This window comes from Vibrio jasicida 090810c (assembly GCF_002887615.1).
Lineage (GTDB): Bacteria > Pseudomonadota > Gammaproteobacteria > Enterobacterales > Vibrionaceae > Vibrio > Vibrio jasicida.
This window is the reverse complement of the sequence record NZ_CP025792.1, coordinates 228,310-285,980: the sequence shown is the minus strand read 5'-3', so window position 1 is coordinate 285,980 and position 57,671 is coordinate 228,310. Positions and strand designations below refer to the sequence as shown.

Sequence of the window (57,671 nt, the reverse complement as noted above, 5' to 3'; positions counted from 1 at the left end):
CTCTCAAACTACCACGTCACTGTGACGACGCTCCTACGTTAACACTGAGTTAACAAAGGCGTACCCTCTAAATGACAAATATGTGAACGAGGGAAATAATCTCGCTGGCTGGTGCTCAGTTTTTAGGCGCTAGGGAAGAGAAAATGATCGTCCACTCTCCTACTTAAGTTACTTTCTGGCTGACAAAGTTAGGGTCTGTTGACCTTTTGAGCTGATTTTTGCAGCGAATTGTTGGGTATTTATACAAGGCAGAGACTTTGCTGTGTAGCTTGCCTCCATGAGAAGTCGATAACGTAGTAGAAATGACCAACAAATGCTGCCCAAAGGGTTCAGCTAGGCGCCCCCAGCTAAAAAATAAAGGTCATTTGAACTAGTATTTACGGTATCATGCACAATTGATCTAGTTGTAGCTATCCATGAACATACCCACTAAAAACCCGTTATCCTCCAATGTTTCTTGCTCAAACTGCCAGGCATGCTGCTGTCGTCTTGAAGTTATGATTATCTCAGATACTGGCGTTCCAGAAGAATTTATCGAACGTGATCAATATGGCGGTGAGACAATGATGCGACTGGATGATGGTTGGTGCGCAGCGTTAGATAGAGACAGTTTAATGTGCACTATTTATGAAAATCGGCCTTGGATATGTCGCGAGTTCGAAATGGGATCGGATGAATGCCTTGATGAACGAGTTAAGTTCTTATAAAGCAGAATCAGCGGCTTTATTTTGCGTTTGCTCCCCTTAACTAGCGGCATGTTAAAGTACACGGTTCGCTCTAAAATGAAAAAATAACATGAGAAAATATTACATTGTTGAAGGCGACACGAGCGCCAAAAAGCAAAAACTGGCTTACCCAAAACTCGCGCTGTGTGACAAGTGTGTCAGTGGCTATGTGGTGATCAGTGAAGAAGAACGCACTTATGAAGAATGCGTGAAGTGTGGAGCCGATGACTAATCACCTGACTTCAATAAAATCATGAGATAACAAGGGGGAGAATGTATACTTTCTGCCTCTGTTTCCTGTCTCGCTTCGATAAACCTCAGCGTAGGTAAATCCCGCCATTTCGATCGATTAGTCCCTCGGTAACAACAACCTCACCCAACTTTGAAACCGCCACTGCTTCAATGCCAGCTTGCTGATTCAAATAAGACATAGACTCTTGTATTGATGGTAAAAAACCTGCTGTGCTCCATATTTCACCATCGACCGAATGCTCCGATAGAATCGTAAGCCCAGCGATATCAGTCTCAATCGGCATTCCCGTTTTTGCGTCCAACAAATGATGGTAACGTTGCCCATTGCTCTGAAAAAAGCGCTCATTGATCCCAGAAGTGACCATCGACATCCCTTTAAGTGGAACAACGCGAATCACATCACCACGTTCTCCTAACGGATTTTGAATGCCCACATTCCATGCTTGATTCGTATTAGTTGGCGATTGACCAATCGTTAATACGTTCCCCCCCAAACTAATAAAACCATTTTCTACGCCAGCAGAGACTAACTCTCGTTTAACCTGATCGGCGAAATATCCTTTAGCAATGGCACCCAAATCTATCTCCATACCGACGTGGTTTAAATAAACAGAGCATTGGTGCTCATCAAGGATGACTTGGCTAGGGTCAACCAATTTGAGCTTTGTTTCAATCTCTTCACGGCTCGGAACCTTGGCATCTTTAAATCCAATTCGCCACGCTTTCACAAGAGGACCAATCGCAATATTGAAAGGATGACTTCGGTCTTCACTGACCATTTTTGCCAGTTTAATTAGGGCAAAAAGGTCCGGTTGAACACAAACGGGAGCAATACCTGCGTTTTGATTAACGCGCATCAGTTCCGAATCTGGTTGATTCACCGTAAAACGTTGAGCGAATTGCTCTAGCTGAAAATAAGCTTCTTTTATTAGGTGTTCACCATTGGCGTGGTAAACGACAAGATCGATGAATGTGCCCATCATCGGAAATCGTGCGCTGTATTTCTTTATGCTCATCTGAAGATCCTGAATGTCCAATGTGAAAAAGAGGGAAGCATCGCTCCCCTCTTAACTGGTACTTCTTAACTTAATGACGATTAAACAAGGTCAGATGCACTTTCACCTGCGATTCGGCCGTAGGTGAAGATGTCAATCAAGGCATTCCCGCCCAGACGGTTACCCGCATGGATGCCACCCGTTACTTCTCCCGCAGCGTACAAGCCTTCGATGATGTTGCCATCTTTACCGATAACGCGCGCTTTAGTATCGATTTTCAAGCCGCCCATCGTATGGTGAACCGATGGTTGGCGAGGTGTGGCATAAAACGGGGCTTGCGCCACTTTCAAACCAAACGCACTCTTATGAAACTCAGGATCCTGCCCCTGCTCTACACAGGCATTGTACTGTGCAATCGTATTGGTCAATTCAGCAACTGGCACATTAATCTTCTCAGCCAGCTCTTCTAGCGTATCGGCTTGAACAATAATGCCTTCTTTAATTTCTCGCTCAATGGTTTCATCCGATGTGTTCGCCGCGGTTTGACGAATATTTTCGTCGGCAATCATGTAGATAAGGCCACCATTGTCGAAAAAGGCATCCGAGAGCACGTCGCGACTTCCGCACTCATCAACAAAGCGCTTACCTTGTTGGTTAACAAACACAAAGTTCTCTGGCGGAACAATCAGCCCCGTAAGCAAAGCACCCGACTTAGGGTCACCGATCGGCATTAACTGCACAAATCCCATGCCTACAAGTTCTGCACCGGCCTTTTCACCGATTTCAATACCATCACCGACAAGCGCTGGTGAGTTGGTGGTTTTGATATCGTCCGCGATTTCTTTCCAGTATGAGTTGTACTTTTTGATCATTTGAGTGTTTGCACCAAAACCACCTGAGGCCAGAACAACACCATGATTTACGCGCAGTACAAGCTTAGTGCCGTTCGCTTGAACCGCTTTGATACCAACGACTTTGCCATCTTCTACAATCAGATCGGTAGCTCGCGTATCAGTAATAATGCGCCCGTTTTGGTCTTGAATACGTTTTGACAGTTTATCGACAAACTCAACGCCCTTTGGACGTTTTGGTTTGTGTGCTCGACGCCACAACGCCCCAACTGGAATTTCCACGACACTGCGGTCAAAGTCGATGCCCTTTTCACTCAACCAATCGATGGATTCCATAGAACGAGAAGTCAGCGTTTCAACCAAGTCATACTGACCATAGATAGACTCACCATTTAAATCAGTGCGTTTACCACCAAGGTAAGTTTGGATGCGATGTAACTCTACCGAATCAAACAAGTACTGTTTGCCACTTTCTAGGTCAGTGAAGTAGTTATCGAGTTGTGATTTCAGCACTTTGAAATCAGCAAGGTACTCATCCACAAATTCTGACTCTGGCGTTTTCGCCAGCAACATTAGCGTCTCTTTCTCACCCGGAAGCGCAGCAAAGTCATTTTGCCATTCAGGTTCTGCAGCATTAACCCAACCACCCGTTCGAACAGTGTTACCACCAATCGCAGGGAACTTCTCAAGCAAAATAACTGACTTGCCCTTATCAAGCGCTGTCAGCGTTGCACTCAAACCAGCACCACCGCCGCCAACAACCACAATATCAACGGTTTCTTCGATGGTTTTTGATGACCATTCAACCGCTTCCTTCGCTTTACAACGCAATGCTTCTGAGTTGCCACCAGCCAAATCAACCGCATTTGACACGCCATCAAGAACCGCTTGGCTGCTGACTGTCGCACCTGAAATAACATCGATATTCAGTGTTTGTCCGTCAAGGATCTGCTGCGGAATACGCTCAAAAGCAGGGTTTGCAATACCATCAGACTCTTTAGATGAATCGACAAAAATCTCTAATATTTTATCCTCAGAGAAGGTAACCGTTACTGGTAAGTCACCATTGTGACCGCGCCCATATGCCGTGTACTCGCCCGAATTGAATTTAATCGGAATGTTTTGGAGCTCTTTAATACGTTGGTGTTTTAGCGCTTCGGCTGCACTATCAACAATCATGTAATCCATGATTTCCCAAAGCGGTGTTGGGATCTGCAATGCTTCTTGCTGAGCAATATCAGCAAACTCAGCGCAAGTTTCGTTATCCAGCACCTTACCTGCCCATGTTGGTTCGACCAAATAGCCTTTACCAACACTGACCATGTCATAACCTTGTGCCAATGCACTGTCCGCATCTGCACGTTGAGCGATACCACCAACACCAATGACAGGCACTTTTGCTACGGCATCAGATTGAAGTTGACGATACTTGTCGATAAGTAACTCTTGATCTTCTGGAGTAACAATTGAGTTACGTGCCCAACTGCCCATCGAGAAATGGAAGTAATCTAAGCCTGAACTCGCCAACTTATCCAATAGGAACATTGTGTCTTCAAAGCGAATGCCCGGTTGCTCGATCTCTTCTGGCGAGAATCGGTAACCGATAATAAAATCCGACTTATCATGAGATGACGCGACTTGTTTCGTTTTATCTAAAATCGCAAGAGGGAATCTGGTGCGCTTCTCAATGTTACCACCCCATTTGTCGCGTCGACGATTTGAATGTGGTGAGAAGAATTGTTGGATCAGGTAAGTATTTGCGCCGTGAATTTCAACACCGTCAAAACCAGCGAGGATGGCACGATTGACTGCATTACCGAAGCTTTCAATCATGGCTTCGACTTGCTCTTTTGTCATTTCTAAAGGTGTTTCCGCATTATCACGAAGTGCAGCGACAGGACTTGCCGAAATAGGATGATGACCACCGTTGTATTCAGGGTTAGCCATACGACCGGCATGGTAGATTTGAAGAATGGCTTTGGAACCTTTCGCTTTAATCGCGGTGGCGAGCTTTTTCAAACCTGCTATTTTGCTATCAGTATCAATCCCCAGAGCACCAGGGAAAGCACGACCGTAATTCTCAACGAAAGCACTTTCAACAATAATTGCGCCAGCATCACCTGAGCGAGCGGCGTAGTAATTGATCATCTCTTGAGTCACCCCGCCATCAAAAAAAGCGGACTGAATCGTCATCGGTGCCATCACGATGCGATTGCTGAGTTTGACCCCTGACTGAAATACGATTTCATCGACTAACTGAGCCATAAATAGTTTCCTTTAACAGATTAATTCTCATATGAAACGCACCTGCAAAAAGGATTTACTCATCACAAGCATTTTTGATATGAGAACCAGTCAGATCCTCTAATAACCTCAAAAATATTATTGATTTATGCGCATGAGTAAAATGAATCGTTTGCATTTTTAACATGATTTTATTGCATTAATAAAAATCAGAATGCCTTTCTCGCAAAGAGTTAAGTCGAAATAAGTAGAGATAAAGGCAAAAGGGAGTACGAGTTAACAACGCTGCAACAGTGACAACATTTGACGCTTTAAAATCATCAGGTTCATGCTTATGTCACGTACGCGATCCATCACTGATAAGCGAAACGAAATATAAAAAAGCAATCAAATCGCCAGCCAAATAATGTTGTTATTTATTCAACACCATACATAAATTGCCATCTAAATCTTGAACACGATCACATCAAATTTATCGGTTTTTGAGGCGTTTTGAGACTTTCCATCGTATAATTTTTAGTCAAGAAGCCAGAGAGAGCTTCGGCAAAAGAAAGCAGCCAACTGGAAGTCTATTTAACGCTCAACACTTGCGTCAGAAAATTTGAAGACACATTAATAAAAATACAAATACTGACGTTAAGACAATCACTTAGACACCATCTGCCACTGCAATAACTATAAACAGAGGCGCTTTTATAGTTAGAAGGAACACCTAAACATGGAACGCGATACATTTGGAATTTGCCTGAATAAGGCTATGCTGTCAGAGAATATGTATTCAACGTTTACTCACGTCAGAGCTTACGAAAAGAGTGATGCCAGCTCCCCAGATCTTAAGGTGCTGCTATCGTTCCCACAGATGAGTGGTAAAGACCTGCTGAATACAATGCGAGGTTCTCGCCAACTTGAGTGGAGAGCAGAGTTTCACTGCCCTTCCATGAAGTAAAAAACAACACAGCTGCGCTCAAGTGGTCTACACTCAATTGAGCGCAACATTTCTCCAACAATTCTTTTCGCCAATCACTTAACACTTTCGAATGAATACTTTATATTAGAGCTAATACTCTAAAGCAAAGCAGCCACTATGAAACAAACCGGAAAGTTCTGGATCTTGGGCCTTCTCAGCAGCTCAATTTCTCTTGCCTGTCAATCGGCTCCCATCACATTTGATGACGCATGGAAATTGTTGTTAGAAAACAACTATTCACTAAAAGCGCAGCGTGCGAACGTTGAAAGTTACGAATACCAACAAAGTGCGACAGACAACCTTAATCTTCCACAAGTCAGCATCGGAGCGAATTACACGCGCTTAGACACTGACGTAACGGTCTCGGGTCAGCAGTTATTCGACAGTACTGGACAACAAATCAGTGTGCCACCAGTCTTTCAACCTATCTTTAGTGCACTTGCGAATACTACTTCAACGATCACTGAGCGTGACATCTTCTCCTCTTCTATTCGTGCTATCTGGCCAATCTTTACCGGTGGTCGCATTAATGCTGCTCAATCAGCAGCAGAAGGCAAAACAGACGAAGCAAAAAGCCAGCTCGCGATGGAGCAACAGGCGCGTTTTGAAGATCTCTCTAAATACTACTTCTCGGTTGTATTAGCGAAAGAAGTGCTGGCGACTCGCCAAGCCGTCGAAAAAGGCTTAACCAAACACCGTGATTTTGCAATTAAGATGGAAGAGCAAGGCCAGATTGCAAGAGTTGAACGCCTTCAAGCAGAAGCATCACTAGACAAAGCGAAAGTAGAAACTCGTAAAGCGGCCAGCGATTTAAGTATTGCCCAAGCTGCTCTTGGCAAAATCTTGGCGCAGAATGATTCGGTAGAGCCATCAGAATCCCTCTTCATCAATGACAACCTTCCTCCATTGAATGCTTTTGTCGATCAAACTCTATTGACCTACCCTGGCTTGGATTTATTAAATGCAAAACACAAACAAGCATCGAGCCTGATAAAAGCCGAGAAAGGCAAATACTATCCAGAAGTCTATTTGTACGGTGATTACAACCTGTATGAAGACGACTCACTTGCCAGCCAAATTAAGCCCGATTGGTTAGTTGGTGTCGGAGTGAATATTCCGCTGATTGAATCCACCGGTCGCAGTGAAAAAGTAAAAGCAGCGCAAAGTATGGTCACGCAAGTGGATGCACTAAAGTCACAAGCCAAGCAAGATTTGTCGCTTCTGGTACAGAAAACCTATCTAGAGGCGCAGCAAGCCATTGATGAGGTCCAAGGTTTAGAATCCAGTATCGCCCTTGCAGACGAGAACCTACGCTTACGCGAAAAAGCCTTCACTCAGGGCTTATCGTCATCTTTGGATGTGGTCGACGCGCAACTGTATGTCGCCAGCGTAGAAACACAGCAATCTGCGGCGCGTTTCCGCTATCTAATTTCTTTGACCAAACTATTAGCACTAAGTAGCGAAATGAACAGCTTCGCTCAATACCAACATACTGCTTACGTTCCAGCATCAACATCCAAAGAGGCAAAATAAGTCATGGCAGCAAAATCTCTAAAACCCGCTCTACTATCAATTTGCGCTTTGGGTGTCGCTTCTTGGGTTGGTTACCAGTTCTACCAAGCGTATCAACCGGAACCAGCTCGTTTACAAGGATTGATTGAAGCGCAGCAATACAGCATCTCTTCTAAAGTGCCAGGACGTATTGATGAAGTCATGGTGCGCAAAGGCGATGATGTCGAAAAAGGTCAGTTGATCTTTACCCTTCACAGCCCAGAAATCGAAGCAAAGCTAGAACAAGCAAAAGCGGGTGAAAAAGCCGCTGGCGCGTTGGCGTTAGAAGCAGAAAAAGGCGCGCGTGAGCAACAAATTCAAGCAGCAAAAGACCAGTGGTTGAAAGCACAAGCGGCTGCTAATTTGATGGAAAAAACTTACCAGCGCGTAAATAACCTCTACAAAGATGGCGTTGTCGCAGAACAAAAACGCGATGAGGCGCTGACTCAGTGGCAAGCTTCTAAGTACACCGAGAGCGCAGCGTTCCAAATGTACAACATGGCAAAAGAAGGTGCGCGTAGCGAAACCAAAGTCGCCGCAGCAGAGAAAGCGCGTATGGCGGCTGGCGCTGTAGCGGAAGTAGAAGCGTATGCAAAAGACACGCAAATCTTTAGTTGGTTTGATGGTGAAGTCTCTCAAGTACTACTGCAAAGTGGTGAGCTGTCTCCTCAAGGCTTCCCGGTTGTGACGGTTATCGATACGCAAGACTCATGGGCAACCCTTAACGTACGTGAAGATTTGCTCAAACACTTTACCAAAGGTACTACGTTCGAAGCTTATCTGCCTGCCCTTGATAAAGACGTTGAGTTTAAAGTAACGCACGTTGCCGTTATGGGTGATTTCGCGACATGGCGCGCCACAGATGCATCAAAAGGTTTTGATCTTCGTACATTTGAAGTCGAAGCTCGCCCTACCCAGCCAGAGCCTGAGCTTCGAATGGGCATGAGCGTCGTGGTTGACCTGTAATCGCGTTGGTTTAGTACTATGACGATTCAAATCTCACAACGACAGGTCCTAAGGCGCGATAAGTGGTTGCTGTCTTGCCTTACTTGGGTGCCGATCTTATTGGCAATCAGTATTTGGGGGGTATTCTCTGCAGGCATTGCCAGAGATCTTCCTATTGGCGTGGTCGATTTACAGCACTCACAGTTGTCACGCAAGATGATTCAATCTCTTGACGCCTCATCCACCCTTTCTGTTGATTACCACTACGTCAGTTCAACAGAAGCGAAGAACGCAATGATCGAGGGTGATATCTACGCTTATGCTGTGATTCCCCCTCAATTTGACCAAGACATTCTTTTGCATCGCCAACCGCAGCTATCGGTCTTCTTCAATAGCCAATACATTTTGGTTGCGAAGTTGATTAACTCCGCGGTCGCGCAATCTCAAGGGTATTTTGATGCTCAGCTTGAAGCCATGGGTAATCTAGCGAAAGGCAATACCACAACGTTAGCCGCCATTGGGCAAGCCGTGCCGATTTCCACCCAGATTACTGCTCTGTTTAACCGTAACACTAACTACGCTCAGTTCTTGGTAACCGCGATTGTGCCTGCTATCTGGCAAATCTGTGTCGTGGTCAGCACCATTTTGATCCTCGCGGCGCATTTCCGTTTATATGGTAATGGCCATAACAGCTTCGCGTTCTTAGGCGAACGTCCTTTCACTCGACTAAGCAAAATTCTGAGCCAGTACATTCCTGTATTTATGGCACAAGGCGCGCTGTTCTTAGTTTGGTTTTATGTAGTGCTTGATTGGCCGATGGAAGGGAGTTATCTGGCAATGTTATTCGCGCAATTCGTAACGACCATTGCATGCATCATCATGGGGGCATTGTTCTTCTTCCTATCCATGGACCCAGCACGCGCGATGAGCTTTGCTGGCGCATTTACCGCACCGAGCTTTGCATTCATGGGCATCACCTTCCCAGTTTCAGACATGAACACATTGGCGCAAGCATGGCGAAGTCTACTACCGATCACTCATTACATTGAAGTACAAGTGGATCAAGCAAATTACGGCGCTAGTGTAGCGCAATCTATCGGCTCCCTATGGCCGATGGCTGGGTACGTTATTCCGTTATTGATGACGGCAGCTTTGATGGCAAAACATCGTAATACCGCCTTACTCAATAGCGCAACTGGTGCTGATGGTAAGCAGGGGGCAATATGAACTTATGGCAATTGATTAAAACCGAGTTACGCTCAGTGATGACCAATCCTGTCGTGGTACTTACTGTCTTTGGTGGCGTAGTGTTTTACTCGTTCTTATACCCACTTCCGTACGCGCAACAAACGCCAAGAGAACAGCCGATAGCGATCGTGAATCTCGATGGAAGCCAAACCAGCTTGAAGCTTGAGCGTATGGTCGATGCGACGCCACAAGTTAAAGTTGTGACACGCCTACACACCATTGCTGACGCGAAACAAGCGTTCTTAGACCGAGAGATCACGGGTTTCTTGGTGATTCCAGAACACTTCTATAAAGACTTGATGCTTGGCAGCAGTCCTACTCTGGCTTATGCGGCTGATGCTTCCTACTTCTTGGTCTACGGCACCGTGGTAGAAGGCCTGGCAACAGCAGGCGGTACGCTTGGTGCTCAAGTTAAAGTCAGTAAGATGGTGATTGATGGCGTGCCACTGAGTATGGCGAGCCATGATTACTCTGCCATTAAGCTGAACATGAAGCCAACCTTTAACCCGACTATGGGCTACATTGAGTACGTTGTGCCAGCGGTGTTTGTGTTGATCCTTCAGCAAACATTGTTGATGGCGGTCGGTTTACAAACGGGTACGCAACGCCATGGTCGCGGTTATTGGTCGCAAGTTTCAACCGGTGCATTGTTATTAGCAAGAACCGTAGTTTTTGTCGCGATTTACTACCTACTGAGCGCATATTACTTTGGCTATAGCTTCGAACGTTTGAACGTTAACCATGTTGCCAATGCAGGTGAGCTACTCACCTTGCTCCTGCCTTTCTTACTTAGCTGCTGTGGCTTAGGCTTATGGCTAGGCTATTTATTGCCAAGACGCGAGCTCGTGACATTCGTCGTATTAGTGAGCTCAATGCCGTTGATCTTTCTAGCTGGGTTTATTTGGCCGGTTGAATCAATTCCTACCCCGCTGCTTTGGTTTGCAGACTTGAGCCCGAGCACTTGGGCAATCAAAGGCTTTTTAGCTCTCAACCAAATGGGCGCAACGTGGCAACAAGTAGCTAAACACTGGACTGCTCTATGGGTACTGACGGTTCTTTGGGGCGGCGTTGCTTACTGGATTGCCAAACGCAATACCAAACCAGTAGTAACAGAAAGCTTAGGTTAACGGCTTTACATCCAATTAAGAAAGGGGCTCACGTAGCCCCTTTTTCTATTGGTGTCGATGTTCTAGTGACTGAGTTGAGCTGAAGAGTCGTTGGCTCGTTTATGGACATAAATACGTTAGAACTTTACCCAAACTCACTAACTAAAGATTAAAAATATATCTTTTTCGAATACTTAGTGGTTTGTAGCTGAAAACTTACATTTATTTATCAATAGATTAATAACAGGTCTGACAGACCGATATGTCGAAGCTCGATTATCATGTCCCCAATTTAGTCTATGCGCTCTATGCTTACTTGTAGTTACACATATACAGTTCTTGGCTCGTGACAAGGCTACGTATATTGAGCAGTTATCCTCAAATATCTGATTCGTATAGTTCCAAAACTCCTGATCTTCTAAGCCTAGAAAGTATATAGTGTGGTACTCGAGACCTTTACACTTGTGGATGTTCATTAGGTGTACAGCATTCTCAGCACTAAATAGCCTCACCACATCTACTAATGAGCTGGTTTGATTACACATGTTTCTCAAATGGATCTCGAGTGCATGCCATACATGATTAAAATATTCTGGGGATTTGTACTGTTTCCACCGTCCTTTTATTTTATTTATGCCAAGTTCATGAATGAAGCCAAGTACAAGAGATAACAAATCATCAGCAGTTGTTGAAGCTGAAATTTGTTGTTGTTTTAAATGGATGAATTTTATTAGAGAAGTAGTAAGTGCCTCTTCTTTTTCATCACCCGGTTCGACTTTGTTTAATGACAAATTAACTTTAAACAACTCCGTCATGACTTGAGGATTTGGATGCACTATCGCTTTCAAAAAAAATGAAAACAATTGCCCAAGAGGCTCTTTTAATGCATCTTGCAAGTCTGTCATATCAAGATTGTTTATGCCAATTCTTGTCAACTCAGTCCTTAATACTTCGGTGTTTTTTGATGCCTGTTGCTTGGTCAAAATAGAGATATCACTTGCTCTAACACCACTATCTAGAGCTTCTTTAATATCACTAGCAATAAAGCTTGCTTCTTGATATTCGTCATTAAAAGAATGTAGAGAGCAATTACTTGGAGCCTGAGCTATTTGTTGAATTGTGGAGTCTGGGTTTTGTACAAATTGCAAAACGACAGCTAATACATCTTGAATTTCGCTGGATGCTCGATAGTTTTTTACGAGAAATTTTCTCTCCGCAGAAAAATCGTTCAAAAAATCAGTAAATACTGTCTGACGTGCTCCAGCCCACAACATTATGCTCTGATTTATATCTCCGACAGTTAAAACTTTAGTCTCCGAATCCTGAAACAACAGCCGCAACAGTTCATATTGTTCATCAGTGGTATCTTGAAACTCGTCTACAAAAACATACGCATAAGAACAAGAGAACATAGTTCTAATATCTTCCCTTTGGCGCAAGATACGTATTGCAAGAACTAGCAAATCACTCATCAGTATTTTTGTACTACCGTCTGAATCTCGACGATGAAAGACGATATCGTAATTGTTTACTGGACGTTCACTTTCTGGAAGAACATTTTTAAACCTATCTACAATACTCTTACTGAATGCATGGAATGTAAAAGAATCGAATCGACTAGCCTTATCGCCACAACGCTTGTTGATTCTTTCTTTTATATTTATCTGAGCTTCAGTTTTAAATGTTAGAGACAATATTCTTTTTGGCCATGCACAATTGTTCGTATAAAACAAATAGCTTGCCTTTTGAGCAAGTAACTCAGTTTTACCTGCGCCAGCACTCGCTAAAACTGCAACTGATGTGTCATGAGTAATAATATCAATCAATTCATCTGTAGCTTCTATACCATCAGAAAGTTGCCACTCTGTCATTACTCAACTACCTGTTCAGATAACTCTAGAATACGTTCCATTAGCCGTGTGAGTTCTGATGGTAACTTTTCCAATATTTCTTCAGAGTCATATTGTTCTTCAAGCTTTGCAAACATTCGCACGTGAGATGCAGGCTTACTCTTGTTTGATAAAAATCGATAGCGATACCACAAGAAGTTTCTTTCCCAATTGTCTCCAAAGTTAAATCGTCTACCTGCATTCCCTTTTTTAAGCACAGCTTTAACTAATGCAGCTTCTCTTTTTATAGTGTCCTCGTCTTCTTCATCTTCTTTTCCATCGGATGGTCCTCTTTCGCCGTAAACTTCATCTTTTATGCAAAAAACCTCAGGAAAAGATTGAATCATCGAGTAATCAATGTCTAAAGGACTTGAGAAGAATACATTGTACTTTTCGAGTTCATCGACGAGGATTTTTAACTCTTCTTCTGAATAGCGCAAAAAGAATGTGGTTGGATTTTGAGGGGAGTTCCAAGCAGGAATGCGCTCGATAGTATCTTCACAAATAAATTCATTTCTCGTGGTATCGATCAATAGAAGTTGCTCAATGACATACTTCATGCGACCAAAGCCACCTCCATTGCGATCAATATCAAAATCGAGCAAGGTAACAAAAGGTATTTTAAGCGAGTTTAGTAGCCGCCAGAAGTGATTGACGTGCCTGCCTCCTAATGGGACGACAGAGATTGATTGACCGTCAATGTCTTGCCCTAGGTGTTCTAATAACTTTGGTAAAACAACTTGCTCGCTGTCTCCTTCACCAAGTATCACGAGTTTTGCAAAATAAATTTCGGGGTAAGCTCTAATAGCTTCGCTAATATACTTAGCCTGTTCATCACTATCATCTGGTAATAACAATGATTGTACCTTGGTACATACGTTTTCATTGTCTAATCTGAAATGACGAATCTGCTCAGGCTTTATGCGACCGACCAATGAGGAGGAATGTGTCGAAACTACAGATTGACAGAATTCAGTTGATGCGTAACCCTTAACTAGCTTTAAAATTCTGCCTAAATAATGTGGAGATAAGTGATTTTCAGGTTCCTCGAGTACGATCAAACTGAAAATAGGAAGCTTCATTTTATCAACATCAAAATTGGATGATTGACTATCAACGACAGCTTGACGAGTCGCTTTATCTATATCGAATAGTGCTTTGGTTAAAGCAAAGTAAACTAGAGATTTTTGTCCGTCACTCAGTCGACTGGTATCCACCTTATTACCAGTAGCATCTGGCATAAATTGAAGCTGTATAAGTCTCAATATTTCATCAACATCACCTACAGGGAAGTTAAGTTTGGCTTGATTAAGATGACGCCCTTTATATATATCTCGCCAATTGTGATTAATGGCCTGTGTAATCTGCTCTAGAGCCGGATTGTCAGACGCTAGTCGATTAAGCTGTTGAGCTTGCGCTTCGAATGATTCTTGTTCGCCGTCCGACCATTTTATAGCTTTTAGTAATCTACCCAATATAGCTTTAGATGAATATTTTAACTGGACTAAAGGATCTCTATTAGCTGGAACATAATTGACTTGAATTGCGTTTCTTTGCGTCGCTGAGAGACGATGCTTATTATCCTCTTCTGGCACATCCATATCACCATCAATCACCCACAAACTCTCATCAACATCACCTAGAGGGTTAAAATCGAAGTTTAAGCTCGCTTCTAATCGAACTCGGAAGATAATTTCACCAGTTGAACTTGATGCCGTAAGTCCGTTGATTAAGGATGGAATAGATGGATTACCTTCAGCATTGGTAAGAGTAAACCATGCTTCTATCGTTAAGCTTCTTGGTGTTGCAGCATCCACATTGTCAGGTAAGTGAAAGTCGGAAGGTAAAATTCCACGTAAAGAATGGTCGATTGAGAATAGTTTATTTAAGGCTTCCAATGCGGCACTTTTACCTGTGCCATTATGTCCAATGAAAACGGTCAATTCAGGATCAAACTCAATTGTTTGAGGATAACTCGTAGATACACTTTTATAACCTGAAACTATCAACTTCTTTAACAACATACTAATGACTTCTTAGACTATTCTGTGTAGGTCATTCGAATTAATGAAGGTGAACAACCTATAAGCTATCAATTTGATAGCAGATATTATCATATTCGTCCGTACGCTTTTCTTATAGAAGTCTCTTTTTGATTAGATTTTTCAATTATCACAGTTAACACATAAAAGGACCAAAAAACGGTTTAGATCAACAGAACTAAACCGTTTCTATCACGTTAGAAAAAGGTTCTTCAAACCATAAATCGTACTACGAACCTATCTAACGGAAACTTGGGATAATCGCTGGAATTCCCGGTAGTAGACCAACCAGCGCCATTACGCTTGTTAGCACAACAAACATAATGCCAGGTAACACCCAACGGCTCATTTTACTGAGTTCCCCACTACGTTCTTTACAGCCGACTAAGCCTAAGTTATCTAGCAACATGGTGAGAGACCAGCCAAATGCAGGGTTAACGAGCGCTGAAGAAAATACAACAATCGCCGCTGATTGCGTGGTTTTCCCCTCACGCGTCATTTCCATTCCTGCTTCTAGCAATGGAACAAATACCCCAACAATAAGCGCAACACAAAGTACAGGTTGCCAAATCGCTAAGTCCATTGGGTAGCCCCAAACAGCAGCGATGATACAAAACAGTGCCGTTAGCAAAGCGCCGGCTGGAATTGGGCGTTTAGCGATAGCCGCCGGAACAATGTAAGTTCCCCACGAAGACGTAAAGTTGGTACCACCAAGCAGAGAGCCGAACGTCTGACGAATTGACGCTGTGGTCATCGTATCGTCGATATTCATATGTACTTTTTCTGTACGCTCTGGATAGCTGATTTTTTGAAACACTTGGTGCCCTAAGAAATCTGGCGACCACATGGCTACGGCCAAAATAGCAAAAGGCAGTACCACCATGAAGTGTTCAATCGTCGGTAAACCTAGCATCCAGCCTGTATCTTCCCCCCACCAATACATAGGGTTCATGTTGGGTAAGCCGGGCTCGGTTTGAAAAGAAAACGGCGCGCCCATGGCAAAAGCTAACGTACCGCCTAGCAAGCAACTAAGAGGGACTGCTAGCCAACGCTTGCGAAAATGTTCCAGTAGTGCATATAAAATAATGGTACAAAAGATCACGACGAAAGCGATGTGGCTCATCCCTATTCCCTCTGCCCAAGCGAACAGCTTTTTCACTTGAGAGACGGTTCCAACAAAGCCAAGGTAGAGTAACAATCCGCCACACACGCCTTTACTGGTGAGGTTTGCCAGCATACTGCCACCTTTACTGATGGCTAACAGTATGCCAAAAGCACCAATCAGCAGACCAAAAGCCATTGGGTGCCCGCCTGCTGCAACGACGATAGGAATTAATGGAATGAGTGGGCCGTGTGTACCCGCGAGGTTTGCGGTCGGCAGTAGAAAGCCTGAAAAAAGAATTATGAAAACAGAGGCGATAAGTAGTTCATAGCGAACATTTTCTAAAATAAAGCCTTCGTTCAACCCTAGCGCTCCGGCAAAGGTTGCTGCGATGGCTCCCACCATAACGACTTTACCAATGGTCGCGGCCATCGCTGGAATGGTGTCTTCTACCTCGAATCGATAGTCTTTAAACGGCAAATTGGGACGCCAACGTTTAGGCGCCATGATTTGCAACTCGTGCTCTAAATATTGTTCTCGGGACTCAAACTCCGAGCTAGGTTTATGTTGTTGTTCATAAGTGAGTTCATCCTCACTGGCTTTAGGCTTATCTGTTCCAATATGTACGGACTCTAAAGTGCTGCTCATTGTGATTCCTTTCGTTCACACTCTAAGGTGTGTTTTTCCAACCAACGTTGTTGACTCACTAAACGAAGATTAAGCGAGTCGTTGTCTATAGATTCTCTGTTATACCAATCGTAGTAAATAACTGGTCATTCTAGCTTGTTAAAATACTCGATAACTGCGTTGCAATTTTTGATTGTAGAATAACTACTTATCGAAAAATTACGCCTTGTTCTCAAGCATTTTCCCTACGCTATTTCTGATCACTTATTTACTGTGATTGGTATTACAAGAACTCGATGACTGATCTTTATGAACTCTGAAAATTCAGCTGCTAGTACCTTATACCAAACGAAAAAATACAAATAGTCTCAGGTAGTTAGACATTAGTCGTAGGGTTCGGGCTAACGGTATGAGCGTTGTGGTGGGATTTGATAGACTTAGCCCAAGGTCCTTGGCGAGAGCGAACGAAAGGTGTGGAGCGTGGTGAGCCAACAGCAACAGAAATCCTGGGTTAGCGGCTTTTTATCCAATAAAGAAAAGGGCTCACGTAGCCCCTTTTAGTCTGTTGATTCATGTATCGCAATTAGTCTAACAGCGCATCAACTGGATAACATTTTTCGAAACACTCGCTGCTTCAATGTCTTCCAACGCACCAGCAACAAACCAATGGCGATTAGGATATAGATGGTTGGCTCTGCCACCTCTGACTTCACCGACCAATAGAAATGAATCGGCGCCAGTATCGCGGCCAAGTAAACCCAGTTATGCAGCTTTTGCCATTTAGGCCCCATCTTGCGTTGAATGGATTGAGTCGAAGTCACCGCCAGAAGTAACAAGATCACCCACACTGCTGCACCAACGGTCAAGTAAGGGCGTTTGACGATTTCAGAAGCAAGTAAACTCCAATCTAACCCTAAATCGAGCACAGCAAACGCAACCAAATGAAGCACTGCCCAGAAAAAGCTGTAGAGCCCAAGTAGTCTCCTAACTCGAACTAACAAACCCTGCTTGGTCCAACGCGCAAGCGGAGAAACCAACAAGGTAATAAACAGCGTATTCAACGCGCTAATACCCGTGTAATGAATGATGCCTTGAACAGGATCTCCACCTAAGTTGTCGGTATTAATCGCAATAACCAGCAGACCTAAGAAGCCTAAAGAGACAAGGTGGATGAGGACCTTAAGCGCAATGATGTGTTTTGGAGTCAGCTTTCTCAATAGAACTTCCTCAGATCCATATTCTTATAGAGATGCGCCACCTCTTCCTCGTAGCCGTTGAACATCAATGTTGGCTGTCTGCGAGTGCTGAGTACACTGCCCTCTCCGATGAAACGCTCGCTTGCTTGGCTCCAACGTGGGTGATCAACATTTGGGTTCACATTAGCGTAAAAACCGTATTCATTCGGTGCTAAACGATTCCACGTTGTTGGCGGCTCTCGGTCGGTTAGACGAATTCGAACAATAGACTTGATGCTTTTGAAACCGTATTTCCAAGGCACAACTAAGCGAAGCGGCGCACCGTTTTGTGGCGCAAGCGTCTTACCGTATAAACCCACAGAAATCAGCGCGAGCGGGTTCATTGCTTCATCAAGACGAAGCCCCTCGACGTAAGGATATTCAATACTGCTAAACGAGCCTTGGGCTGGAAATTGTTTTGGATCGTAGAGAGTTTCAAAAGCAACGTATTTCGCGCTACTTCTTGGGTCCGCCATTTTGATGATGTCCGCTAGAGGAAAGCCAATCCAAGGAATGTTCATTGACCACGCTTCCACACAACGCAAACGATAGATTCGCTCTTCTAGTGTGAACTTGTTAAAGATGTCATCGTAGTCGAGCTTAATTGGGTTATTTACCAAGCCGTCGATCTCAACCGTCCATGGGTCAGACACAAACTCAGAAGAGTTTCTCGCGGGATCAGACTTATCGGTACCAAACTCATAGAAGTTATTGTATTTCAGAATCTTACTTTCAGGAGTAAGAGAAAGATCCGCTTGGTACTGTTGTGGCTTCGCCGCGCTAAGGTCAATTCGATTGTCTGAGACTGGCTTTTCCTTTGACGAGAAGATGTCCAAAATACCCGCTTGTGCATTCGCTGCGAGCGGCATACCGACAACCGCAATGCCAAGCTTTTTCAATATCTCTCGACGCTCTTTATAGACGGACTCTGGCGTCGCTTCGTTTTCAGATAAAGCCCAGCGATGATTCTTCTTAATCCACATAATCTTCCCCGAATGTGTTCATACTTTAGTAAATAGCGAACTGGTAATACGTTGATTAAGACAGACCGTAACAATAGCAGTTCTATTTCATAGAAAACGAAAAACCGATATGCATGCGAGTTAACGCTTTTCATCGATGTCCGTTAGGAGTCTAGGTTCGTTGGGAAGCTATTTCCATTCGTGAGGGAGCCTTATTCGCGAGGAAATCATACCACCTGTTTTGGTTTGTTCGCCTCTTGATCTAAGGTTTGAAGAATCAGACATACGCCAATTAATCCAACGCCAACCCAACCAGAGATAGCAATCTTCTCCCCAACAATCCAAACCGCCAGCACCGCCGCAACAACAGGTTCAAACAACGTAAGAAGGTTTGCACTGCTAACATCAACGTGCCTTAATCCATAACCATACGCGAGATAACCCAAACACATTGGAACGATCGCCATATAGACTGAAACAAAAGCGTTCGTGATACCGGTGAATAGGTTCTCTCCGGTAAACGCTAAGCTAGGCAATAACAACAGAGCACCACCAGCAAAGATACTACCTAACGCCGCTTGCGATTTGATTCCGCCATCAATCATTCGCTTAGCAACCCACGAATAAATGGCGTAACTTAACCCTGCTATTAGTCCCAAAAAGATGCCAAATAGATAAGAGGTTTGGTCTGATTCAACCGCCCCACCCGATTTCGCCATGACTAACATCATGATGCCCACCACACCAAATGCGAAGCTCACCCACCATTGAGCAGAAACGCGCTTACCTTTGCCAAAAAGACACTCTATTAAAACGGTAAAGAAAGGCGCACTGGAAATTGAGATAACGGTACCAACGGCAACGCCAGAAAGCTTCATCGACGAGTAAAACGCTAAAGGATATACAGCCAATGCAACGCTACTTATTGCTAACGCCAACTTAAACAGCAAAATCTGATGGAGTTGATGACGGATGCTACGCCAAGATAACACTGCTTGAATAACACCACCAACGCCCATAGCAAAAGCGCCAATGGCTAACGGACTGACTTGATGAGCAAAACTCGCGGCTGTGCCTGTCGTTCCCCACAACAAAGAAGCGAACAAGATCGCCAGTGCGCCCGCTTGATATTGGCTTGTCGATTGAATCGCAACAGATGACATGCTTTATTTCTCTATACTGATTTTCAATAGAGAGAAGGATACGTTAATTAAGAAGGCATGACTTTGCAGAAAGGACGCAAAAATCGTTTAATGAGACGTTATTGACGGGCTAACTCGCGTGGCGACAAACCAAAGTGGATTGAAAAGCGGCGACTGAACGCAGATAAATCGGAGTACCCTACTCGCTCGGCAATCAGTTGGACTGGTAAGTCGGTATGCGTGAGCAAAGCTTTGGCTTTTTCCATTCGCAACTCGGTGATGTACTGCAATGTGCTGACGCCAAGACTTTCTTTAAATCGCTTTTTAAATTGAGTCGGGCTCAAACAAGCGATCTTAGCCAACTCATCGATAGACAAAGATGTATCCATGTTTTCAGCAATATGGCTTTGTACTGCTCGAATCCTAGGATCAACAGGCTTTGCGTGGGTCTGCTGCTCTAAAAGCATCGAGAACACATTCAAAATCGAGCCCTCTAACCCACTATCAACTCGGTGCTGCAACTGTTTTTCTACAAAATGAAGATAGCTTAACAGTGGCGGAGTAACAGAAAACACAGCCAATTGTTCCGTAAGAAAGTGCTCTGGCAAAACGTCCAAGTCCGCGACAATAAAACGCGCCATTTCATCAGCTTTGAACCCATGCTCAGTGCCAGCAGGAATCACGACACACTCACCAACGGTGACTTTTCCGATAAAGTTTGTCATCTCAATCGCAATATTGCCGTGAATAGGCAGCACCAATTGATGATAATCCCCGTGTGAATGGCTCTGTAATTGCTTGGTATAAGCTCGAATACTGAGGCTATTTTTCATATCAGATTAGCTAACGAATACGCTTATTTTCAGAAAGATACGTTGAGTATAACCAGCCGAACACACAACACAAACACACCGACTGATTTGGATTATTAACCAAATCTAAAAACTGATTTAGGGATTAGCCCTCTTATCATTAACAATCGCAACTCTATACTGGCACTGTTCCCGAACTTTCGAATCAAGAGCCTTGTGATGATAGCGATTTCCTCGACCTTAAAATCCGTTCTCGAAAAAACACTGCCGCTGACTGTCGGCCTTTTTGCGATCATGTCAGTACAACTTATCGACGCGGTGTTTATCGGCATGCTTGGCGTGAACGAGCTGACTGTGCAAGGTATCACGATGCCGTTTCAGGCTGGCTTTATTGGCATTCAAGTTGGCATTGGTGTCGCGGCAACGTCGATCATCTCACATGCTTTTGGCGCAAATAATACGCAACGCGCGACAAATACCGCTTCACTTGCGTTATTGGTCGGCAGCGCTTTTATCGCTCTCATTGGAATCGCGTTGTGGTTGATGGAGCAAAGTGTGTTTTCTGCGTTCGTCTCTGTGAAAGACAGCGGTGCACAATATCAACAGCTCGAAACGTTGTTTGGTCAGTTCTGGGGCTTATGGTTGTTAAGCGCACTATCAAGTGCCGTACTGTATTTAATGACCTGTGTTTATCGTGCGAATGGCGATACTAAAGTCACGGGCTCCGTCTTTGTTATCGCAAGCCTTATCAACCTCGTGCTTGATCCGATCTTTATGTTTGTTCTAAACATGGGAATTGCGGGTGCTGCATTAGCATCGATGCTTGGCTTTGCCATCAGCGCGGGTTACATGATGAAGAAAGCCAAAGGCCGACAATGGTTCGCTCCTTTTTCTTCGGCTCTAGCTAGCAAAGACGATGTCGCGCTACTGATCAAAACCACGATTCCAACCATGATGAATCAGATTTTACCATCCGTTAGTGCTTTCGTGACGGTTATGTTCATCGCTCATCTTGGTACTAACGAAATCGCATTTTGGAGCTTATTAAACCGAGTGGAAAGCTTCTTGCTGATCTTCACGCTGGCACTCACCATGTCATTGCCACCGATGATTGGCCGTGAACTCGGTGCCGAACGTTTTGATTCAATCCAAGCGCTCGTTCAATCGGCTTCTCGCTTTGTTATTTTGTTCCACTTGGCCATCGCAACTTTGTTGGTGATGAGTTTACCAATTGTTGTTCCTCTACTATCGGCGGACAACACAATGCAAGACTGGCTAAAGCTAGCGCTTTGGGTGATTCCGTTTAGCTACGGCCCTTTAGGTTTGTGTATGGTTGTGACTTCCATCTTCAACGCATTAGGTAAACCAAAAACTGCCCTATTCGTTTGCTTTGTAAGATTGGTGGTTCTGTACATCCCAGCGATTGCCATCGGCTCGTTACAGGGTGACATTTTTACAATCGTCATCGCGGCTACAATTGCTAACGTTCTCGCAGGTTTGTTTGCATGGTTACAACTTACTAGCTATGTAAAACAAAACTTGCCCGTCACTCAAGCGTCGATGTTGGAAGTGGAAGCAGTGAAGTAGCAGCGGGTTTTGGATTGAAAAGATAAACGCCCACTCTGCTGAATAAGTGTGGGCGTTTTTGTTTGTAGAACTGAGAAAGCGGAAGGTTTAGTTGCTCTTCGTTCTGGCATGTTTTTGGGCAAAGCGATTTAGAAAACTAGTTCAATTTGTATCCCTCTAGATGAGGCTTTGTATTGAAAACGTCTTTGCAAGTGGTCACCTTCGCTTCACCACTGAAATACACCGATAATCAACAATACCTAGGATATTTCTAGTGATTAAATATGTTAGTCTTGGTGAAATAAAGCAAATATGGAACCTATTTTTATGTTGGGTAAATTCACTAAGGTGATTGACTATTTCTCTGATATGGGGGTTCCACCTCAAACGGTTGAACCCCTGTCAACTCAGTTTAAATTGCTCTCACTAAACCCATCAGATATCTTGCTCGCACAGGGCTCCCAGCAGGACTATGGCTTTTTTATCATGTCCGGAATACTTAGAGCTTGCCATTACGGTGAGAACGGTCTTGAGCGATGCAAAGAGTTTTATTTTCAAGATGAGCTATGCTTCCTCTATTCAAGTTGGTTGCAGGGAATGCCTGCCCAATATCAAATTGAAGCTATTACAGCCGTAGAAGTAATAAGGGTCCCCCTGAATTTACTGGCATTGCCTTCGTTCTCACAAGCCAAAGTCACACTGTTACAACAACAGTTAATTTTTAAGGAGCAGAAAGAAGCCCTGCTGTTACTCCACACGCCTGAGCAAAGGTATCAGCACTTACTGCAGTATTGGCCACATTGGTTAGCCAAACTTAATAACATTCAGATAGCCAGCTATATCGGTATTAGCCCTGTCAGCCTATCGAGATTGAAAGCCAGAATAAAAAGCTAAATATAAAAGGTAGAAATTAACTTTAGTTAATTTCTACTTCGGAACATCTACGCATAATCCCACCTCCATATTTATTCTAAATTTTGTAGGAGGGAAGCATGTCGGCATTTCTTTGGTCCCAAGTGTTGATAGCAATCGCCATCGTATTCGATCTGATATCATTTCAATTTAAAAAAAGACAAAAAATTGTTTGTTGCTTATGTGCATCCGGCATCTTGATTAGCACCCACTTTGTTCTACTAGAGCAATGGACCGCCGCAAGCCTAATGTTACTTGCGAGCATCCGCTACTTCACTAGTATCTTTACTACATCGAAAAGGTGGATGTTTCTTTATTTAAGCTCTGCCTTAATGATCACTGTGGTGACCTTTGTTGACCTAATCAATTTGCTTAGTTTTGGCGGAACGCTGTTTCAGACCACAGCTGCATTTTGCAAAAGTGATCAACGCTTACGTCAATTAATGATTGTAGGAACTTTGCTCTGGCTAATACACAACTACCTCGCAGGTTCTCCTACTGCTGTACTGATGGAGTTGTTGTTTATTGGCAGCAATATTATCGGCTATTGTCGTTATTATGGGATACATTTGAGTCTGTTGACTCAAAAAAAGTCCACATAAATAGATGCCAATACTTACGTGACAAACACTATAAAAACGGTAGTTTTGGCAAAAAAAAGAGCGAGCTTATAGCCCGCTCAATATTCTTTAGATTGTTAGATTACTTTTTAGACCAAGCAAACTTTTCAAATACTTTGTCTACTGGCGTGTGAGCTACGTGGTTTACGTAGTTACTGATCACTTTTTGCGATAGACCAAGGATCACTTCTAGAACCTGTTGCTGACCGTAACCTGCCTCGAAGAATGCCGCTAGGTCTGCTTCTGATACATTGCCACGCTCACGAACCACAGCAAGAGTGAAGTCTTTTAGTGCTTGAAGCTTTTCCGTTGGCATTGCTTCATCGTTACGCAGTGCTTCAGTCAATGCAGGATCAACCTTCATTGAGTGCGCGATCCCAGTGTGTGCCGGGACGCAGTAGTGACACTCGTGTTCAACATTGATGGTTTGCCACACAACTGTTAGCTCTTCAGCGTCGAATGATGTGTTCGTGAATTGCTGATGCAGTTGCGTGTACGCTGTAAGGATTTGAGGAGACTCAGCCATTACTGCGTAAAGACCAGGAATGATCCCCATCTGCTTTTGTGCACCTTCAAGGATTGCTTTGCTTTTTTCTGGTGCTGACTCAACAGTGTGTAATTTAAATTCGCTCATTTTTCTCTTTCCTATTCTCTATTACTGACTTATAGCCTAAATAATTGGAGTTGCAGCGCGGCAACAAGCTAGTTCATCCCTATGAGCATAATGTTCTATGTGATTAGGGTGAGCTTGTGCAGTTAACAAAGCTGCAGCTTCAAGTATGACGGGTATAATTATTTTACTTCTGGCTCTAGTAGAACTTTGGTTACGAACAGACGAACCGCCGATGCTACAAGGGCTAAAATTAACAGTGCAGATGGCACCATTTGTGAAACCGCATTTAACCATGCATCAAAGAATACGCCGTTCTCTGGCAGTGTTTTAGCGACCATGATAGCTGGCATGCTAAGAAGCATAGTAGGTAAAACCATAGAAACCATTAATGGGTATTGGAACTTACGTGAAAACTTTTTCATGATTGACTCTCTTATGCCTGACTTCGATTGGCTAACTGATGGGGTTATATTAGCCCTGCCCATTACAATCAAAAATAGACAACATTGAACTTGAATCTTTCATATTTGAATGATTAACTCAGAGTGCAATCCTCAAGAACGATCAATTATGAAAGCAAAAGACATCTCCAATCTCTATCTGTTTTGCCAATCTGTCGAGTGTGGTGGCTTTGCAGCAGCGAGCCTTAAAACACACGTTTCAGCTCCAACGTTATCAAGGGCGGTGGCAAGTCTTGAGGATAAACTGGGAGAAAAACTGGTACACCGGAATGCAAAACAGTTCCAGCTCACGACAGCTGGCGACGAATATTACCAGCGCTTCGCTGCCCTCTTTATGCAGCTGAATGATGAATGGACACAGCTCTCGAATAGTCAGCCAGTATTAACGGGTGAAATCCGAGTCTCTTGCCCTGAGCCATTTGCTGATAATTTCCTGCAAAAGATGGCGATTGAGTTTATGCAGCTTCACCCAGAGGTCTCCGTCACCATTCAATTTAGCGCAGGCACAGAGCGTTTCTTTGATGAGCAGATTGACCTTGCGATTGCGACGACCCCACCTCACGCCAATCATTTAATACAGCGTCAGTTGTTTGAATCACCATTAATGCTAGCGGCATCACCTAGCTATATTGACAAACATGGTCTACCAGAACGAGCAGAAGAGTTGATGAACCATCAGCTACTCTCAGGTAATAACTTGCCATATTGGGAGCTAAAAGAAGATGGCAAGGCGATCCGCATTCCCTATCAGCCTCGTTACTCAATCAGCAGTCTGCGTTTAAATATTGATGCGACAATAGAAGGAGCTGGGATCTGTATGATGCCTAGAGCAGCCTTTGAAAAGCATGCAGTAAGAAAAGAGTTAGTAGAGATATTGCCAGACGTTGAATACCCAACGGGTAAAGCATTCTTGGTGTGGGCAGACAGAAAGCTGATAGCGACCAGAGTGGTTGCCTTTAGAGATATGATTTTTGAGCGGTTTGGGCAATCGGCGGAGTTTCTGGCTTCGATTCACTCAGAGCGAAATTCGTAGTTATTGTATTTATGAAATGCCTATTTATAAATGAAATGCGCCAGACTAGACGAACTAATCTGGCGTTTATTATGTGACTTTAACGATTACTTTTTACGAAAATATAGGAATGCATTTAACCAAGCCAACCCAAGAATAATCAGTGTCATTACCGGTGGTTTAGACTGAAGCGGTAGCACTTCTGCCGGCACACTTGGCAATAGGTGAACATACACCGCGACAATCATAATTGCGGTCGTTAATAGCGTTGATAATTGCATCGCTTTATCTTTAATCGGTGCTGCGAGCGCCTTATTACCAATCATCACCATCAGTAGCAGTAAACCTGCAAAAATCTCACCTAATTGACCCGCCCAACGAGACAAAGTTGGGAAAGGCAGTTCACTCAGTGCGATTTGTTTTGCGAACATAGTCGTAAACGGGTCAAAGAATTTGACTGTTCCCGCCATCACCATAAAGGCACCAAGAAGACCCGTTAGGATCTTTTGAACTTTTGTCCCTACGCTATCGGTTTTGTCATAGCTACGAACCAAAAAAACACCCGTAACGAGTAGCATTGTGCCGATAAGAGATAACTCAAGAATTAATTGTGATGTGCTCATAGCAAACCTTCATTATGTGTTAACAAGTTGATGGCGCTATTTTATGAAACACAATAGAGTTCAAAAATAGACAGGTTTGATTCTTATTCATTCAAAAATGAATGATTGAATTACGTATCAGTTTGCCTCCTAGACAACTTTGCAGCCTCGAAGCAGAAGTTCATTTACCGAGAATTGCACATTGTTTACGTTGTTTTACATTACACAGACTATTATGCACTCCAACTATCTAACCTTTTCAAAACATTGATCTAGGTAGATTAATTCCTACACTTAAACTTCACACCTACGACTGGATTTTGTTGATGATGACTACAAACAATCAAGTATTCGCTCTTTCGTTTATCACCCTGTTGTTGGCTGGTTGTTCTCCATCTTCAGACGTAAAAGCTAATAAAAGCCTCGATGATTACAAAGGTTCAGCTAGCATTACCCAAGGTCTTGCAACTACAGTAAAAACAAATCTTTTTGAATGTGAGAACGGGAGAAGCCGAGTTGCAGGTATCGGTGAAATTGCTGATGCTGACGGCAAGGTGTGGACCGTCCCGGCACAAAACCATTTCACAACTGCGCCAAAAGCAGCCGACCTTTATGAGGAATGCGCCAACATCACTCCTAATAGCATTGCCGATGTTGATGAAGACTCTGTACCTGTGGCTGTTATTGATTCAGACGGTGAAGAGATCACCGGTTATATCTTTGCTGACAACTACTTCGAGTTATATATTAATGGCCAGCTTATTGCAGTAGACACTGTACCTTTCACACCGTTTAACTCTAGTATCGTCAAGTTCAAAGTAAGTAAACCATACACTATTGCTGTAAAAGTAATTGATTGGGAAGAAAACTTAGGTTTAGGTACAGAAGATAACCGCGGTAAGGCATTCCACCCAGGAGATGGTGGCTTTATCGCAAGCTTTAGTGACGGTACTGTGACAGGTTCCGACTGGCAAGCACAGACATTCTATACTGCGCCAATCTATGATCTTAGCTGCCTAAGTGAAGTTGATGGCGATAACCTTGAAAAACTGCGCTTATCGGAGAACTGTACAACAGAAGGCACGGATAACGGTGAAAATGCTTATGCCGCTCACTGGGAAACCCCAAACAACTGGATGGCAAAAGACTTTGACGCAACTTCATGGCCTCAAGCGACTGAATATTCAGAAGATGATATTGGTGTGAACAACAAAAAATCTTATATGAACTTCATCGAGAAATTCAGTGGGGCTGGAGCAAGTTTCATTTGGTCAACAAACGTTGTATTGGACAATGAAGTTCTACTGAGATACGAAGTAAAATAGCTTTAACCTCTAACCTAAAGCCCGCAATCTAATTTCAATATAAAGGGACTCAAATGAGTCCCTTTTGTGTTTTTGAGCTGCTCACCTTATAAAGCCGGCACGTGATGCGCTTCCACTTTAGTTTTGTGAATATGGCTCATCTTATGGGTATTAACGAAATCTGTTCCGCTCCTAAAGCCCGTTTTCACTTTAGTCGTGAGCACGGCAATGTTGTTACCAAAGACGACGTCCGTGTAACGGGCATATTCACACATCGTAGTCTTAACACCACGCTCAGCGAATCCCTTCTCCATCCTACGAGAGTAAGTAACGAAGTCTGCAGGTGTGATTTTTTCGTTTAGTTTCGAGTTGCTTGTCACTTCACTTATCACATCTGCTGGCTTCAACGATTTATCGAGGTTTTCTAATACCTCCACTGCTTTTTTAGGATGCACCGTTGGTGGTCTTTCACAGGTATACATTTCGTAGAGGTACTCAACAACTGTCTCAATATCTTCTTTATCGTGTCCCCCCATCAAATAACTCCCGTTACCTACTGCACCGCCGAAAAATTTGCTCTCGCCATTAAGATGCTTAACTAAATTCCCGTCTGGCTTGATGCTGACACCAATATCGAAGAAGTAATCTCCAGCATTTAGGGCAAGTAAAGAGACCATATTCTTCGCAAAAGCTGGGCTGCCATGGTTGATACTTGCCTCATACAATTCAGTCACCTTCTTGGCAATGACTGGCGTCGCGATGTTTTTCTTGCTCAGCAATTCATCAACTGAAACAAACTTAACATTATCAGGAAGCTCAACGCGTGAGTCATAACAGGTTCGCCCCTTAGTGCGTCTATCAACATATATAATGTGCTTTACCTTCGGGGTGATTTTTGCATTACTAATGACGTTCAATAGACCATGCTCCTTTTCAACGCTTGGAATAATATTGTCTTCACCACTTTCCGCTTTTGTATTAATCCAACAATAAGCAACGGTCTTGGTTGGGAGCTTAGAAAAACTCGGTTTCGCGCACAACAAAGAACTAAGCCCACCCTTTTTCTTATTTTCTTTTAATTGAGTTAAGGTGACTTCAGTATTTTCACTGTTGCGTTCAGCCATGACTCTTTCTCGATTTGCAGCCCAACGCTTATTATCTTCTTGTGTCACTTTAAGCTCTTCTTTTCGAGCCAGACGTTGTTGTTCAGCGCGTTCTTGAGTTGACTGTTGTAGTTGTTCTGTATGGTTACTTGGTGAAGATTGATACCGCATTAAACTGCCCCTAAATACCAAATGTAAGAATTTGTTACAATATGATAGTTCTAACAATTAGATAAATAGTGGTGGCAAATTAACCATTAAAATAGATATTTTTACTACTCAAAAGCTCATCATGAAATCTCAAAGGGCTATTATTCCCTTTCTTTTAAGATAACTGTTAGTTTGATTAATTCACAGAAAGAATGAATTTGAGCGCTATTTATTCACGAGATTTAAACAACGGAAAAATAAAAAGGGACTCATATCAGCCCTCTCCTATTTCGAGTTATTTTAGCTATTCGCTAAATTTCCCCCCCTGCTTTGGTGAATACAACGGCAGACGTTTACATCTCTATCCATAATTCAAATTCAATATTATTTATAGTGACAGCTACTCCCATCTAGTTACCCCTTTAGAACGACAAACAAATGTATTTGAATAGGCTCAAACATAGAGCTTTCAAAAACTAAGCCCACCGTAAAGTGGGCTTGGTGTTGTAAGTTAGTAGTTCGCCTGAATGGTCATACCGCTGTAGCTAGAATATGCGTAAATCATGATGTGGTACCGACCGCTCTGCGGTGCGGTCACTGTGCATGTCTCGTTGTTACCGTATTTGTATGGTCTGCAATCCCAATTATTGCGTGTTGGTTTCGAGCCAAAGCGTACGTAGAGGTCAGCATCCCCACTTCCACCAATGGTTTGAACAGTTAGACGTTGGCCTGCCTCTAGGTCAGCATAGAAATAGTCCATCGCACCTGTTGCGCCGCTCAAGCCATTCACTGGTAAACCAGAGGTTAGCTTGCCCTCAGGATCCGGTGTTGGATTTGGACCACCACAATCTTGACCACAGTCAGAATCTGACAAGCTATAGAGCAGCTTGTTTACGCTTCCGCGGGTGTCTGAGACTTTTCCATTGGATGCTCGTTCAGCAATCAGAGCCTCTAGCTGGCTTGGTGATAATACACTGTTTTCTTGAAGATATAGCGCTGCAACACCGGCTACATGTGGCGTTGCCATTGAGGTGCCACTGATGGTTTTGTAGCCACCATCATACCAAGCAGATTTGATTTGCGAGCCTGGTGCAAATACATCGACACAGCTACCCCAGTTTGAAAAGCTCGAGCGTGAATCTGAGCTCGTTGTGGAGCCAACGGTCACACCAGAAGCAACACGAGCAGGTGAATAGTTACAAGCATCCGCATTAGAATTGCCAGCAGCCAGCATAAAGCTCACGCCAGACTGAACTGCACTTTGCACCGCGCTATCGAGAGCGACAGATTGGCCGCCTCCCAAACTCATGTTGGCAACAGAAGGCCCTGAAGCGTTAGCCGCCACCCAGTCCACCCCGGCAATGACACCGGATGTCGAACCTGAGCCAGAACAGCTAAGCACTCTTACACCAACAATATTCACGTTCTTTGCCACACCGTACTGGCTGCCGCCAATGGTGCCCGCAACGTGTGTGCCGTGTCCATTACAGTCACTTGCATCTGCATCGTTGTCGACAAAGTCATACCCTGAAACCGAGCGACCACCAAACTCGACGTGTGAATTGTTCACACCTGTATCGATGACATAAGCCGTTACCCCAGAGCCATCAAAGTTGGCGTTGTAATTGCTATCAAGCGGTAGGCTGCGCTGATCAATTCGATCAAGGCCCCAAATCGCATTGCTTTGGTTCGCTTCTACCGAGGCTATCGGTTCAAGCGTTAGCATTTTATCTTGTTCGATATAGTCTACTCTCGGATCAGCACGCAGTTCGTCCAGCTGATTTGTATTCAACGTGGCAACAAACCCGCTAATTAAGCGATCAAATACGGATTCTACCTGTATTGAATATAAGCCGGACATACTGTCCACGGATTGCTGTGTGGACTGCTGAAAATCAGGAGAATCGCTCGGTATCATTTGTGGCTGTTTAAAGACCACAATGTAACGATCAGCGATGGCAACATCGTCCGGAGCGAGCATCAACGCTGCAGGGGCTTGTTGTAAATCAGAAGCACCTGGCAGATCCGTTGATTGAGAGTAAACGGAAGCAGAATGAAAACAGAGTGCCGAGGTTATACAACAAATAAGTAGTTTCTTTGACATAAAATGTTCCTTGAAATCATAGTGTTGTTGATTTTTACCTAGTACCAAACTGTCAACACGAAAACACAGACAATCAGCGTAATACGCTCAATACGTGCTGCAGTGACGTTACACGATTCAACCTAGAACAATGCGCAACCGGATGCGTAATTGATAATAATTCACACACTCAGAAACATGATCAATAACCAAGCTTTATTGAAATTGAAATGCAAAGATTCATTTAGACTTAGAGCAAAATCCCTAAAATAGAATAATTCTACACACCTGACATATTACCTGTTACATCCCCTCCTACTACCGATAATTTACGCAATAAAGACTTCACTTTTCTTTCATTCTAGGTTTTTCACCTACTAAGGTTCATTTGATTGCATAATTGACCTAAATCAACGAACCTGTCGTTTATATTCTTTGCATATTTGTAAATGAAAGGTGACCAACTGCTTGGGAAGCTAGCAAAATCAAATCGTGCAAAGTTTGTGCGTTTTTAACATCGTTTTTTGCCATAAAAACCATCGATTTTTTGCATTTTATCGAATAAAACGATTGCTATACCGTGACTTCCAGAGCGTACCAATAAGAAGTACGCCGCCCTAGTGAGAGTGAAAAATCACTTAAAAAGGAAGTTATTATGAAAACTCTTATAGCAGTGAGCGTCTTGTCAGTCCTATCTTTCGGTGCCTATGCAGAGCGCCAATCTGCAGAGCCAATCAAGGTCATTGAGCCTATTTCTGGCCTTGATGCTAAGAAAGTAGAACTGGGTAAAACGTTGTGGTTTGAACCTCGTTTATCCGCCTCCAACACCATTTCTTGTAACTCTTGCCATAACATCGCAAAAGGTGGCGTCGATAACCTACCAAGCTCCATTGGTCATAAATGGGCCATTGGTCCTATCAACTCACCGACGGTGTTTAACTCAGATTTGAACTTTGTTCAGTTCTGGAACGGGCGCGCAAAAGATTTGCAAGAACAAGCGGCTGGCCCTATAGAAAACCCACTCGAAATGGCCTTTAGCCACCAGCTTGCGATCGACACGCTCAAGTCGATTCCACAATATCGCGAGTGGTTTAAAGAGGCGTATGGTACTGAGACCATAGATATTGATAACGTCACCGATGCGATTGCAACGTTCGAACAAACCTTGCGTACACCAAACGCGCCATTCGATCTTTGGTTAAAAGGCGACGATAATGCCCTCACTACCGCACAGGTCGAGGGTTACAACTTATTCAAAGCGAAAGGTTGTACAGCGTGTCACAGCGGCCCTCTCGCTGGTGGTCAAATGTACCAAAAAATGGGCTTAGTGAAGCCGTTCGCAACGGATAACCCAGATGTGGGACGTAAAGCGATCACGGGTAATGATTTCGATAAGTTTGTCTTCAAAGTACCGACACTAAGAAATGTTGAACTGACCTACCCTTACTTCCATGATGGCTCAGTTTGGGAGTTAGAAGAAGCGGTGTCGATGATGGCTGATTTACAACTTGGCCAAAAGCTGACGAAGGAAGAGTCTGGAAAAATCACTGAGTTCTTACGTTCTCTAACGGGTGATCAACCGGAAGTGACGTTGCCTCACTTACCGCCATCCACTAACGAGACTGCTCGCCCGAATATCTAAATTGTTCGATAAGAAACACAAAGGAGCCACAATTGGCTCCTTTACTATTTCCATTACCAACTAAACGCTTTAAGCAACGCTCACCGATTTTTTCATTGTACTGCCTTGCTCAAAGAACTCTTCGTGCAGTGCACAAATCGCTTGTTTATACTCGCCATCACTGACCACAAACTGTACATTCACGTTTCTCATTGATGAATGGAGCGCGATCGGTGTTACCCCACTGTTCATCAGCGCTAGTACGCCTTTCGCTAAAGTTTTATTAGTGTCAATCTGAGAACCAATCGCGGAGATCAACGCGACCATTTTTCCTGTAATTGATGCTTTAGGGTGGCGCTTTTCAGCCTTGTAGAGCACTTTGTTTAAACTATCAATGCTGCCGCCTAGGTAATAAGTGATTGAGTTTGCGTTCATCTCCTTCCCAATCAGATTAACGCGAGCGTCCGCAATGATTTCCATCAGTTCGTAACTGACATTATCCACTTTGCCTACCATCGCTTGGTCAAACAAATGAAGTGCAAACACCTTTTGTTTACCTGCAATAATCTCAATACGATCATTCTCTGGACGATAATCTGCTGAGATTAATGTTCCTTGGTGCTCAGGCTCAAACGTGTTCTTTATTTGTAACTCAATACCGCTCTCACGTAGACCCGCAGCAGCATTGGGATGGATGGCTTCCATCCCTAAGTTTGCCAGTTGATCAGCCACATCATAGTTGGTCGAGCCTATAGGGTTAACGTTATTGACACCAACCACTCGCGGATCGGCAGAACTTAAATGGTATTCCTTATGGATAATCGCCAGATCGGCTTTAGTCATGGCAGCGATGCGACTGAACGTCATCTCACTGTAACCGCGATCATAGGTGTGCATTAAACCTTCTTTGCAGTAGGCATACCCTGTGACAATTGGCAATTCTTGAGTAACATCAATCTCAGCAAAGGCATCAGAGATAGATTCATCCAGTGTTTTGGGTGTTTGGTTATCCCAACCAGAAAGATCGACAAACTTTGCGTTAATGCCGATATTTTTCAATTTCAAAGCCGTGTTATAGGCACTGTGTGCTTCACCTATCGAGGAGAGAAATTCACGAATTTGAGGCAAATAATGACGTAGAGAAAATTGACCATACTGACAAGTTTCAAGAATGTTGGTGACACAGTTTTTAGCTTCTGCGATGCGAGAACGGATGAATTTATCCGCACGCATTCTGTTCATTGGGTCAGCAAAGATATGTTCATTGGTCAGTAGCATTCGACTTTCAACATAATCTAACGCCTCCTCCCATGCTTCATCTCGCTTGGCAATCAATTGATAGACGCCTGGCTTGCTAGTTTTTTTGCATTCCAGTAGTGCATCCGTCATACCACCGTAGGCAGAAACGACAAAAATACGGTTATAAGGGTTTTGTGGACGAAGAAGAATGTTATCAAGCACAGCATCGAATGCTGTCATCGAAGTACCGCCGATCTTTTCTACGGTAAATGTCATGAGAGGGCCTTAATGATTGGTAATTTGAAAGAAAGGAAAAGAAAATGGGGTGAAGCTTCACCCCATTTCAAATGTTTATAGAGTTAGGCTAGTCAACCAGAGGGTAAACACCGTTCTCATCGTGCACTTCCGCACCTGTAATTGGTGGGTTAAACACGCATGCCATCACCATTTCTTTGTTTTTGTATGCACGAAGATAATGTTCGTCATGCTTATCAAGGATGTACAGTGTGCCGGGTTTAATTGGATAGGTTTCGCCACCTACGACTTCTATTTCCCCTTCTCCACTCATGCAAAATACCGACTCGAGATGGTTCTGATAATGGATGTGCGTTTCTGTTCCTTCGTATATCGTCGTAATATGGAATGAGAAGCCCATGTTGTCATCTTTCAATAACATACGTACGCTTTCCCAGTTATCCGACACAACACGTCTTTCGCTATTGCGACACTCATCGAGTGTTCTAACGATCATAATTCTTTCCTTGCTATGATGCTTGTTTGAAATGTTTGCTTGCGATGGCTTCGACTGAACCCTCGAAGATATTCAGCCCTTGCGTAAGTTCGGATTCTGAAATGGTCAATGGACAGAAGAACTTCACGACTTCATCATTTGGTCCTGCAGTTTCAATCACCATGCCATTGTCGAAACAGGTTTTAGCAATATCGCCTGAGATTTGACCGTTCTTACATTCAATTCCGATCATCATGCCGCGGCCTTTGCGCTGTACAAACAACTCAGGGAATCGTTGAACCGAACGTTGAATAACTTCATTAACCATGCTTGAGCAACGCTTAATGTGCGTTTCGAAGTTATCGTTTGACCAGTAAGCCTCGAGTGCTTTCGTGGCAGTCACAAACGCGTGGTTATTTCCTCGGAATGTGCCGTTATGCTCGCCTGGTTTCCACTGATCAAGTTCTGGCTTTAAGAGCACAATAGCCATTGGTAGACCATAACCACCAATGGATTTAGACAGAGTCACCATATCTGGCTTGATACCCGATGGCTCAAAGCTGAAGAATGTACCTGTTCTGCCGCACCCTGCTTGGATATCGTCAACAATCAATAAGATATCGTGTGCTTTACACAGCTTACTTAACTGCTGCAGCCACGCGTTGGATGCCACATTTAGACCACCTTCACCTTGCACGGTTTCTAGCAGTACTGCCGCTGGCTTATCCATACCCGCCGAGTTATCGGTCAACATGGTTTCAAACAGTTTGAGACCATCAATATCAGCATAACCTTCGAAAGGAATACGAGTGACGTTGTTAAGACTAGAGCCCGCGCCTTGGCGATGATGTTGGTTACCCGTTGCCGCTAACGCACCCGCCGTACAACCGTGAAAACCGTTGGTGAAAGCTACGATACTACTGCGCCCTTTCACTTTCTTTGCCAATTTAATGGCGGCTTCAACAGCGTTGGTTCCCGTTGGGCCAGTGAATTGAACTTTGTAATCAAGCGCTCTTGGTTCAAGAATGTACTTATTCAAGGCTTCAAGAAAAGCGGCTTTTGCTTCTGAGTGCATGTCTAAGCCGTGTGTAATGCCATCCATTTCAATGTACTCAAGGAGCGCTTGCTTGAGTACTGGATTGTTATGACCGTAATTTAGAGATCCCGCTCCAGCAAGGAAATCGAGGTAACGTTCGCCTTGTTCTGTTTCTAGCCAGGAACCTTTTGCTTTGCGAAAGACAACCGGGAAACTGTTTGAGTATGAACGTACGTTGGATTCCTGCTTTTTGAAAATATCCATGATGAGACCGTTATTTGATTCCTATTGGGTGGGAGTTAATTGAGGGGAATGCGATACAGGTATTCCGTATCGTGTTTGCCCTTGAAATGATCTTTTTCGTCCAAGAAAGTGGTCACCTCGCCAGCATTACTATTTTGAGCATCGAGTTTTTTAAATAATGCCCAAGATGCCTCATTAGATTTAGTAATTGTGGTTTCGACGGTGTCGATGCCTTCAAGCCCTTCTCGCTTTAGTAAATTGTCGAGCATTTGAAAAGCCAAACCCTTGCCTCTAAAGCGAGGAGCGACGGCGACCTGCCAGACGAACAACACATTAGGTTCATCTGGCTTTTGATAACCAGAGATAAACCCTGCGAGCTCGCCTTTATGCTCAACCAAAATACAGGTTTTGCTGAAGTGCGTAGACTGAAGGAAATTGCAATATGAAGAGTTCATATCGAGTGGTGGACAATCTGCTATCAAGCTGTAGACGTTGTCACCATCCGACACTTCTGGCTCACGAAAAATCCATTTTTTGCTTGGGTCTTCTCCAATTTCTGGATACATCACCCAAGGAGCTGATGTGATCATGTGTAGATACATATCCTTCGTGTTCTAATTAAATTTCCTTTTTATTATGGGCATCTCTCGTGGCTAAAAATCAAATAAACAAGAGATCAATCGTCATTAAGTCGATCAATGTCACATCATTAGTGGTTGAGGGTGAAATGAAAATTAGTTTGAGCTCTAATGTATTTATAGGGCAACGTAAGAAATTAGACGATACAGCGTCACTATTCGTCAGCAGCCCACCCAAAGAAATGATTACAACCGTAAGAAATCCTTCCATTCGGTATTAATGCAACAGATTGGGTGAGAAAAAGAAATAAAGCATAAGAAAAGAAAACGGCACGCCTAAGCATGCCGTTTTTTATTGAAATTTATCAGAGAAAAGATTCGCGTTACGCTTTCGCTTTTTTCGCTGATTTAGATTTTGGACGAGGCTCATCCATTAGGCCTTTCACCAAAGACACTGTCGCCACAAGAAGTACGATTGTGAATGGCAAGCCCGTTGTTACCGCCATCGCCTGTGCCGCTGCTAGACCGCCACCAAGCATCAGTGCAATTGCTACCAAGCCTTCGAATGTACACCAGAACACACGCTGTGGTGTTGGCGCATCCACTTTACCGCCCGCGGCAATCGTATCGATAACCAAAGAGCCAGAGTCAGCTGACGTAATGAAGAATACGACTACTAGAATGATACCCACGATAGAAGTGATCTGAGAAAGTGGCATCACGTCTAACATAGCGAACAGTTTAAGAGGCAGTTCTGCATCAAATACTGCTTGGTAACCATCGTTCACGTATTGGCTGATCGCAGTTCCGCCGAATGCGGTCATCCATAACACACACACTGTAGATGGGATCAAAATTACACACACGATAAACTCACGAACAGAACGACCACGAGATACGCGCGCAATAAACATACCTACGAATGGTGACCATGAAATCCACCATGCCCAGTAGAACGCAGTCCAACCTTGCGAGTAGTTCACGTCTTCACGACCAAACGGCATCGACAATGCAGGAATATTCGCTAGGTAAGCACCAATGTTGTCAAAGAAGCCCGTCATAATCGCCATAGTTGGACCAACAATGATCACGAACAATAGCAATAGCGCCGCTAGACCCATGTTGATTTCAGACAGACGCTTAACACCACTATCTAGGCCCGCAACCACAGAGATCAATGCAAGTGCCGTGATGATAATGATCAACACAACTTGCGTGGTGTCTGTCATTGGTACACCGAACAGGAAGTTTAGACCTGTTGCTGCTTGCGATGCACCGTAACCAAGAGAAGTCGCTAGACCAAATACCGTTGCAACTACGGCAAGAATATCGATCACGTGACCAGTCCAGCCCCAAACGCGCTCACCAAAAAGAGGGTAGAAAATGGAACGCATCGTTAGAGGCAAGCCTTTGTTAAACGAGAAAATCGCCAAACCAAGAGCCAACAGTGCATAGATAGACCATGGATGCAGAGCCCAGTGGTAAATCGTTGCAGCCATACCAAGTGCAGACGCAGCCGAGGTGTCCCCTTCCGCCGCACCCAGTGGAGCCCAGTCAGTACGAACGCCGTTCTCAACGTTTACACCACCTAGTGCCGCACTAAAGTGAGACATTGGCTCAGATACACCAAAGAACACCAAACCGATACCCATACCAGCGGCGAATAGCATCGCAAGCCAACCGGCATAAGTATAATCTGGCGTTGCTTCTGTACCACCGATACGAACACGACCAAGTGGCGTGACGATCAGGATCAAGCACACCACGACAAACACGTTGCCCGCAGATAGGAAGAACCAATCAAGATTTGATACCAGCCAACCACGCAAACCCGCAAAGAACGGTTCTACTTGTTGTCTGAATGTCAGTGTTAACACTACGAACAGGATGATCGACATGCCTGAAATAGCAAATACACGGTTGTGAATATCAAGTCCAAAAGGACCGACTTTTAACGCGACGTTATCCTGACCAATCTGGTAATCAGTATCGATCGGGTTCACCTTACCGTCGGGGCGCTGTATACCGCCATTGTTGTCAGTGCTCACGATTTATCTCCTTAAAATACGTGGCCAAATTAAAAAATCGTTGTAGGAATCGAAGGGATGGCTTTTTCGCGCCACTTGCTGCAAAGCTTATTGCGATCGTTGCGCCGCTATTAGAATTGTTACTCTACTGTGTAATTTTAACGTTAAACGCCCCGATATCGCATTGCATTTCGTTATCGGGACGACTAATTATTTTTATGGCTAAATTGCAGCATGGTTATTGCCAAATCGTAGACAATCGCATGTCCTCGTCAAAATGGTATTGCAGTTGCGCTTGTAGCAGTTCCGCTGTCGCAAGTGCATCTGTAAGTGCATGATGAGGTTGATATACTGGCAGATGATATCTTTCACGAGCGTGCCCTAAACGCACCGAGCCCGGCTTTTTACCTTTGAGCTTATTTAACCAACCTTCACATTGACGACGCTGAATCGCATATTCAATATCCAAGGTATCTACAACAGGGAATTGAATCCCCTCACCTATGCTATTCAACAAGGCATTGTTAAAGAATTGACGCTCAATATTTTTGTAATGCACCACCACAATCTTGCCTGAGAGTTCTGCCAATATAGCCTCTAAGATTTGATTAAGTTGCGGCGCACTCTTCACTTCTGAATCGGTAATACCATGAATCACAACCGATTCTTCATTCAATTCTCGATTTGGATTCACCACCCAATGACGCGAGCCACTGCATTGCACTCGTTCCAGAGTAAACGGAACTAAACCAATAGTAAGAATGGCGTCTTCTTCTGCATTTAAACCCGTGGTCTCAAAATCGACGGAGACAAAAGGTACCTCTTTTAATGGCGTATCACCATTCACAATAGGCGCAGAGTAATAACGTTTTAATCGATCATCTTTCGCTTGCGTGGCAAGTTGCTCAAAGAAAACGGGCCAATCAGGTGTCTGGCTGGTATCTAATAAATCACGTGCATCTTGCTGTTGTTTAAAAAACCACATCATTTACTGCTTCTCTGATAGCGGAACTTAATGAAGTTTTGCGCGTTACTTAGAATCTGGAAGGCGGCTTTTAAATTACGGCGCTCAAACTCAGACATATGTTCAGGCTCGATGTTGTTGTCCGGCTCTTCGCCATTTTCAATATCCAATGCCTGATGACGAATACGTACCATGTAAATAAGTTCCATGGCATCTTTCAAGTCCATCCCTCGCCCTTTCGGCAAGATCCCAGCGTTATTGATGTCATCCAGACGCTCGAATGAATTTTGTGAGCGAGAGCCAATGGCAAGAGAATGGACGCGAATCAAGTCCGCCATCGGTGCAGTGCCGCGACGTTTCAAGTTAATGGAGTTTCGATGACGGCCATCCTTCTCCATTACAAAGTCTTTAAAGAAACCCAGAGGTGGTGTTCGACGAATTGCGTTGTAGGCCATACAAGCGAGGAATCGGTTGTTCTTCTTCGCGCGGCGAACAATGAATCCGCTTAATTGCTCTGCCCACTTCACTCGGCCATGCACACCTAATAGATCAAAGAAAATGCTGCTATTGAGCAGACGTTCCGGTGTTGGGTCATCAATCCAGTTAGCAAAACACGCTTCCCATTCTGAGCGCGTTTTGCGCCATTCTGGATTAGTTGCCATGATGTCGCCAGAACAGTAGGTGTAACCACATTCTGCTAACCCATCGCAAATAAACTTAGCAAATTGCTCAAAGTACTGACCATGCTCACTCGGTTCGTAGCTGTTATCGAGAATCAATGCGTTATCTTGGTCCGTGACGATCAATTGCTCATCACGCGCCATGGACCCCATTGCGAGCAAACAATACGGAATAGGTGCTGGACCAAGCTCTTGTTCTGCTAACTCAGCAAGACGCTGCTTGAAGCTACTGCCAATAACCGACATCGCTCGGCCGACCATATGGGCGTTCGCATCTTCACTCACCATACGGACAAAACAGTCTTTCACTTGTTTCGATACAGCTTTAAGATCTTCGATCGTGTTCTGTTGGAATATCGAACTCACAAGCAATAAACTGTTTTGCGACTCGTATCTGACGATATCCGTCATACTGAGTACACCAATCGGTTTTTTGTCTTTGAGGATTGGCAGGTGGTGCACGTTATAGCGCAGCATGGTCAGCATGGCTTCGAAGACATACGCACTGTTATCAAGAGATACGACGTCGTAACTCATCACCTCACTTACGGGTATGTTGGTCTCCCTACCCTCAGCTAAAACGCGTATACACAAATCACGGTCGGTCAGGATGCCTAAGAGTTGGTCGTCATCATCTTCGGTAATTTCTTCTTCTGGACGCACGATCAACAATGCCGTGACGCCCTCTTCTGCCATCAGTATTGCCGCTTCCTGAATTGTCGCGGTAGCAGCTAAGGTTACGGGCTCTCGGCTAAGAATCTTTCTCGCTTTTGCGGTGGTAAAATCGTTGCCATCAGACTGGTTCGAAACCACGGTTCTTAGTCTTGCACTGTCTTCCAATTCCATGAAATCAGCGAAATTCTCAAACTCATCACACAATTCGTTGAAGATGCTCTCTGGGATGCAATACACTAATGTATCTTCAATTGCTTTCGCTGGCATACGGACTCGGTTATTCATCAACAACCCCATTTGTCCAAACAAACCACCAGCATCAATACGGTTATACAGCTCCCCCTTGCGGCGGAAAATTTCGACGACGCCACTGCGAACCATATACAGATCACGAATATTGTCACCTTTCTTTAAAATATCTGAGCCTGCGCGGTAGTAAGCCACTTCAGCGTTCATTGCGATATTTTTCAGGTGCGTCTCTGGTAAGTCATCAAAGGGAGGGTATTGGCTAATGAAATTGAGTACTTCTAATTGCTCGGCTTCCATTCTTTATTCCATGCATTGCCTAAACTTCAGCGATAAATATCACCAAGCATTCAATCAGGCAATAAATAAATCCAGTGATGGTATGAATCGACTCAAATAGCAGAACATGTCACCAACACATTAATTCGAACTCTAACTTAAAACATTCTAAAACGGCCTATTTACGAAAGATTTCGTTAGGATCAAAATGTCACTCATCAACCACAATAAATTCAAAAATATTTCACAGGCCATTTCACCCACTTTTTCGACGCACTACAAATAAACATAACGCACTGTTTTTACGTCATTTAAAGCCAAATCATTGGTTAAGCTGTTTATGTCTAATTTGTGTAACGTCACCACACAAACCTTTTATCGAACATTGAAATTTTCCCAAACATTACTTAGAGTACGAAACGTTTTACTACAAAACATTCAAAATTAAGGATGATTTACATGGATCCCATACTGGAAGTTAAGGGACTGTATAAGGTGTTTGGTGACGATCCTGACCGCGCATTCTCACTGATTGAGAAAGGCATCGATAAAGATCGTATTTTTGAACAAACAGGTTTAACGGTTGGCGTTAACGATGTCTCTCTTTCCATCAATGAAGGTGAGATTTTTGTCATTATGGGCCTATCTGGCTCAGGAAAATCCACGCTCGTTCGTCTTCTCAATCGCTTAATTGAGCCAACCAAAGGCAGCGTTTACCTAAAAGGTAAAGACATTGCCCACATTTCTGAAGATGAACTTAGAGAAGTTCGCCGCAATAACATTTCCATGGTTTTTCAAAACTTCGCGCTCATGCCTCACATGACGGTGATTGAAAACGCTGCTTTTGGCCTTGAACTCGCCGGTGTGAACCTCAAAGACAGGCAAGAAAGTGCGTTGTCAGCCTTACAACGCGTTGGCCTTGATGCCTACTCAGAATCCTATCCGGATGAGTTGTCTGGCGGAATGAAGCAACGAGTTGGCCTCGCTCGAGCTCTCGCGTGTGACCCTGATATCCTCCTAATGGATGAAGCCTTTTCAGCGCTCGATCCACTTATCCGAACCGAAATGCAGGATGAACTTATTCGACTGCAAAATGACGATAAACGTACGATTGTCTTCATCTCTCACGATTTAGATGAAGCCATGCGAATCGGCGATCGTATTGCCATCATGCAGAATGGCGACGTGGTTCAAGTCGGTACACCAGATGAGATTCTTCATAACCCTGCCAATGATTATGTGGAAGCCTTTTTCCGAGGTGTTAACGTTGCAAACGTACTGACCGTGAAAGACATCGCTCGAAAAAAGCCAGCCGCTGTTTTCAAGAAGTCCGAACATGATGGTCCTGGGTCTGCAATGCAGATATTGATGGATCACGACCGCGATTACGGCATAGTCATTGATAAATCCAGCCATTATTCTGGCATTGTTTCTCTTGATTCGTTACGCGTTGCCCACAAAGAAAATCGCTCACTAGCCAGTGCACAATTGATCGACGAAATCACCCTCCAGCCAGACCAAGCAATCAACGACATTCTTGGTGTCGTCGCTGGTGTCCCTTATGCCGTCCCAGTTGTCGACGAGCAAGGCCACTATTATGGTGTCGTGACAAAATCACGTCTTCTGCAAACGTTGGATAAGGATTAGTCATCATGTCAACAGAACAAACCACTAACGATCCGTGGTCAACGACAGAAGCGGAACAAACCGACCCATGGGCAACAGCCACAACAGAACAAAGTGACCCTTGGTCACAAGGCAGTGAAGCGACGTCAAGTATAGACTGGTTGAATTCCGAAACCGTTGAAGAAGCCCCTTTTGATATCATGAACCCCTTTCAAGATGCGGTCCTTCCTTTGGATACTTGGGTAGAATCTGGGTTAGATTGGCTTGTCGAACATGGACGTCCGGTCTTTCAAGCAATTCGCGTTCCCATTGATTTCATTCTCTCCTCATTTGAAACGGCGCTCGTCTCTACACCTGCCCCGTTCATGCTCATCATTCTCTTTTTATTAGCATGGCAATTTTCTAATTTGCGTTTAGGGATGTCGACATTCGCTTCATTAGTCTTCATTGGGCTGATAGGTGCTTGGTCCCAAGCAATGACGACCTTGGCATTAGTACTGACATCCGTATTCTTCTGTCTGATCATTGGATTACCACTTGGTATCTGGCTGGCAAGAAACAACACCGCCGCTAAGTTCATACGGCCCATACTCGATGCAATGCAAACCACCCCAGCTTTTGTCTACTTAGTACCTATCGTCATGTTGTTTGGCATCGGGAACGTACCTGGCGTGGTGGTCACCATTATTTTTGCATTGCCTCCCGTGGTTCGCTTGACCATTCTTGGTATTCAACAAGTCCCAGAAGAGCTGATTGAAGCCGGACACTCGTTTGGAGCCAGCAAAAAGCAAATGCTGTACCGCATTCAACTTCCCCTTGCCCTACCGACTATTATGGCAGGCGTAAACCAAACCCTGATGCTCTCCCTTTCTATGGTGGTTATTGCCTCTATGATCGCAGTTGGTGGGTTGGGACAAATGGTATTACGTGGAATCGGACGTTTGGATATGGGGCTAGCAGCGGTGGGTGGTCTAGGTATCGTAATCCTTGCCATTCTACTCGACCGTATCACACAAGTTTTAGGCGCTAACGCGGGTAACACGAAGTTACGTTGGTACCACACCGGTCCAGTTTCTTACCTTTTAAAACTGACCAACAAATCGAACCAACCTGATCTCAAACTTAGGAGAAACATAAATGACTAATTCATGGAAGAAAGCGCTAACAGCTGGAACGTTAGCAACGATGGCGTTTTCGACTCAAGCTTTAGCGAATGACTTACCGGGTAAAGGCGTTTCAGTTCAACCAGTTCAATCAACGGTTGCGGAAGAAACGTTTCAAACTCTTATTGTTAACCGCGCGCTTGAAGCGTTGGGCTACGATGTTCAACCAACTAAGGAAGTCGATTACAACGTTGGCTACACTTCGATCGCAAAAGGCGATGCTACGTTCTTAGCTGTGGGTTGGTTCCCTTTGCACGCAGACAAATACACGATGTCAGGTGGTGATGATAAATTCTACCGCCAAGGCCAGTACGTTAGTGGTGCGGCTCAAGGCTACTTAATCGATAAAAAAACCGCAGAAAAATACAACATCACTAACATTGGTCAACTTAAAGATCCTGAGCTAGCAAAACTATTTGACGCCAATGGCGATGGCAAAGCAGACCTCACTGGTTGTAACCCTGGTTGGGGCTGCGAAATGGTAATTGAAGAGCAGCTTAACGCTTACCAACTTCGTGACACGGTCACACACAACCAAGGTAACTACGCAGCAATCATTGCGGATACTATTTCTCGTTATAAGAAAGGCGACCCGATCTTGTACTACACGTGGACACCTTATTGGGTAAGTGGCGTACTCGTTCCGGGCGAAGATGTGGTTTGGCTAGAAGTCCCATTCTCTGCCCTACCTGGTGAACGTAAAGATGTGGATACCACACTTAAGAATGGTAAAAACTATGGGTTTGAAATGAACTCAATGCGAATCGTGGCGAACAAAGATTTCACTGAAAAAAACCCTTCTGCCGCAAAACTGTTCGAAATCGTTAAGCTGAATATCAATGATGTCAGCGCACAAAACATGATGATGAGCCAAGGTAAAAATAGCGCGGCGGACATCGAGTCTCACGTTAATGGCTGGATCAAAGCCAACCAACAACTGTTTGATTCTTGGGTTGCCGAAGCTAAAAAAGCGTCAATGTAATTAACAATCGAATTCCTTCCTAAATAAGACCAAGCGCCAGCAGCCAAACCTGCTGGCGCTTTTTTATCCAAAATTCCTTTCGCAATCGTTTCTCTGTGATCTAAATTACATATTGAATGGCAGAACAAAAGTCCGTATATTGCGCCTGCCTACGCGGCACACCCTACAATGCACAACGCCATCCTGCTTCCACTGGTGCATTGATATTGGTGTTTAACTACATCCATGCAAAACACACCTTCCTCTTTTTCTCGTTTTTTTAAAGAATCGGGCGCATTGTTACACCTGTCGATCCCAATCATTTTGATGCAGCTCGCAACTCAGTCGATGGGCTTTATCGATACCACAATGGCAGGCCAAGTAAGTGCAGCCGACCTTGCTGCGATCGCGCTTGGCACCAGTTTATGGCTACCCGTTTCGCTATTGCTTCGCGGCATCATCATGGCATTAACGCCTGTCGTTGCTTACCACCGCGGCGCACAAAGTTTAGATAACATCCGTATCTCTTTCATTCAGATGCTGTGGCTATCCGCGTTTGTTAGTGCCATCTTGATTGTTTACTTGCTACTTGGTGAAACCATTCTCGTTGGCTTAGGCGTTGCTCCTGAGATCATTCCTATTGCCAGTGATTATGTTGTCGCATTAGCGTTTGGTGTTCCAGGTATTGCGCTCTTCTATACGCTGAATGGTTTCTGTGAAGGGATGAATAACACCCGAGCTCCGATGCTGATTTCTGTCATCGGCTTGTTGGTGAACATCCCAGTTAACTACATCCTGATTTATGGCAAGTTCGGCATGCCTGCATTGGGCGCGGTTGGTTGTGGCTGGGCAACAAGCTTGGTTTACTGGCTGATGTCTGCCCTGCTGTTTAGCTATATTAAGAGCCATCACCACTACAAAAACATTCTGCACTTCGCTGAGCTAAAACCAGTATGGCAAGAAATAAAACAGCTGTTCAAACTCGGCATGCCGATTGGTTTGAACATTGCGGTTTGTGGCAGTATCTTCGCGGTGATTGCGCTATTGATTGGTCGTATCGGTGCAGAGAACGTTGCCGCGGCACAAATTGCACTGAACATCTCTAGCATGACGTACATGATCCCAATGAGTCTTTCCTTTGGTATCACGATTCGCGTTGGTCATGCATTGGGTGAACAAAAGCTTGAAATGGCCTCTCACCGTAGTTTGGTGGGTATTATTACTGCTGCGCTACTGTCGCTGATTTCAGTCGGCTTCTTCCTGCTGTTCCCAGAGTGGATCATTCGTTTGTACACTACAGATCCGGTAGTTTCCGCAACGGCGGCTACTCTGTTGATGTTTACTGCAATGTACCAGTTCAGTGACGCGCTACAGACGTCTGCGAACGGCGCTCTGCGTGGCTATAAAGATACTAAGATTCCGATGATTCTGGCGATTCTTGCTTACTGGGGCTTGGCGCTTCCACTGGGTATGTTGCTGGGTATCACGGATGAAATCGTTCCAGCCATGGGTGAAGAAGGCTTCTGGATTGGTATCGTGACCGGCTTAACCATCGCAGCAATTGCAATGCTGATTCGCTTGACGCTGGTGATTAAGAAGTACAATCAAACCGCAGAAGTGAATACGGCTTCGCACCCTGAGTTAGCGATTCAATAGCGACAAGAGCGTTTATCGTTTCAATTAGAAAGGCTCACTATCGCAGTGAGCCTTTTTGTTTTTCAGCTTGCTAGCCTTGTTTACTTACCGTTGAGCTATCACCAGCATCGTTGATTCTATAACCGAGTTCGGCAACTTTCTGGCGGATTTCGTCAGCTTGTTGGTATTCCTTCTGCTTTTTCATTTGCAAACGCAACTCTACCAATTCCAAGATCTCGCGAGGGATTTCCTCTTCTTCTACTTTATCAAGCTCCAAACCAAACACACGATCAAAGTAGCGTGCCGTTGCTTTTTTATCCGCGTCATTTAATGCACTTCCAAGCAACTCCCACATTAATGCCATCGCTTGTGGCATGGCTAAGTCGTTGTTGATGAGTGACATAAAACGCTCAATATATGTTTGGTCGACTTTGCCACCTTCTGGTAGTGCCGACACTTTCGCTTTCAGGCGCTTTAGAGCCGTTTGTGCCGCATCCAAGCTCTCCCACGTAAAGCTCAAATGACTGCGATAATGACTGGTCAGCACCAAGTAACGGTAAGCGAGCGGGTCATAGCCTTTATCGATGAAGGCTTCAAGACGAAGTGACGTGCCGGACTTAGAGATCTTCTCTTTGTTCAATTGGAGGAAGAAGCCATGCAGCCAGTAATTTGCTTGAACGTGGCCATTCTTTGCTTGGCATTGGGCAATTTCGTTGGTGTGGTGAACTGGGATATGGTCTTCCCCACCAACATGAATATCGAACACTTCCCCAAGGTATTTCTCTGCCATCGCAGAACATTCAATGTGCCATCCCGGAAAGCCAACTCCCCAAGGGCTTTCCCATTCCATTTGTCTTGGTGTGTCACCGCTAAACTTCCAGAGTGCGAAATCGGTTGGACTCTTTTTCTCTGCCATTTCGACGCGAATGCCTGCTTCTAATCCCTCGCGATCCAGTTTGGCAAGTTTTCCGTAATCTGGAAGCTTGGCCGAATCAAAATAAACGCCATCGGAGGTTTGATAGGTAAAGCCCTTTTGTTCAAGCTCTTGGACGAATTCAATCTGTTCTTGAATGTGCTCGGTAGCGCGACAAATGATGGAAGGCTTAGTGATGTTGAGGCTAGTAAGATCATCTAAAAACGCGTCTTCAAAATACTTTGCGATCTCCCAAGCAGACTTATTCTGTTTTCTCGCACCCTTCTCCATTTTATCTTCACCGGTATCCGCGTCTGACACCAAGTGCCCAACATCCGTGATGTTCATAACGTGGTTTACGTCGTAACCGTTGAGCTCAAGCGTGCGCCTGAGCACATCAACAAAAAGGTAGGTTCTCAAGTTCCCTGCATGCGGGTAGTCATACACCGTTGGACCACATGCATACAAACCGACTTTACCTGATTTAATGGTGTTGAACGGCTCAAGGGTGCGCCCCAGTGTATTGAATAATTGTAATTTTGACTGACTCATATTGTTATTCCTTTAAATGCAAAAAAGCCGCGGATGAAAACATCGGCGGCCTTTAATATGTCTGTATGATCTTTTGCTAACTAATAGCTACACGAAAGCCGCCGCACATTTTTAGAAGTGCAACAACAACAGTTCGTTGAGATAGAAATCGCTAAATAGTTCATACAGATACCCTAAATAAGAAATCCATAGAAATCAAGCTTGTGATTATCACGCACTTTACGACAACAGACTGAACTACGTACGCCGTATGGCACTACCCTCTCTTACAAAGCCGTACCAATCATTACAATTAAATTTATAAATAAACCTTATATTTCACACTTACTTCACGTTTTATTTGATAAAAGACACGCCATAAAAATCAGTTACATCAGTAAATTAGGGAATATTTATGAAGAAGCCCACATTTGGGCCTTTGCAGCCCATCGCTGTATTTGCGCTATTTTCGCTTGCTTTTCTTTCCGTTTCGCGGATTTTACTTGCCATTTGGCTTTCTGACCGAATCGAATCTTTTAACGACCTTATTTATATTCTTGGTCAGGGCCTACGCGTAGACTTTGCCACCATCTGTTGGTTATTCATCCTTCCGGGCTTACTTTCTTCGCTATTACCTGTACAAGGAAAGGTCGGCGCATGCTGGAAATGGGTATTACGTTGCTGGATGGTCGCAGGTTTATGGATCATTGTTTACATGGAATTGGCAACCGCACCCTTTATTCAAGAGTACGACCTACGCCCAAACCGCTTGTTTGTTGAATACCTGATTTATCCAAAAGAAGTGTTCAGCATGCTTTGGACTGGCTACAAATTAGAGCTGCTCATTGGTGCTGTAGGCACGGCAATTACCCTTTTCCTTGGTTGGAAATGGAGCAAGAAACTAACCGACAACGCGAAGCAAGTAAGCTGGAAATGGCGACCTATCCTTGCCATTCTTGTCGTTTTGGTTGGTGTCACGGGTGCGCGTTCTTCTTTGGGTCATCGCCCTCTAAACCCCGCAATGGTAGCGTTTTCTAACGACCCGTTGATGAACGATCTCACACTAAATTCTTCTTACTCTCTCTTGTTTGCTGTCAACAACATGAAGTCAGAGAGAAGCGCAGAGCAGTTCTATGGAAAAATGGATAACCAGAAGATGCTAGAACTTGTGCGCTCCTCTTCCGCGAAATCAAACTTTGATCCTTCAGTTCTTCCTACAATGAACAGCAATGAAGCGACCTATCAAGGTAAACCAAAGAACTTAGTCATCTTGCTACAAGAAAGCTTAGGAGCTCAGTTTGTGGGAGAACTAGGAGGATTACCACTCACGCCCCATGTCGACAAGCTTATGGCTGAAGGTTGGAACTTTACACAGCTATACGCAACAGGAACTCGCTCTGTTCGTGGTATTGAAGCAGTAACGACAGGCTTCCCACCGTCACCATCGCGTGCAGTTGTAAAACTAAGCAAAAGCCAGACGAACTTCTTTACTATCGCAGACCTTTTGAAAGCCAACGGCTACCACACTGAGTTCATTTATGGTGGTGAAGCGAATTTCGACAACATGAAGACCTTCTTTTTCGGCAATGGTTTTGATCAAATCATTGAAGAGAAAGATTACGAAAATCCAGAGTTTGTTGGATCTTGGGGGGTGAGCGATGAAGACCTGTACACCAAAGCAGACCAAGAATTTGAACGCCTGTCTAATACCGACAAGCCCTTTTTCAGCTTAGTATTCAGTTCAAGTAACCACAGCCCATACGAATATCCAGAAGGTAAAATCGAGCCTTACGACTCTGAATACATGACGCGTAATAATGCGGTGAAATATTCGGATTACGCGATTGGTACTTTCTTTGATAAAGCGAAGAAATCATCTTACTGGGACGACACGGTCTTCATCATCATTGCTGACCACGATGCCCGTGTATCCGGTGCTAACTTAGTGCCTGTAAAACACTTCCACATCCCAGCATTGATTCTTGGTAAAGACATTAAGCCACGTAAAGACGACCGTATTGCTAATAACCTAGATATGCCACCTACGCTACTTTCTTTGATTGGTGTGGATGCGAAAACGCCGATGATTGGCCGTGATCTTACTAAGCCTCTCGCACGCAAAGACGAACGTGCCATGATGCAATACGACAAGAACTTTGGTTACTTAACCCGAGACAATCTCGTTGTATTCTCGCCGGGCGAAAAGGTATCGACCATGCAATACAACTTCGATAACCAAACGATGAAGCCTATTGAAGTGGACCCAGCTATCATTGAACGCGCTAAGGCCAACGCTTTGTTTGCCTCTAAGGCTTATCAAAACGACTGGTACTCTTCTAAAGTAACTAACTAGATAAAGATAAGGAGCGCAACATGCGCTCCTTTTTGTATCATTGTTTTACTAATGCGGTGCTATCCGTTTTTCTTTTGCTTAACGAAGGCATTAACGTTGCACTCAACAGTGCTATCCCCATCCCACCAACGAGGATGAAATACATCAATACAAACTCTTGTGTATGAGCATAAGTCGCTGCGATAAGCCAATACGCGATAGGTCCAGTACTAAAGCTTAATGTGTACTTAACGGCGTAGATTCTCGAGCGCCATTTCACATCGGAATAACGGCCAATAAGCCAATCATTCACTGGTATTTGCGCGTATGTACACAGCATCAAACCAACAAACACAAGAACCAATGACCATTCATGAGTAACTGTCGCCAATAAAAGGAATAACAGTTGCCCACCAGCAATACAGGCGAGGAGCTTCTTGATATCAACGCGATCGAGCAGTTCACCCACAACAAGCTGAATAAACGCGGCACAAACAAAAATCGATGTAGTTAATGTGCTTGAAAGGCTCAATGATTGGCTAAATTGTGCGTCCATAATTTTAGGTAACGAGGTCGTCGTAGATTGAAAGACCAAACCACCGAAGAAGACAACCACCGCAGCACAAGCGAACAGCGCTTTGAGTTGTCGCAAAGGCATAGTTACGTCGTCACGTATATTTTTTCCATGTTCGATATCAGTAACACCTTTCGATGCAAACCAGTACACAACGCCAGTAAATACACACACAAGACCTGGAACATAAAATGCGGATTGCCAAGAGAACCACTGGCACAACAAAGCGGTTCCCATTGCAGCAAACGCCAAACCTAAGTTACCTGCTAGTCCATTTACTGCAATAGCCCTGCCTGTTTTATTTGCAGAGCTGAAGATAAGTGCGATACCGACGGGATGATAAATCGCGGCAAACAAGGCTATAACACAAAGCCCCAATCCCATTTGCCATGGCGTTTGCGCGAGAGCGGTAAGTAACGCAGAGGTGCCCATCCCAAAGTAGAACACGAGCATCATGCCTTTTCGGCTCCAACGATCCGCCAGCCAACCTGCAGGTAGGGACATCACACCATAAACCAACATGGCTGCGCTTCCTACTTGCAGCAGCTCCGCGTAACTCATGTCCCATTCTTTATGCAGCGTTAGTACGACAGAAGGAAAAATGAGCAAGAAGTAATGATTAAGCGCATGCCCCACATTGAGGACACCTGCGTGAAAGGAACGGTTCATCTCGACTCCAAACCAAATAAAGGAAAGCTAATTAATGACAAGCTCAGTTTATCTGGCTAGCATTTGGCGTATAGACTCTATCAAGACAGGTTATTGCTAAAATGAGCCAAAACGTCAAAGCCATCAGTTTGGACGACAGGATCAATTGCTTAGAAGCGGTGGTCATTCCCAAGCACTATCCCAATGGACACGTGATTGATTGGCATTGCCATAAGCACAACCAATTGGTGTACGCCAGCAGTGGTGTGATGGCGGTCGAGACAGAATCTCAGCTATGGGTGGTTCCGCCTCAAAGAGCGGTGTGGATCCCGGCGCATGAGAACCACAAGGTGTATATGTATGGCGATGCGGCAATGAAAAACGTCTACTTGTTGCCAAGTATCGATACTGAGCTGCCAAACCAGAGTGATGTTCTCAACGTGTCACCAATGCTGCGTGAGATGATCATTCACCTTTCTGAGCAACCGGCCGACCAAGCCAGCACAGAGCCGTATTGGCGTATAGTTCTGGTTTTGTTGGATCAGTTGAAAGTCGCGCCGCAAGCGTCCATTCAAATCCCTCTTCCCAACAATGCCAAACTTGGGCAGGTTTGTAACTCACTGCTGGATGAGCCTGCGGATAATCGTTCATTAAAACAATGGGCAGAGGAAATTAACGTCAGCAGCCGCACTTTGAGCCGTTTGTTTCGCAATGAAGTTGGCATGTCTTTCATCGAGTATCGTCAACAAGCAAGGTTGTTCCTCTCTCTGACGTTGTTGGCGCAAAACCTCCCAGTTACCATCGTTGCTCTGGAGTGTGGCTTTACCAGCGTGAGTGCTTTTAATCATCTATTCAAACATAGCTTTGGGGTGACGCCGGGTCGCTTCTTCATGAATTAATATTGAATATTGAGAACAGATAACACCCACATTTGATGCACTCAGAAAACAATCGAACACTCAGAGCACCTGACTGACCTATCTTCTGAAGATTCTACCCAACACGCAATTTGCGTACTTACTCACTAGCAAGGCGTAAATAATCAGAAAAACGTTTAATAATGTGCTTTTTAGGCATTCCCATTCAGACTTCAATAAATTAGACTCAAGCCAATGCCCAAAAAGTTTGAATTATTGATAAAAAAGGAATGCCAATGAGCTCAAGTATGATCCTTAATGAGTCGCTAATTGTAAGTGGTCGAGATATTCCACTGAAAGAATTGTTGTATGCGAAGCGTGTGCTTGATAACTACATGGCCGTAGCAAAAGAAAGCAGCCCACTTGAACTGCTCACAGAGATGAAAACCGCGGCAAAACAAGTTGAATACTTCACAACGGAGAGTAACCCTTGTGAAGCACGCAACGTGATCAGCGCGATGATTGATAAGGTGGAGACCGCTGAATCCTTTGATTCGTTTAAAGCGCTCGCGGGCGAACCTTCTCAAGCACTGAATGAATTGATTGAAGATCGTGCGAAGCTCATTAAGCACGAGCGTGAATTATTACTGGCGTCGGGTTACGACGCGTCTCGCATCTGATAGCTACCTTGGTAGCTGCGCATTAAAAAAGGAGCTCATTGAGCTCCTTTTTTAATTTCAAGATTCTCGATACGGTCTTACAACCCCATATCTTCGGTAATCTCTTTAATTTGTTTCAAATCCATTTTATGGACCTCGATCAGCTGGTCAATTTGGCTTAAGCGAGAATTTGCTTCGTCGTGCTTATCACAAGCATCAGATTTTACATCCCACGACTTACCTTCTAAGAAAACATCACACTCTTTCTTGAGCGTTTCAATCTTAGGGAGTAACGATTTACGCTCTTTCTCAAGGGCATCCAGATCTTGTGAAATCTGCATTTCTTTTTTGAATACTTCGCGCGAACGCTCGAACATCGTAGCTTGCATGTCAGCCTGACGGTTCAGCTTATCATTCTCCGTTTTGGTCGAGCTTAGCTTATCCATCTGCTGCTTTACTTGTGCTTCAAGAGACAGGTTCACTTTTTCAACTTCTGTCAGTTGTTCTTGCAGCGCATTTAGTTCAGCCTTGTGTGCTTCTTCTTTCTCAGCTAGAAGAGTAGCGACTTTAGCGTCGATTTCTTTATCTAAACCTGCTTCACGTGTTTTTACTTGAGACACCAAGTCAGACTTGTCATTCACAAGTGCTTGGTATTTCGCTTCTAATACTTGATAAGTCGATTCCCATTTATTTGCCGTTAGAACAGAACCGGCTAAACCACCAAAAGCGAGGCCTAGCACAGCGGCAATACCGATGTAAAAATGAGTACGCTTATCGCGCTCCTCAATGACGACTACTTCGTCTTGATCTTCAATGTTGTTTTGAGAAGTCACTGTATCTTACTCCGAGGACTCTACTTGATTCGCTAGCGAGTGAGTTCCGCTATCATGATTGATGCGGTATAAATTAAGAATGCACCGATCAATGTAATAACGGTCGCTTTTTGGACTTTTTCATTGGTACGGTAACGAAATAACACGAATGCTAACGCGACCAATACCGCAATGGCTAATAATCTGGTCATACTGCCTCCTTGTCCAATAATGAGAACCTATCTGATTCCATAGACAGTCTCGCAAAAATTCATTGTAACCTATTTCTACGAGGCATACGGTCAACATAGCGTAGATTTTAAAGTGATTGCTCCCGTTTTGATCAAATTAATCTCCTATCTTGAACAACTTATCATCACCTCACCAATACCACATTGAACAAACTGATAGGGGCTTAACCGGCCATTGACCACTTAAATGCCCTCGCTAGGAAACCATTTCGTTCAAGAATCGTCCGACTATGACTTTGATGCTATTCCAACCCGCATAATGTGTTGAAAATAAATCTGCAATTGGGTGTTGAAATGGTAAAAAAACATGATAGAGTTCACACGTTAATGATGACCAGCATCATTAACTAACCTTTACTCATTTTGTTGAGTAAATGTTCCGATGAAGACTGCAGGAGAGTGGTTGTTAACTAAATATTAACATTTAGTTAGCGTAACTCGCCGAAGAATTAACTATTTCAGGTGCTACTTAGGTAGCGGGGACTGTAGTTGGAGGAACCTCTGGAGAGAACCGTTAAATCGGTCGCCGAAGGAGCAAGTCTTACACATTTGTGTAGGGTGAAACTCTCAGGCAAAAGGACAGAGGAGTGGAAAGTAACAACCTGACTATTTGGCGTTCCCGCCTACTTTAAATAGCTTGGCTCTATTAGAGATCCTTGATCTTGTCCTTTCCCTCTTCTCCTTATTAGTTGTTTTATTAAGGGGAAATCATGAACGACCTACAATCTTTACTTCAAACCATTGATAACTTTGTCTGGGGTCCACCACTGCTACTATTGCTCGTGGGTACCGGTGTTTACTTCACTTTTAGCTTAGGCTTGATCCAATTTAAGCACCTACCAACTGCGTTAGCGATGGTATTCAGTAAAGATAAGTCATCTGATAAACAGGGTGACGTTTCTAGCTTTGCAGCGTTATGTACAGCGCTATCTGCAACAATCGGTACAGGTAACATCGTTGGAGTTGCAACCGCAATCAAACTCGGCGGTCCTGGTGCCCTATTCTGGATGTGGCTTGCCGCTTTATTCGGAATGGCTACCAAATACGCTGAGTGTCTTCTTGCCGTGAAATACCGTCGAGTTGACGACAAAGGCCAAATGATTGGTGGTCCTATGTACTACCTGCAATATGGTGTTGGCTCGAAAGCGCTAGCTATCATGTTCGCGGTATTTGCATTGGGCGTTGCCTGTTTTGGTATCGGCACCTTCCCACAAGTGAATGCCATTCTTGATGCAAGTGAGATTTCTCTCGGTGTAGACCGCGGGCTGTCAGCTTTTATCCTGACACTACTGGTGGCTTTCGTTACATTAGGTGGTATCAAGTCGATTGCAAGCGTAGCAGGTAAAGTGGTTCCTGCAATGGCGCTATTTTATGTGCTAGCGTGTTTGAGTGTGATCATCATGAACGCAGACCAATTGCTAAACGCAGTTGAGTTAGTGTTGGTGTCTGCATTCACTTCAACCGCAGCAACGGGTGGTTTCTTGGGTGCAAGCATTATGCTGGCAATCCAATCTGGTATCGCACGTGGTGTATTCTCAAACGAATCAGGTTTGGGTAGTGCGCCAATGGCAGCCGCAGCAGCGAAAACGGACTCTTGTGTTAAACAAGGTCTGATTTCAATGACGGGTACCTTCTTCGATACCATCATCATTTGTACCATGACAGGTCTTGCTTTGATCCTTACGGGTGCATGGCAAAGTGACCTTGCAGGTGCAGCGATGACAACACACGCATTTGCCGTTGGTTTGAACGCCGAAACATTAGGCCCAATGCTGGTGTCTATCGGTCTTATGTTCTTCGCATTTACCACCATTCTTGGTTGGAACTACTACGGTGAGCGTTGCGTTGTGTTCCTATTCGGTACCAAAGCTGTGCTTCCATACAAACTGATTTTCGTTGGTTTGGTGGCATCTGGTGCGTTCCTTCACCTTGATATGATTTGGCTACTGGCTGATATCGTAAACGGCCTGATGGCAATTCCTAACCTGATTGGTTTGATTGCTCTGCGCCATGTGGTGTTGGAAGAAACAAAACTGTTCTTCAAGCCGTCATCTCAATCGGACGATTTTGATGCAGTGAAAGCATAATCCAAGCTAGAAACTTTAAGCCCGCTGACTCAGCGGGCTTTTTTATATACCCCTTCCTCGTTATTCTTTTCATTCTATTTAACTCTTCACTTTTTATTTTCCACTCGGCTAATAATTCCCACCAAGTTATCATATAATTAAACTTATAATGACATGTGTGACAATATTAAATTAAATGTCATCATCAATGTTATTTAGTAACTCCTAAACCATATTATTGCTGTGTGATTATTTTGGCTCTTTCATTGAAGCTATATCACTAAATGAAAGATTAACATGGTACAAAGTTGATGTTTTACTATGATTATGGTTTCTTCTATCAATAGGTAGCTAACTATTAAAACCATAAAAATAAAAGTGACCTAATTTTAATCTTTATTCATATAACAGAGATGAGTGGTTCCTTTCTACTCGTCTCTTTCGCTTTATAATAAAAACAAAAATAATCATATGATCTTATATAACCCTATAAAAAACACGCTTTCTAATGGTGATATTACGATAAAAATTGGGTATCGCGAGTCACAGATTCTCACGTTATTGCTCGACCAATCCCCCGAAGTCGTTAAGAAACAGGATATCGTACAATATGCGTGGGGAAACGAATATATCGGTGAAACGTCATTAGCAAAAAGTATCAGTGTTCTCAGACAAGGCTTTGTTAAAGTGGGAGTGAGAGAATCACCAATTGTTACTGTCCCGAAAATTGGGTATCGATTAGTCAAAGGTGTACTGCTCAACGAATGCTTAATCGCAGTCACTCCCTCCGTTAAAACAACTGAAGCTATACGGGAAGACACGCCAACGTTCACTCCCACTATCAAACATGAATCGAACTACAAAAGCCTAGCGTGTTACATCTTGTCTCTTGGCATTTTGTTTGCTGCGAGCTTGGTTGGGGCGAGTAAGTTTCACAGTAAGTACAATCATCCACAGCGTAACAACGCGCTGAAGGAGCATTCTGTCGGGATGCTCGAGGTCTACACCGATCCTAATACGCAGTTATCGGTTCGCCTTGGAAAATTGCTGACGAAACATCAGTGCGTTTGTGTCGTTTACATTGAAGAAAATGACCAGTTCTCCGAGATGTCTTGGTTAAACAAACAAACACGAAAATCGATCAATGTGTTCTATACCCAAACGCAGTTTGAGCAAGCTTCAGAGACAATCGCTCAATTCATTG

General features: G+C 44.1%; 47 protein-coding genes and 1 riboswitch (1 of these 48 running past the window's edge). Of the genes, 22 read left to right on the top strand and 25 right to left on the bottom strand.

The window, feature by feature from the left end:
• The first annotated feature begins 416 nt into the window (after positions 1–416).
• Together C1S73_RS01620 and C1S73_RS27865 are read left to right on the top strand one after the other, a co-directional pair.
• Positions 417–707 (top strand): YkgJ family cysteine cluster protein, encoded by a 291-nt coding sequence (locus C1S73_RS01620; RefSeq protein WP_039974426.1) that lies wholly within the window; start codon positions 417–419, stop codon positions 705–707.
• A gap of 88 nt (positions 708–795) precedes the next feature.
• Positions 796–957: a hypothetical protein gene (locus C1S73_RS27865; RefSeq protein WP_038867515.1), complete on the top strand. Its 162-nt coding sequence runs from the start codon at positions 796–798 to the stop codon at positions 955–957.
• An 85-nt stretch (positions 958–1,042) separates the two neighbouring features.
• On the opposite strand, the gene C1S73_RS01615 is transcribed toward C1S73_RS27865, so the two are convergent.
• Complete coding sequence (locus C1S73_RS01615; protein ID WP_038867513.1) at positions 1,043–1,993, bottom strand: FAD:protein FMN transferase; 951 nt, start codon at positions 1,991–1,993, stop codon at positions 1,043–1,045.
• 80 nt (positions 1,994–2,073) lie between these two features.
• Positions 2,074–5,088, bottom strand: coding sequence for an NADH-dependent flavin oxidoreductase (locus C1S73_RS01610; protein ID WP_038867511.1), 3,015 nt, complete (start codon positions 5,086–5,088; stop codon positions 2,074–2,076).
• A 697-nt stretch (positions 5,089–5,785) separates the two neighbouring features.
• On the opposite strand from C1S73_RS01610, the gene C1S73_RS01605 reads away from it, so the two are divergent.
• The 5 genes from C1S73_RS01605 (at position 5,786) to C1S73_RS01585 (ending at position 10,905) form a co-directional block, all read left to right on the top strand.
• Entirely contained in the window at positions 5,786–6,013 is a 228-nt protein-coding gene (locus tag C1S73_RS01605) for a hypothetical protein (protein ID WP_038867509.1), read from the top strand.
• A gap of 138 nt (positions 6,014–6,151) precedes the next feature.
• Positions 6,152–7,567 carry a TolC family protein gene (locus C1S73_RS01600; protein ID WP_038867508.1) on the top strand — a complete coding sequence of 472 codons (1,416 nt, stop codon included), beginning with the start codon at positions 6,152–6,154 and terminating at the stop codon, positions 7,565–7,567.
• Positions 7,568–7,570: 3 nt separating this feature from the next.
• Positions 7,571–8,551, top strand: a complete 981-nt coding sequence (locus C1S73_RS01595) for an HlyD family secretion protein (protein WP_038867507.1) — start codon at positions 7,571–7,573, stop codon at positions 8,549–8,551.
• A gap of 18 nt (positions 8,552–8,569) precedes the next feature.
• The gene (locus tag C1S73_RS01590; RefSeq protein WP_038867505.1) at positions 8,570–9,757 is read left to right on the top strand and encodes an ABC transporter permease; all 1,188 of its coding nucleotides are present in this window, start codon (positions 8,570–8,572) and stop codon (positions 9,755–9,757) included.
• The gene (locus C1S73_RS01585; RefSeq protein ID WP_038867503.1) at positions 9,754–10,905 is read left to right on the top strand and encodes an ABC transporter permease; all 1,152 of its coding nucleotides are present in this window, start codon (positions 9,754–9,756) and stop codon (positions 10,903–10,905) included. The genes C1S73_RS01590 and C1S73_RS01585 overlap by 4 nt, the downstream gene beginning before the upstream one ends.
• Before the next feature lie 173 nt (positions 10,906–11,078).
• Here C1S73_RS01585 and C1S73_RS01580 read toward each other — a convergent pair whose 3' ends face one another.
• From C1S73_RS01580 to C1S73_RS01550, 7 genes are all read right to left on the bottom strand, one after another.
• Positions 11,079–12,755, bottom strand: coding sequence for a UvrD-helicase domain-containing protein (locus C1S73_RS01580; RefSeq protein WP_038867501.1), 1,677 nt, complete (start codon positions 12,753–12,755; stop codon positions 11,079–11,081).
• Positions 12,755–14,797 carry an ATP-dependent nuclease gene (locus C1S73_RS01575; RefSeq protein ID WP_038867499.1) on the bottom strand — a complete coding sequence of 681 codons (2,043 nt, stop codon included), beginning with the start codon at positions 14,795–14,797 and terminating at the stop codon, positions 12,755–12,757. The genes C1S73_RS01580 and C1S73_RS01575 overlap by 1 nt, the downstream gene beginning before the upstream one ends.
• A gap of 259 nt (positions 14,798–15,056) precedes the next feature.
• A complete protein-coding gene (locus C1S73_RS01570; RefSeq protein ID WP_009704349.1) occupies positions 15,057–16,565 on the bottom strand; it encodes a DUF3360 domain-containing protein in 1,509 nt (502 codons plus the stop codon).
• A 578-nt stretch (positions 16,566–17,143) separates the two neighbouring features.
• The gene (gene msrQ / locus C1S73_RS01565) at positions 17,144–17,761 is read right to left on the bottom strand and encodes a protein-methionine-sulfoxide reductase heme-binding subunit MsrQ (RefSeq protein WP_020197473.1); all 618 of its coding nucleotides are present in this window, start codon (positions 17,759–17,761) and stop codon (positions 17,144–17,146) included.
• Positions 17,758–18,762 (bottom strand): protein-methionine-sulfoxide reductase catalytic subunit MsrP, encoded by a 1,005-nt coding sequence (gene msrP, locus C1S73_RS01560; RefSeq protein WP_038872454.1) that lies wholly within the window; start codon positions 18,760–18,762, stop codon positions 17,758–17,760. The genes msrQ and msrP overlap by 4 nt, the downstream gene beginning before the upstream one ends.
• A 206-nt stretch (positions 18,763–18,968) precedes the next feature.
• Positions 18,969–19,904 (bottom strand): DMT family transporter, encoded by a 936-nt coding sequence (locus C1S73_RS01555; protein ID WP_038872452.1) that lies wholly within the window; start codon positions 19,902–19,904, stop codon positions 18,969–18,971.
• Between the two features lie 98 nt (positions 19,905–20,002).
• Complete coding sequence (locus C1S73_RS01550) at positions 20,003–20,716, bottom strand: helix-turn-helix domain-containing protein (RefSeq protein ID WP_038872449.1); 714 nt, start codon at positions 20,714–20,716, stop codon at positions 20,003–20,005.
• Between the two features lie 198 nt (positions 20,717–20,914).
• Here C1S73_RS01550 and C1S73_RS01545 point away from each other — a divergent pair, with 198 nt between their 5' ends.
• The 3 genes from C1S73_RS01545 to C1S73_RS01535 all read left to right on the top strand — a co-directional run bounded on the left by C1S73_RS01545 (position 20,915) and on the right by C1S73_RS01535 (position 23,775).
• Positions 20,915–22,282 (top strand): MATE family efflux transporter, encoded by a 1,368-nt coding sequence (locus C1S73_RS01545; RefSeq protein ID WP_038872446.1) that lies wholly within the window; start codon positions 20,915–20,917, stop codon positions 22,280–22,282.
• 306 nt (positions 22,283–22,588) lie between these two features.
• The gene (locus C1S73_RS01540) at positions 22,589–23,155 is read left to right on the top strand and encodes a Crp/Fnr family transcriptional regulator (RefSeq protein WP_038872443.1); all 567 of its coding nucleotides are present in this window, start codon (positions 22,589–22,591) and stop codon (positions 23,153–23,155) included.
• A 98-nt stretch (positions 23,156–23,253) separates the two neighbouring features.
• On the top strand, positions 23,254–23,775 hold the full coding sequence (locus tag C1S73_RS01535; protein WP_038872440.1) for a YgjV family protein: 522 nt from the start codon (positions 23,254–23,256) through the stop codon (positions 23,773–23,775).
• A 100-nt stretch (positions 23,776–23,875) separates the two neighbouring features.
• On the opposite strand, the gene C1S73_RS01530 is transcribed toward C1S73_RS01535, so the two are convergent.
• Both C1S73_RS01530 and C1S73_RS01525 read right to left on the bottom strand, forming a co-directional pair.
• Positions 23,876–24,427, bottom strand: a complete 552-nt coding sequence (locus C1S73_RS01530) for a carboxymuconolactone decarboxylase family protein (protein WP_038872437.1) — start codon at positions 24,425–24,427, stop codon at positions 23,876–23,878.
• A 158-nt stretch (positions 24,428–24,585) separates the two neighbouring features.
• The gene (locus tag C1S73_RS01525) at positions 24,586–24,828 is read right to left on the bottom strand and encodes a hypothetical protein (RefSeq protein ID WP_038872434.1); all 243 of its coding nucleotides are present in this window, start codon (positions 24,826–24,828) and stop codon (positions 24,586–24,588) included.
• A gap of 148 nt (positions 24,829–24,976) precedes the next feature.
• Here C1S73_RS01525 and C1S73_RS01520 point away from each other — a divergent pair, with 148 nt between their 5' ends.
• The gene (locus tag C1S73_RS01520; RefSeq protein WP_038872432.1) at positions 24,977–25,900 is read left to right on the top strand and encodes a LysR family transcriptional regulator; all 924 of its coding nucleotides are present in this window, start codon (positions 24,977–24,979) and stop codon (positions 25,898–25,900) included.
• Positions 25,901–25,986: 86 nt separating this feature from the next.
• Here the strand turns inward: C1S73_RS01520 and C1S73_RS01515 are convergent, their stop codons facing one another.
• Positions 25,987–26,502 carry a hypothetical protein gene (locus tag C1S73_RS01515; protein ID WP_038872429.1) on the bottom strand — a complete coding sequence of 172 codons (516 nt, stop codon included), beginning with the start codon at positions 26,500–26,502 and terminating at the stop codon, positions 25,987–25,989.
• Between the two features lie 305 nt (positions 26,503–26,807).
• Here C1S73_RS01515 and C1S73_RS01510 point away from each other — a divergent pair, with 305 nt between their 5' ends.
• Complete coding sequence (locus C1S73_RS01510; RefSeq protein WP_038872426.1) at positions 26,808–27,806, top strand: hypothetical protein; 999 nt, start codon at positions 26,808–26,810, stop codon at positions 27,804–27,806.
• An 86-nt stretch (positions 27,807–27,892) separates the two neighbouring features.
• On the opposite strand, the gene C1S73_RS01505 is transcribed toward C1S73_RS01510, so the two are convergent.
• Both C1S73_RS01505 and C1S73_RS01500 read right to left on the bottom strand, forming a co-directional pair.
• Positions 27,893–29,059 (bottom strand): hypothetical protein, encoded by a 1,167-nt coding sequence (locus C1S73_RS01505; RefSeq protein WP_038872424.1) that lies wholly within the window; start codon positions 29,057–29,059, stop codon positions 27,893–27,895.
• Between the two features lie 490 nt (positions 29,060–29,549).
• Positions 29,550–31,142, bottom strand: coding sequence for a S8 family peptidase (locus C1S73_RS01500; protein ID WP_038872421.1), 1,593 nt, complete (start codon positions 31,140–31,142; stop codon positions 29,550–29,552).
• Between the two features lie 634 nt (positions 31,143–31,776).
• On the opposite strand from C1S73_RS01500, the gene C1S73_RS01495 reads away from it, so the two are divergent.
• Entirely contained in the window at positions 31,777–32,763 is a 987-nt protein-coding gene (locus C1S73_RS01495; protein ID WP_038872414.1) for a cytochrome-c peroxidase, read from the top strand.
• Positions 32,764–32,832: 69 nt separating this feature from the next.
• On the opposite strand, the gene C1S73_RS01490 is transcribed toward C1S73_RS01495, so the two are convergent.
• The 7 genes from C1S73_RS01490 to C1S73_RS01460 form a co-directional block, all read right to left on the bottom strand.
• The gene (locus tag C1S73_RS01490; protein ID WP_038872412.1) at positions 32,833–34,257 is read right to left on the bottom strand and encodes an aspartate kinase; all 1,425 of its coding nucleotides are present in this window, start codon (positions 34,255–34,257) and stop codon (positions 32,833–32,835) included.
• Between the two features lie 88 nt (positions 34,258–34,345).
• Entirely contained in the window at positions 34,346–34,732 is a 387-nt protein-coding gene (locus tag C1S73_RS01485) for an ectoine synthase (RefSeq protein WP_005393369.1), read from the bottom strand.
• 13 nt (positions 34,733–34,745) lie between these two features.
• Positions 34,746–36,011 (bottom strand): diaminobutyrate--2-oxoglutarate transaminase, encoded by a 1,266-nt coding sequence (gene ectB, locus C1S73_RS01480; protein WP_038872408.1) that lies wholly within the window; start codon positions 36,009–36,011, stop codon positions 34,746–34,748.
• Positions 36,012–36,046: 35 nt separating this feature from the next.
• Positions 36,047–36,580, bottom strand: a complete 534-nt coding sequence (gene ectA, locus C1S73_RS01475) for a diaminobutyrate acetyltransferase (protein WP_038872407.1) — start codon at positions 36,578–36,580, stop codon at positions 36,047–36,049.
• 371 nt (positions 36,581–36,951) lie between these two features.
• On the bottom strand, positions 36,952–38,616 hold the full coding sequence (locus C1S73_RS01470; RefSeq protein WP_038872405.1) for a BCCT family transporter: 1,665 nt from the start codon (positions 38,614–38,616) through the stop codon (positions 36,952–36,954).
• A gap of 217 nt (positions 38,617–38,833) precedes the next feature.
• Positions 38,834–39,583 (bottom strand): 3'-5' exonuclease, encoded by a 750-nt coding sequence (locus C1S73_RS01465; RefSeq protein ID WP_038872403.1) that lies wholly within the window; start codon positions 39,581–39,583, stop codon positions 38,834–38,836.
• The gene (locus C1S73_RS01460) at positions 39,580–41,460 is read right to left on the bottom strand and encodes a DUF294 nucleotidyltransferase-like domain-containing protein (protein ID WP_038872401.1); all 1,881 of its coding nucleotides are present in this window, start codon (positions 41,458–41,460) and stop codon (positions 39,580–39,582) included. The genes C1S73_RS01465 and C1S73_RS01460 overlap by 4 nt, the downstream gene beginning before the upstream one ends.
• A 438-nt stretch (positions 41,461–41,898) precedes the next feature.
• Here C1S73_RS01460 and proV point away from each other — a divergent pair, with 438 nt between their 5' ends.
• The 4 genes from proV (at position 41,899) to C1S73_RS01440 (ending at position 46,845) form a co-directional block, all read left to right on the top strand.
• Positions 41,899–43,086: a glycine betaine/L-proline ABC transporter ATP-binding protein ProV gene (proV, locus tag C1S73_RS01455; RefSeq protein ID WP_038872399.1), complete on the top strand. Its 1,188-nt coding sequence runs from the start codon at positions 41,899–41,901 to the stop codon at positions 43,084–43,086.
• A 5-nt stretch (positions 43,087–43,091) separates the two neighbouring features.
• A complete protein-coding gene (gene proW, locus C1S73_RS01450) occupies positions 43,092–44,210 on the top strand; it encodes a glycine betaine/L-proline ABC transporter permease ProW (RefSeq protein ID WP_038872396.1) in 1,119 nt (372 codons plus the stop codon).
• Complete coding sequence (gene proX / locus C1S73_RS01445; protein ID WP_038872393.1) at positions 44,203–45,210, top strand: glycine betaine/L-proline ABC transporter substrate-binding protein ProX; 1,008 nt, start codon at positions 44,203–44,205, stop codon at positions 45,208–45,210. The genes proW and proX overlap by 8 nt, the downstream gene beginning before the upstream one ends.
• Positions 45,211–45,435: 225 nt before the next feature.
• Entirely contained in the window at positions 45,436–46,845 is a 1,410-nt protein-coding gene (locus C1S73_RS01440) for an MATE family efflux transporter (protein ID WP_038872390.1), read from the top strand.
• Positions 46,846–46,915: 70 nt separating this feature from the next.
• Here the strand turns inward: C1S73_RS01440 and cysS are convergent, their stop codons facing one another.
• On the bottom strand, positions 46,916–48,289 hold the full coding sequence (cysS, locus tag C1S73_RS01435) for a cysteine--tRNA ligase (RefSeq protein ID WP_038872388.1): 1,374 nt from the start codon (positions 48,287–48,289) through the stop codon (positions 46,916–46,918).
• 394 nt (positions 48,290–48,683) lie between these two features.
• Between cysS and C1S73_RS01430 the strand changes: the two genes are divergently transcribed.
• On the top strand, positions 48,684–50,621 hold the full coding sequence (locus C1S73_RS01430; RefSeq protein ID WP_038872386.1) for an LTA synthase family protein: 1,938 nt from the start codon (positions 48,684–48,686) through the stop codon (positions 50,619–50,621).
• A gap of 37 nt (positions 50,622–50,658) precedes the next feature.
• Here C1S73_RS01430 and C1S73_RS01425 read toward each other — a convergent pair whose 3' ends face one another.
• Positions 50,659–51,843, bottom strand: a complete 1,185-nt coding sequence (locus C1S73_RS01425) for an MFS transporter (protein ID WP_038872384.1) — start codon at positions 51,841–51,843, stop codon at positions 50,659–50,661.
• Positions 51,844–51,944: 101 nt separating this feature from the next.
• Between C1S73_RS01425 and C1S73_RS01420 the strand changes: the two genes are divergently transcribed.
• Together C1S73_RS01420 and C1S73_RS01415 are read left to right on the top strand one after the other, a co-directional pair.
• Positions 51,945–52,721 carry an AraC family transcriptional regulator gene (locus C1S73_RS01420; RefSeq protein WP_038872383.1) on the top strand — a complete coding sequence of 259 codons (777 nt, stop codon included), beginning with the start codon at positions 51,945–51,947 and terminating at the stop codon, positions 52,719–52,721.
• Positions 52,722–52,975: 254 nt separating this feature from the next.
• Positions 52,976–53,359 (top strand): hypothetical protein, encoded by a 384-nt coding sequence (locus tag C1S73_RS01415; RefSeq protein ID WP_038872381.1) that lies wholly within the window; start codon positions 52,976–52,978, stop codon positions 53,357–53,359.
• Positions 53,360–53,436: 77 nt separating this feature from the next.
• Here the strand turns inward: C1S73_RS01415 and C1S73_RS01410 are convergent, their stop codons facing one another.
• Together C1S73_RS01410 and C1S73_RS01405 are read right to left on the bottom strand one after the other, a co-directional pair.
• A complete protein-coding gene (locus tag C1S73_RS01410) occupies positions 53,437–54,171 on the bottom strand; it encodes a chromosome partitioning protein ParA (RefSeq protein WP_038872379.1) in 735 nt (244 codons plus the stop codon).
• 32 nt (positions 54,172–54,203) lie between these two features.
• Entirely contained in the window at positions 54,204–54,362 is a 159-nt protein-coding gene (locus C1S73_RS01405) for a hypothetical protein (RefSeq protein ID WP_010447828.1), read from the bottom strand.
• 530 nt (positions 54,363–54,892) lie between these two features.
• Positions 54,893–54,994: riboswitch (glycine riboswitch) on the top strand.
• Positions 54,995–55,111: 117 nt separating this feature from the next.
• On the opposite strand from C1S73_RS01405, the gene C1S73_RS01400 reads away from it, so the two are divergent.
• Together C1S73_RS01400 and C1S73_RS01395 are read left to right on the top strand one after the other, a co-directional pair.
• Positions 55,112–56,488 carry an alanine/glycine:cation symporter family protein gene (locus C1S73_RS01400; RefSeq protein WP_038872376.1) on the top strand — a complete coding sequence of 459 codons (1,377 nt, stop codon included), beginning with the start codon at positions 55,112–55,114 and terminating at the stop codon, positions 56,486–56,488.
• A gap of 450 nt (positions 56,489–56,938) precedes the next feature.
• Positions 56,939–57,671, top strand: the 5' portion of a protein-coding gene (locus tag C1S73_RS01395) for a winged helix-turn-helix domain-containing protein (protein WP_038872473.1). The gene runs 17 nt beyond the window's last position; only the first 733 of its 750 coding nucleotides appear in the window; it begins with the start codon at positions 56,939–56,941; its stop codon lies off the right edge, out of view.

Excerpts from the sequence above, each read along its gene's own strand:
- C1S73_RS01620 (WP_039974426.1), top strand. The coding sequence starts at position 417 with ATGAACATACCCACTAAAAACCCGTTATCCTCCAATGTTTCTTGCTCA.
- C1S73_RS27865 (WP_038867515.1), top strand. The coding sequence starts at position 796 with ATGAGAAAATATTACATTGTTGAAGGCGACACGAGCGCCAAAAAGCAA.
- C1S73_RS01615 (WP_038867513.1), bottom strand. The coding sequence starts at position 1,993 with ATGAGCATAAAGAAATACAGCGCACGATTTCCGATGATGGGCACATTC.
- C1S73_RS01610 (WP_038867511.1), bottom strand. The coding sequence starts at position 5,088 with ATGGCTCAGTTAGTCGATGAAATCGTATTTCAGTCAGGGGTCAAACTC.
- C1S73_RS01605 (WP_038867509.1), top strand. The coding sequence starts at position 5,786 with ATGGAACGCGATACATTTGGAATTTGCCTGAATAAGGCTATGCTGTCA.
- C1S73_RS01600 (WP_038867508.1), top strand. The coding sequence starts at position 6,152 with ATGAAACAAACCGGAAAGTTCTGGATCTTGGGCCTTCTCAGCAGCTCA.
- C1S73_RS01595 (WP_038867507.1), top strand. The coding sequence starts at position 7,571 with ATGGCAGCAAAATCTCTAAAACCCGCTCTACTATCAATTTGCGCTTTG.
- C1S73_RS01590 (WP_038867505.1), top strand. The coding sequence starts at position 8,570 with ATGACGATTCAAATCTCACAACGACAGGTCCTAAGGCGCGATAAGTGG.
- C1S73_RS01585 (WP_038867503.1), top strand. The coding sequence starts at position 9,754 with ATGAACTTATGGCAATTGATTAAAACCGAGTTACGCTCAGTGATGACC.
- C1S73_RS01580 (WP_038867501.1), bottom strand. The coding sequence starts at position 12,755 with ATGACAGAGTGGCAACTTTCTGATGGTATAGAAGCTACAGATGAATTG.
- C1S73_RS01575 (WP_038867499.1), bottom strand. The coding sequence starts at position 14,797 with ATGTTGTTAAAGAAGTTGATAGTTTCAGGTTATAAAAGTGTATCTACG.
- C1S73_RS01570 (WP_009704349.1), bottom strand. The coding sequence starts at position 16,565 with ATGAGCAGCACTTTAGAGTCCGTACATATTGGAACAGATAAGCCTAAA.
- msrP (WP_038872454.1), bottom strand. The coding sequence starts at position 18,762 with ATGTGGATTAAGAAGAATCATCGCTGGGCTTTATCTGAAAACGAAGCG.
- C1S73_RS01555 (WP_038872452.1), bottom strand. The coding sequence starts at position 19,904 with ATGTCATCTGTTGCGATTCAATCGACAAGCCAATATCAAGCGGGCGCA.
- C1S73_RS01550 (WP_038872449.1), bottom strand. The coding sequence starts at position 20,716 with ATGAAAAATAGCCTCAGTATTCGAGCTTATACCAAGCAATTACAGAGC.
- C1S73_RS01545 (WP_038872446.1), top strand. The coding sequence starts at position 20,915 with ATGATAGCGATTTCCTCGACCTTAAAATCCGTTCTCGAAAAAACACTG.
- C1S73_RS01540 (WP_038872443.1), top strand. The coding sequence starts at position 22,589 with ATGTTGGGTAAATTCACTAAGGTGATTGACTATTTCTCTGATATGGGG.
- C1S73_RS01535 (WP_038872440.1), top strand. The coding sequence starts at position 23,254 with ATGTCGGCATTTCTTTGGTCCCAAGTGTTGATAGCAATCGCCATCGTA.
- C1S73_RS01530 (WP_038872437.1), bottom strand. The coding sequence starts at position 24,427 with ATGAGCGAATTTAAATTACACACTGTTGAGTCAGCACCAGAAAAAAGC.
- C1S73_RS01525 (WP_038872434.1), bottom strand. The coding sequence starts at position 24,828 with ATGAAAAAGTTTTCACGTAAGTTCCAATACCCATTAATGGTTTCTATG.
- C1S73_RS01520 (WP_038872432.1), top strand. The coding sequence starts at position 24,977 with ATGAAAGCAAAAGACATCTCCAATCTCTATCTGTTTTGCCAATCTGTC.
- C1S73_RS01515 (WP_038872429.1), bottom strand. The coding sequence starts at position 26,502 with ATGAGCACATCACAATTAATTCTTGAGTTATCTCTTATCGGCACAATG.
- C1S73_RS01510 (WP_038872426.1), top strand. The coding sequence starts at position 26,808 with ATGATGACTACAAACAATCAAGTATTCGCTCTTTCGTTTATCACCCTG.
- C1S73_RS01505 (WP_038872424.1), bottom strand. The coding sequence starts at position 29,059 with ATGCGGTATCAATCTTCACCAAGTAACCATACAGAACAACTACAACAG.
- C1S73_RS01500 (WP_038872421.1), bottom strand. The coding sequence starts at position 31,142 with ATGTCAAAGAAACTACTTATTTGTTGTATAACCTCGGCACTCTGTTTT.
- C1S73_RS01495 (WP_038872414.1), top strand. The coding sequence starts at position 31,777 with ATGAAAACTCTTATAGCAGTGAGCGTCTTGTCAGTCCTATCTTTCGGT.
- C1S73_RS01490 (WP_038872412.1), bottom strand. The coding sequence starts at position 34,257 with ATGACATTTACCGTAGAAAAGATCGGCGGTACTTCGATGACAGCATTC.
- C1S73_RS01485 (WP_005393369.1), bottom strand. The coding sequence starts at position 34,732 with ATGATCGTTAGAACACTCGATGAGTGTCGCAATAGCGAAAGACGTGTT.
- ectB (WP_038872408.1), bottom strand. The coding sequence starts at position 36,011 with ATGGATATTTTCAAAAAGCAGGAATCCAACGTACGTTCATACTCAAAC.
- ectA (WP_038872407.1), bottom strand. The coding sequence starts at position 36,580 with ATGATCACATCAGCTCCTTGGGTGATGTATCCAGAAATTGGAGAAGAC.
- C1S73_RS01465 (WP_038872403.1), bottom strand. The coding sequence starts at position 39,583 with ATGATGTGGTTTTTTAAACAACAGCAAGATGCACGTGATTTATTAGAT.
- C1S73_RS01460 (WP_038872401.1), bottom strand. The coding sequence starts at position 41,460 with ATGGAAGCCGAGCAATTAGAAGTACTCAATTTCATTAGCCAATACCCT.
- proV (WP_038872399.1), top strand. The coding sequence starts at position 41,899 with ATGGATCCCATACTGGAAGTTAAGGGACTGTATAAGGTGTTTGGTGAC.
- proW (WP_038872396.1), top strand. The coding sequence starts at position 43,092 with ATGTCAACAGAACAAACCACTAACGATCCGTGGTCAACGACAGAAGCG.
- proX (WP_038872393.1), top strand. The coding sequence starts at position 44,203 with ATGACTAATTCATGGAAGAAAGCGCTAACAGCTGGAACGTTAGCAACG.
- C1S73_RS01440 (WP_038872390.1), top strand. The coding sequence starts at position 45,436 with ATGCAAAACACACCTTCCTCTTTTTCTCGTTTTTTTAAAGAATCGGGC.
- cysS (WP_038872388.1), bottom strand. The coding sequence starts at position 48,289 with ATGAGTCAGTCAAAATTACAATTATTCAATACACTGGGGCGCACCCTT.
- C1S73_RS01430 (WP_038872386.1), top strand. The coding sequence starts at position 48,684 with ATGAAGAAGCCCACATTTGGGCCTTTGCAGCCCATCGCTGTATTTGCG.
- C1S73_RS01425 (WP_038872384.1), bottom strand. The coding sequence starts at position 51,843 with ATGAACCGTTCCTTTCACGCAGGTGTCCTCAATGTGGGGCATGCGCTT.
- C1S73_RS01420 (WP_038872383.1), top strand. The coding sequence starts at position 51,945 with ATGAGCCAAAACGTCAAAGCCATCAGTTTGGACGACAGGATCAATTGC.
- C1S73_RS01415 (WP_038872381.1), top strand. The coding sequence starts at position 52,976 with ATGAGCTCAAGTATGATCCTTAATGAGTCGCTAATTGTAAGTGGTCGA.
- C1S73_RS01405 (WP_010447828.1), bottom strand. The coding sequence starts at position 54,362 with ATGACCAGATTATTAGCCATTGCGGTATTGGTCGCGTTAGCATTCGTG.
- C1S73_RS01400 (WP_038872376.1), top strand. The coding sequence starts at position 55,112 with ATGAACGACCTACAATCTTTACTTCAAACCATTGATAACTTTGTCTGG.